Below are 57671 nucleotides of genomic sequence, written 5' to 3'. Positions count from 1 at the left end.
GGTTATGCTCGATGGCCAGCCCGGCCATGATCAGCATGATCGAGCCCGCCGAAGCAATGCCGATCCACGGTGCCTCAAGCCACCAGTCGATACGCCCCAGCGACAGCACCGCGCAGAGCAAAGCGACGCCGCTGGCCAGCAACGTGAACGTCAGGAAGTCGAGTCTCTCAAAGGTTTTGAAGCGGTCGCCCGGCGGCAGCTTGAGCAGGAACACACAGCCCAGCGAGGTCAGCGCCAGCCCCAGCTCGAACAGATACAGCCCTCGCCATTCGGCGATCTGTAGCAAATCTTCGGAAAACAACCGGGCCAAGGGCAAGGCCAGTTGCGAGGTGCCCAACCCCAGCACCAGTGCCTTCATTCGCCACTTCGCCGGGAAGGCCTGGATCATGTAATACAAACCCAACGAGTTAAGCGCTGCGCCGACCATGCCATGGGCGGCCCGCACGGCAATCGCCGAGTTCAGGTCATTGACGAACAAATGGCCAAAGGTCACCAGCGCATACAGCACCAGAAAAACCTCGGTAAACGCCCGCAGACCGAACTGCTGACGAAATTTCACCAGCAGCAGGTTCATCGACACGTTGGTCATGACATAGGCCGCCGGTAACCAGGCCATCTCGGCGGTGGTCGCCCCCAGCGCACCTTGCAGATAAGGCAGATTGGCGATTACCAGCGAGTTCCCCAAACCGCCGGTCAACGCCACCAGCAGTCCGACCAGCGCATAGGCCAGACGTTTGCGTGCGGGGTGCAGCGGGGTCGACGGCGAACCCGGCAAGCTGGGCCGTTCGTGGGGTTGCCAGGATCGCGGGGCGTAGTGATCCATTTTTTAACCTTGATGTCTGTGCCTGTTGTAACCACGACTGCGCACAGTAATGCCATTGCAGTGTTACTAGTAAACCTGAGCAGGGTGCATCTTGCCAGTTACACCGTTTGCACCGCTGCAAAAGACATTACCCGCTATCAGGAACTTCTATGCGCTTCACTGGTGGTATTTCAGTGAGGCTTGCCCCCTCACGCCTTGAACAGCATGTAGCTGGCCACGACGATGCAAATGCTGGCAAATCCCACCTGCAACCCTCTGGCCGAAACGCGGGATGTCAGCCGTCGACCAAACAGCATTCCGACGATGCTCGCGACAATAAAAGCCCCACCCGTAGCGCTAATGGACACCCCTGCCTGAAACGCGCCGATAACCCCTATCGCCGAAATCAGGCTGATCACCATCAACGAGGTGGCAACGATTCCACGCATCTGTACATCGGTCAGTTGCTTGAAGGCCGGCACGATCAGAAAACCGCCGCCGACTCCGAGCAGCCCGGAAACAATGCCCGTGACAGCGCCCAATGCCGCCAGGGTCGCCGTGCATTTAGCGGTCCAGGAAAAGCGCCCGGTGCGTTGATCGAGCATGCAGTTTTTCTGCCCCCAGGAAGCGCTGCCATGATCACTCGGCCCGCAATCCCGCGACTCGCGCCGCAGCATCCGCCACGCCACGATGACCATGAGCAGGCTGAACAGAATCATCAAGACTTTTTCCGGCAAGCGATGGGCGAAGTAGATACCCACCGGCGAGAACAGCGCCCCGAGCAATGCGATCAACAACGCCGCGCGGTAACGCACCAGGCCGTGTCGCAAGCCATCGATGGCACCGACCGCCGCCGCGCTGCCCACGGCGAACAGCGCCACCGGTGCCGCCTGGGTCATGCTCCAGCCTAAACCCAATACCAAAGCCGGCACCGCGAGAATGCCGCCACCGGCACCGGTCAAGCCCAGGACCAAGCCCATTACCACACCAAAGAATGTTGTAAGCAGCATAAAACGCTCTGATCGACTTTTAAGACAACCGGAAAAAACCGGCACTGGAATCCCCTACAATACAACCCACGACAACTTATCCGCACTTGAATCACATCAATGCTGGTCAGGGTGCAGACAATCTATTTACCTTCTGGACTCATCCCGAAAGGATCTGCCCCATGTCAGCGTTGATTCAAGCCTTCCTGGACGAAGCCTCGTCGACGTACACCTACGTGATCTTTGAACTCGATGGCGGGCACTGCGCGATCGTCGACTCGGTGCTCGACTATGATCCCGCATCGGGGCGAACCGCTACCACCCAGGCCGACCGAGTGATTGCCTTCATCCGCGAACATCGTTTGCAGGTGCAGTGGCTGCTGGAAACCCACGCCCACGCCGACCACCTGTCCGCGGCGCCCTACCTGCGCCGGGAACTGGGCGGCAAGATCGCCATCGGCCAGCTGATCTGCAAGGTTCAGGACGTGTTCAAAACCCTGTTCAACCTTGAGCCGGAATTCAAAATCGACGGTTCGCAGTTCGACCATCTGTTTGCACCGGACGAGGAGTTCACCATCGGCAACCTCAAGGCCAGGGCGTTGCATGTGCCGGGTCATACCCCGGCGGACATGGCCTACCTGATCGACGATGAGCTGATTCTGGTGGGCGACACCTTGTTCATGCCCGACGTGGGAACCGCACGCTGCGACTTCCCCGGTGGTGACCCGCGGCAAATGTTCGCCTCCATACACAAGCTGCTGGCATTCCCCGCAGGCACCCGCCTCTATGTCTGCCACGACTACCCGCCTGCGGACCGCGCATTTGCGTGCCAGTCCAGCGTCGCCGAACAACGCAAAAGCAATATCCATGTGCATGACGGTATCGACGAAGCCGCTTTCGTCGCCATGCGCACCCGGCGTGATGCCGGGCTATGCATGCCGAGGCTGTTGCTGCCGGCGATTCAGGTCAACATGCGCGCAGGGAATCTGCCGCCCGCCGAAGACAATGGTGTGACTTACCTGAAGATTCCGATCAATCGGTTGTGACGTGCCAGCGGCTCACCGACAGTCGACCACCTGGCACTCTGAAGCGCCCGTTGACCTCTCCCGTTTGCTGACTTGATCCTGTCGGGGCACCACACATGCGTAATTCAGGATCACCTATGATCTGGAATTCCAGGGCCATGTCCGCATAGCCCGAGTTCTTGCCATAGGCATCGATGGTTTTCTGTAAGGCCTGATTGAAAATATCGATGACCCGTGCGGACGTACCACTTGCGCGCAACTGCTGAGCCACCGCAACGAAACTGACCGAAAGCCGGGTACCGAAATCCGAGTCCACCGGGAAAGGTGAAGCAACCACGGCGCCCACACCTCGACGCACCAGCATATTGACGAAAGTCTGACTGGCGGCCGAGACGCCAAGGGTGGAACACGCCGTCAGGATTGCCACGCTACCCGGCGTGAAATGCCTTCTCATGTCAGAGTCCAGCACCCGGCCAGGAAGCCCTGAGGTGGAGAACGAGACGTCACCCTTGCCGTGATGCGCGAGAAGCACCAAGGCGCTGCTGGTCACCGAAGGTGTGTCAGCCTGGGTCATGAACTTGAGCAAGTCGGTGTTGTTCTGATACCAGTTGACATCACGCCCTTGCATCCGCCAGTCATCTTTCATCAACAATTCCGCGGACTCGGCCCCCACGCCATCCAGTGCTTTGGGAATTGCAAAGTCCCAACCGCTGAAACAGGCGCCGGGTTCGAGCGTCTGGGCGTCCTGTAACGGCTGGACAACGGTAATTCGATGGGAGAACAGTTGGTCAGGCGCATCGGCGCCCAACAAGGCCAGCGGCAGGTTTTGCATTTCCCCCCACGAATCGAAGTAACGCACCAATACCACCGGGACTTCGACCCGTTGTGTCAGACGCTGCATCGCCGCCCTTGCCGCGTCAGCATTTCGCTGATCTTCCGGGGCACGGCCGTTGAACAGCATATTGTTCATCTGCCTGACGACATCGGTGTAAGGCTGGGCGGAGCCCAAGTGCTCGCGGGTGTTCGCGATTGAGGCTGGCAGCATGGAGTCCTGCTCCAGAAAGTGCGTCAGATTGCCTGCAAGCTCCCACGCATAGACTGGCGGCATCTTTCCTTGACGCTGGGCGGCGTCAAACTCTGAGTGATCAACGTACACCGCAACCGTCGCAGCATCGCCCTCGCCCCTGGGAATCAAGTCAAACAAATGTAAGGCGGCGTCTGCGGACGACGTCTGCCGCGCATTTTTTCCGACCTCCAGCAGCCTCTCCAATCCGGACACCAGTTCTCCGCCTCTCAGGCTGGTGTCGCACGCCGGCGGGTACTGCTGTCCGACGTCGCTCACCGGCACACTGACCACGATGTAGTCCAGAGGCCGCAGCCCCGCTGCATCCCAGATCGAGAGGACGACCTGCGCACAACCCGCCTGGCGGGCGATAAGCGGCCACGCCATGGGCGCATCGACACTCAACGCCTTGGCCAGGTCGCTCAAGGTGATGAGGTGATGGCGCGCTTTTTCCCGCAGAGACTCGTCAGCGGTCCTGGCTGGCAGGCGATCGCGGTGGACATTGAATCTGCGAGCCCGAAAATCCGAACCCGGTGCCGGCTCGAGGATCCCGCCCATCAGCACTGGCCGAACCAGCAAGTGGATCTCGTCGCTGTCCGGATCCGCAGCGATTTCTTGCTGCAGCAGGCTGCTGATCCCGCTACTCAATGCCCCGGGATAGATGCCCCGACCAAGATCCACTACAAAATCATAGGGTTTGCCTGCGGCCAAGACATTCTTGACCTGCCTGGGCGAGGATTGAAACCAGGCATTCCAGTTGATGGAAAAGGTCGGGATCGCCTTGCTCAAGCGCAGTGTGTAATTCGGATTGTTTCTCGCCTCGCTCACCAGCGATGGACCAATTTTCTCGATAGCCGATGCCTGGCGGTTGGCCAATGCCACCTGCCATTGAGCACGCATCCCCTCATCGACGCCCATCCAGGTGATGTACGGGGAGGACTGCACCGCATCGATCGCCTCACTCTCCCGAGCGATAATGTTCGAGGTGACATATTCCTCGGCGTAGTTCATGACCTGGGTGATGCGCTCGCGCGCTGGAGCAGGCAATGCTGAAAAACGCGAAGCCTTGTAGATGGCAATCAACCCGCTGAAGCGATGATCGCTTTGCGTCACGAATGCGGCCTTGATTTTCGTAACGCGATCCCAGGGGACTTCTGCCGCATCAACCGCCCCGGTGGCCAATGCCGACGCCATGTCCGTATCAGACATCTTGATCGACTCGGCGCCCACGCCTGAAAAATCCATCGACTGCCAATCATCGCTGGAAACCGCGAGCCTGGTGCCCTTGAAGTCCGTAGGCGAACGCCGGGGAAGCTGGCTGGCAATAACCCGCGTTCCCCCGTACCAGACCCCACCCAACGCCTGCAATCCCTGCTCTTTAAGTTGCTCGGCCAGTTGCGGCTGCAACTGCGAGCTCATGAAAAATGAAAAGGGCCTGGTCTCGGAGAAGGTAAATGGCAGGCCGTATATTGCGAAGGCAGGGACAAATTCACTCAGGGCAGAAACGGGGACGACGGCTAAGTCGGTCTCCCCTTGCATGACACTTTTGATCACGCTATCGGCAGACGCCACATTGAGGTGTCTAACGGTTGCAACGTCTTCCAGGCCCTCCTGGATAGCGCCCGCTGCCTGGTCAAATGTCTGGTTATGGGCAATAGCGATGGCGATCAGAACGGGCCGATCCTGAGCAGGTACGACCTGCGAGGCAACGCACAACAGCAGAGCCAAAAGCAACCTGTGCCAACCTGACCAGGAAGCTGCGCCCTTGCACTCGCAAACCTCCCATTCGCCCATCTCATCACCTCAGGCTCGGCAACGCTTATCGGCTTGCGCAGATGAGGGCGACTGGCTCTCTTATGCACTTTTATGAATAAAGCACCGCGCAAGCGTTATGGCAAAGTCCTGTGATGAACGGGGCTATCCTTAATGGAGCTATCCCGCCAGCGTCAAGCCATTGGCCGGCAATGGCAACGCAGTCTTGTACCTGACCTGTTTGAGCGCAAAGCTTGAACGGATGTTCGCCACGCCCGGGACCTTGGTCAGAAAGTCCATCATGAAACGCTCCAGCGACTGGATGGTCGGCACCAGTACGCGGATCAGGTAATCCGGATCGCCGGCCATGAGGTAGCACTCCATCACTTCCGGTCGGTCGGAAATCGCTTCTTCGAAGTGCTGCAGGGCTTCTTCGACTTGTTTCTCGAGGCTGACGTGGATGAACACGTTGACGTGCAGCCCGAGCAAATCGGCGTCGAGCAGCGTGACTTGCTCGCGAATCAGCCCCAGTTCTTCCATCGCCTTGACCCGGTTGAAGCAAGGCGTCGGCGACAGGTTGACCGAGCGTGCGAGGTCGGCGTTGGTGATGCGGGCGTTCTCCTGGAGGCTGTTGAGAATCCCGATATCGGTACGATCCAGTTTGCGCATGAGAATAAACCACCTGTTTTTTATGTTTATGCAGATTTTTTATCCTCAAATGACTTAAAGCGCAACGAAACACAGAGAAATATTCTTCTTGGCGAGGCCTATGATTGTTGTAGGACAAGATTTCTTTTACCCAAAGAAAGATCGTCAGCTAGCGCGCCCACTACAAGAAATTCACAAGATCGAGCGTAGAAGCCATGAACCAACCGTACGAACCGCTGCGCCTGCACGTTCCCGAACCTTCGGGCCGCCCGGGGTGCAAAACCGACTTCTCCTACCTGCATCTGACCGACGCAGGCCTGGTGCGCAAACCCCCAATCGACGTTGAACCCGCCGACACGGCCGACCTGGCCCGCGGCCTGATTCGCGTGCTCGACGACCAGGGCAATGCCCTCGGCCCGTGGGCCGAAGGCGTTCCGGTCGAGATCCTGCGTAAAGGCATGCGCGCCATGCTCAAAACGCGGATCTTCGATAACCGCATGGTGGTCGCCCAGCGTCAGAAGAAAATGTCGTTCTACATGCAGAGCCTTGGCGAAGAAGCCATCGGCAGCGCTCAGGCCCTGGCCTTGAACATCGACGACATGTGCTTCCCGACCTACCGCCAGCAAAGCATCCTGATGGCTCGCGAAGTACCGCTGGTGGACCTGATCTGCCAGTTGCTGTCCAACGAGCGCGACCCGCTCAAGGGCCGTCAGTTGCCGATCATGTACTCGGTTAAAGACGCAGGCTTCTTCACCATTTCCGGTAACCTCGCCACCCAATTCGTACAAGGCGTGGGCTGGGGAATGGCTTCGGCGATCAAGGGTGACACCAAGATCGCCTCGGCCTGGATTGGCGACGGCGCCACCGCTGAATCAGACTTCCACACCGCCCTCACCTTCGCCCACGTTTACCGCGCGCCGGTGATCCTCAACGTGGTCAACAACCAGTGGGCAATCTCCACGTTCCAGGCGATTGCCGGTGGTGAAGCCACTACCTTCGCCGGTCGTGGCGTCGGTTGCGGCATCGCCTCCCTGCGGGTCGATGGCAACGATTTCGTCGCGGTCTACGCCGCCTCTGCCTGGGCCGCCGAACGCGCCCGCCGCAACCTTGGCCCGACCATGATCGAATGGGTCACCTACCGCGCCGGCCCGCACTCGACGTCCGATGATCCGTCCAAATACCGTCCTGCCGACGACTGGAGCTACTTTCCGTTGGGCGACCCGATTGCGCGCCTCAAGCAGCACCTGGTGAAAATCGGTCAGTGGTCTGAAGAGGAACACGCCGCTGTCAGCGCCGAACTCGAAGCCGAAGTCATTGCTGCGCAGAAAGAAGCCGAGCAGTACGGCACCCTCGCCGGTGGCCAGATTCCGAGCGCCGCGACGATGTTCGAAGACGTCTACAAAGAGATGCCGGAGCACTTGAAGCGCCAGCGTCAAGAGTTGGGGATCTGACATGAACGATCACAACAACAATATCCAGTTGGACACCGCCATGACCACAACCACCATGACCATGATCCAGGCCCTGCGCTCGGCCATGGATGTGATGCTTGAGCGCGACAACAACGTCGTGGTCTTCGGCCAGGACGTAGGTTACTTCGGCGGTGTGTTCCGCTGCACCGAAGGCTTGCAGAGCAAGTACGGCACCTCGCGGGTGTTCGACGCACCGATCTCCGAAAGCGGCATCGTCGGCGTCGCCGTGGGCATGGGCGCCTACGGTTTGCGGCCGGTGGCCGAGATTCAGTTCGCCGATTACGTCTACCCGGCGTCGGACCAGATCATTTCCGAAGCGGCGCGTCTGCGCTATCGCTCGGCCGGTGAGTTCACCGCGCCGATGACCCTGCGCATGCCATGCGGCGGCGGCATCTACGGCGGCCAGACCCACAGCCAGAGCATTGAGGCAATGTTCACCCAGGTCTGTGGCCTGCGCACCGTCATGCCATCCAACCCCTACGACGCCAAAGGCCTGCTGATCGCCTCCATCGAAAACGATGACCCGGTGATCTTCCTTGAGCCGAAACGCCTCTACAACGGCCCGTTCGACGGCCACCATGACCGCCCGGTAACCCCTTGGTCGAAACACCCGGCCGCACAAGTGCCGGACGGTTACTACACCGTACCGCTGGACGTGGCGGCCATTGCCCGTCCGGGCAAGGATGTCACCATCCTCACCTACGGCACCACGGTCTATGTGTCGCAAGTCGCGGCCGAAGAAACCGGTGTCGATGCTGAAGTAATCGACCTGCGCAGCCTGTGGCCGCTGGATCTGGAAACCATCGTCAAGTCGGTGAAGAAAACCGGACGTTGCGTGATCGTTCACGAAGCGACCCGCACCTGCGGTTTCGGCGCCGAACTGGTCGCCCTGGTGCAAGAGCACTGCTTCCACTACCTGGAAGCGCCTATCGAGCGCGTCACTGGCTGGGATACCCCGTATCCGCATGCTCAGGAATGGGCGTATTTCCCTGGTCCGTCCCGTGTGGGCGCGGCTTTGCATCGGGTTATGGAGGTCTGAATGGGCACGCACGTTATCAAGATGCCGGACATTGGCGAAGGCATTGCAGAAGTTGAATTGTCGGTGTGGCACGTCAAGGTCGGCGACATGGTCGTCGAAGATCAGGTGTTGGCCGATGTGATGACCGATAAGGCGATGGTCGACATTCCTTCGCCGGTTCACGGCAAGGTGATTGCGCTGGGCGGTGTACCGGGCGAAGTCATGGCGGTTGGCAGCATACTGATCAGCATTGAAGTCGAAGGCGCGGGCAACGTTAAAGAGTCGGCTCAGCCTGCGGCAGTGAAAGAAACACCTGCGCCGATCGAAGCACCCAAGGTTGAAGCGGTGGTTGAAAGCAAACCGGTTGCGGCCCCGCGCCCAGCCGTGTGCCAAGGCCCGATGGTTGCTCGCGAGGCCGATGAGCGTCCGCTGGCCTCCCCGGCCGTGCGCAAACGTGCACTCGACGCCGGCATTCAGTTGCGTCTGGTTCAGGGCACTGGCCCTGCCGGGCGGATTCTGCATGAAGACCTCGACGCGTATCTCGCCCACGGTCCGTCCGTTCAGTCGACCGCTGGCGCTGCTTACACCGCACGCCATGACGAACAGCAGATCCCGGTGATCGGCATGCGGCGCAAGATTGCCCAGCGCATGCAGGAAGCCACCCAACGCGCTGCACACTTCAGTTATGTCGAAGAAATCGACGTGACCGCCGTGGAAGAACTGCGCGCACATCTGAATGAAAAACACGGCGCCAGCCGCGGCAAGCTGACCCTGCTGCCATTCCTGGTACGGGCCATAGTCGTTGCCCTGCGCGACTTCCCGCAGATCAACGCCCGTTACGACGACGAAGCCCAGGTCATCACCCGCCTCGGCGCGGTGCATGTTGGCGTCGCCACCCAAAGCGCCATCGGCTTGATGGTGCCGGTTGTGCGTCACGCCGAAGCTCGCAGCTTGTGGGACAGCGCCGCAGAAATCTCCCGCCTGGCGACTGCCGCGCGCAATGGCAAGGCCAGCCGCGATGAATTGTCCGGCTCAAGCATTACCCTGACCAGCCTCGGCGCTCTTGGCGGCATCGTCAGCACCCCGGTGTTGAACCTGCCGGAAGTGGCGATCATCGGCGTCAACAAAATCGTCGAACGGCCGATGGTGATCAAAGGCCAGATCGTGATTCGCAAGATGATGAACCTCTCCAGTTCCTTCGACCATCGCGTGGTCGATGGCATGGACGCCGCGCAATTCATCCAGGCCATGCGTGGCTTGCTCGAACAACCCGCCACGCTGTTTGTGGAATAAGCATTTGTGGAGCAAGGCATGCAACAGACTCTAAACACCACGCTGCTGATCATCGGCGGCGGCCCTGGCGGTTATGTGGCGGCAATTCGCGCTGGCCAGCTGGGCATCAACACTATTCTGGTCGAAGGCCAGGCACTGGGCGGCACCTGCCTGAACATCGGCTGCATTCCGTCGAAAGCGCTGATTCATGTAGCCGAGCAGTTCCACCAGACCCAGCATCACAGCCAGCACTCGGCCCTCGGGATCAACGTCTCGGCGCCAACCCTGGACATCGGTAAAAGCGTCGAGTGGAAGGATGGCATCGTCGATCGCCTGACCACTGGCGTCGCTGCGTTGCTGAAGAAGAACAAGGTCCAGGTCATACAGGGCTGGGCCAAGGTCATTGACGGCAAGACCGTCGAAGTTGGCGATACCCGCATCCAGTGCGAGCACCTGTTGCTGGCCACCGGCTCGAAAAGCGTCAACCTGCCGATGCTGCCAATCGGCGGGCCAATCATCTCCTCCACCGAAGCCCTGGCGCCGAAAAGCGTGCCAAAACGGCTGATCGTGGTCGGTGGCGGCTACATCGGGCTGGAACTGGGCATTGCCTATCGCAAGCTCGGCGCTGAGGTCAGTGTGGTCGAGGCACAGGATCGCATTCTGCCGGCCTACGATCAGGAACTGACTCAACCGGTTGCTGACGCGCTGAAACAGCTGGGCGTGAAGCTGCATCTCAAGCACAGCGTCGAAGGCTTCGATGCGCAAGCCAACACCCTGCAAGTGCGCGACCCAAACGGCGAGATCCTTAATCTGGAAACCGATCAGGTGCTGGTAGCCGTGGGCCGTCGCGCCAACACCCAAGGCTGGAACCTCGAAGCCCTGAACCTGGACATGAACGGTTCGGCAATCAAGATCGACAACCGTTGCCAGACCAGCATGCGCAATGTCTGGGCCATCGGCGACCTGAGCGGCGAACCCATGCTCGCCCACCGCGCCATGGCACAGGGGGAAATGGTCGCCGAGTTGATCTCGGGCAAACACCGCGAGTTCAACCCCACCGCCATTGCTGCCGTGTGCTTTACCGACCCGGAACTGGTAGTGGTCGGCAAGACCCCGGATGAAGCAAAGACCGCAGGTTGGGACTGTATCGTTGCCAACTTCCCATTTGCCGCCAATGGCCGGGCGATGACCCTGGAGTCGAAAAGCGGCTTCGTACGGGTTGTGGCACGCCGCGACAATCATCTGATCGTCGGCTGGCAAGCGGTCGGGGTCGGTGTTTCGGAGTTGTCCACGGCGTTCGGCCAATCCCTGGAAATGGGCGCACGGCTGGAAGACATCGCCGGCACCATCCACGCCCACCCGACACTGGGTGAAGCGGTGCAGGAAGCGGCGCTGCGCGCTTTGGGCCACGCGCTACACCTGTAACCGCCCCACCATGATCGTTCCCACGCGGAGCATGGGAACGATCAGTAACCGCATTCCGGGCTGCGATTTAGGCCCGGAATGAAGTATTGTTGTCCCCATCCAAAAAAACGTCAGAAGCCTTGAACCGTTCCGACGGTTGTTAAGTGATAGAGGGTGTCATGGGTAACGAAAGCATTAATTGGGACAAGCTGGGTTTTGACTACATCAAGACAGACAAGCGTTTTCTGTCGTACTGGCGTAACGGTGCGTGGGACAAAGGCACCCTGACTGAAGACAACGTGCTGCACATCAGCGAAGGCTCCACTGCCCTTCACTATGGCCAGCAATGCTTCGAAGGCATGAAGGCCTATCGTTGCAAGGACGGCTCGATCAACCTGTTCCGTCCGGACCAGAATGCCCTGCGCATGCAGCGCAGCTGTGCTCGCCTGCTGATGCCGCAGGTCGAAACCGAAGATTTCATCGAAGCCTGTAAGGCCGTAGTTCGTGCCAACGAGCGCTTCATTCCGCCGTACGGCACTGGCGGCGCGCTATACCTGCGTCCGTTCGTGATCGGCGTGGGTGACAACATCGGCGTGCGCACCGCTCCCGAGTTCATCTTCTCGATTTTCTGCATCCCGGTCGGCGCCTACTTCAAGGGCGGCCTGACCCCGCACAACTTCCTGATCTCCAGCTACGACCGCGCCGCACCACAAGGCACCGGCGCAGCCAAGGTCGGCGGCAACTACGCCGCCAGCCTGATGCCCGGTTCCCTGGCCAAGAAGGCGCATTTCGCCGATTGCATCTACCTGGACCCAATGACCCACACGAAAATCGAAGAAGTCGGCTCGGCCAACTTCTTTGGTATCACCCACGACAACAAATTCGTCACGCCCAAATCCCCTTCAGTGTTGCCGGGCATCACCCGCCTGTCGCTGATCGAACTGGCAAAAAGTCGTCTGGGCATGGAAGTCGTTGAAGGCGACGTGTTCATCGACAAAATCAGCGACTTCAAGGAAGCCGGCGCCTGCGGTACTGCCGCCGTGATCACGCCGATTGGCGGCATCGACTACAACGACAGACTGCACGTGTTCTACAGCCAGACGGAAGTCGGCCCGGTCACCCAGAAGCTCTACAAAGAGCTGACCGGTGTGCAGACTGGCGACATCGAAGCGCCAGAGGGTTGGATCGTCAAGGTCTGATCCAGCGCTTGCGGCACTAAAAAGCCCATCCATCGCTTGCGCGGTGGGTGGGCTTTTTGCGGGCGCTCAAGACCTCAATTATCCTGCGATCAACCGACCTACCGCATGGCGTCCTCTTCGATTTTGGCAAACAACCACTCCAGAAACACCTGAGTCTGCGCCGTCACGTCCGACGAGACACCGTAGTAATAACGCGGCAACGGCATACGCAAGTCAGGCAGCGGACAGATCAGTCGACCGCTCGACAGGTCACTGCCCAGCAAGGAGGCCGGACACAAGGCAATGCCTTGTCCCTCTACAGCGGCCTGAAGCACCGGATGCATGTGATCGAATTGCAGCGCCGACTGAGTCGCTGACTGCGCTTCGCCAAAACGCAGGGCCCAGTTGTGCCAATCCTCGCGGCGTGTCTTGGCGGTCAGCAAGGTATGTCGGCTCAGGGCGTTCAAGTCGTCGAGCGGTAGACGCTTGATCAGCGAAGGCGCCGCGACCAGCAGCAATTCATCTTCGAACAGTACCTGTGCCTGAATGTCGGGTGCCCAGCCGTCGCGGCCACGTCGAATAACAATGTCGAACCCGTCTCGTGCGTGATCGGGCGCCAGTGTGGAAGTGACCACCTCAGGTTTGATGTCCGGGTGCAGCGCCATGAAATCCGCCAGCCTGGGAGTCAGCCAGCGCTGGGCAAAGGTCGGACGGACATTGATCTTCACTGTGCGCAGCGAGGCCTGTTGCTTGAGTGCCGCTGCGGCGTTGGCAATCTGTGACAGTCCAGCGCTGACCTGTTCAAAGAAGCTCTGACCTGCCGGGGTCAGGACCGATTGCCGGATACGCCGCTCGAACAGCAGCACGCCAAGGTGCTCCTCAAGCCGTTTGATGTGACGACTGACAGCACTGTGGCTGACATGCAGCTCCTCGGCCGCGAGGCTGAAGCTCTGATGACGAGCGGCGGCCGCGAAAGCGCGAACAGCATTCAAGGGAGGGAGTTGATTGATCATGTGTCTAATTTAGTCACATATGCCGTGCAATTAAAGCGTTTGTCACGCTCACCTCGTCACGCCAATCTGCGGGCACGCAGCCAGCGCCACCTGATGGAGTGAGAGATGAATAGCTACGGGTTATTTTTACTGTTCGCCGCCTTGACCATTCTGAGTCCTGGGCCTGGCGTGGTCATGACGCTTTCCAACGCGCTGCGCCATGGCTGGCGCGGCGCGCTGCCGGGTATTTTGGGTATTGCCCTGGGGGCCTTTGTCGTTGCCGGTATCAGCGCAACCAGCGTTGGCCTGATACTCGCGACCTCCGCAAGCGCGTTCACCGCGCTGAAATATGCAGGCGCGGCGTACCTCTTGTACCTGGGTTACAAAAGCTGGCGCACCGATCGTTTCATCCCCGAGCGTGAAGTGAGCTCGTCCAGCCCTGGGTATCGCTTCATAGAAGCGGCGTCGATCCAGCTGTTGAACCCCAAAGCCGTGTTCTTCTTTCTTGCGGTGTTTCCACAGTTCATCGACACCTCGGCGCACTATTACAGCCAGTTTTTTACCCTGGTCAGTTCCTACAGCGTGCTGGTGATCGTGATCCATGGCAGCTATGCCCTGCTCGCCAATGCGGCCAAAGGCTGGCTGTCGAGTCAAAAAGGATCCTGGCTGGCCGCGAAGGTGTCAGGCGTCACCTTCGCAGGCTTTGGCGTGCTGATGGCCTCGGCCAGTCGATAGTGAACACCTGGCGCTAAGGCGAAGGGCTGGCGACCGAGCGACTGCCTGGCTCAGTGGCACCACGCAGGTTCACCTTCGCCGGAGCCGGCAGCTCAATCGCGAATCTGGCCGTGATCTCTTTACGTCCAGTCGCCGTCAACGCCAGCGCCCGACTGTCCAGATCCTGTGTCAGCCATTTGTGCTTGATCGCCGTTTGCAGCAACGCCGCGCCCAATGAGCCGCCGAGATGCTGACGACGCATACTCCAGTCGAGACAGGAACAGGCAAAGCGTCGACGCAGACTGCTCAAGGACTTCACTTCGATGCCCAGCCCTTCGAAAAACCACTCACCGGTTTCACTCAGCGCGTACTGCTGATCGCCTTGCTCCGACATCACCAACCAACCTGCTTCCAGCATCCGGTCGTGCATCAACACCGCCAAGGTGCCGGCCATATGGTCGTAGCAGGTGCGGGCGAATTGCAGGCGATCCGGGGTGCGGGGAGTAAAGGTGGGCGCGGCGTTCTGGCCGATCACCATCAGCGCTTCCAGAGCCTGGGCGACCCGTTGATCTGCCAGGTTGTAATAACGATGGCGGCCCTGAACATGCAGCCGCACCAACGCAAGTTCCTTGAGTTTCGCCAGATGAGCGCTGGCGGTGGAAGCGCTGACGTCGGCGATCACTGCCAGTTCGGTACTGGTGCGCGCGTGGCCGTCCATCAGCGAGCAAAGGATTTTCGTCCGGGCCGGCTCGGCAATCGCTGCCGCCACCTGCGAGACGCCGATGTCGTGTCGTTCTACGTTCTCTCCACTCACTACGTTCGATACGTTCATATTTCGCTCCCGGACGAATCGTGCCCCTTTCGGACTGGAGATAGTAGCAACACTTTCCACCAACGAATAAGGCAGCACCTTGTGGACCCGATCATCGCCGCTACACATGCCGATCCCTACCCTTATTACGCCAGCCTGCGGGCCGAAGGTGGTCTTTCATTTCATCAGGGACTGGGTTTGTGGGTGGCCAGCAGCGCCCAGGCCGTCACCGCCGTACTCGCTCATCCCGACTGCAAGGTCCGTCCGACCCACGAGCCGGTGCCCAACGCCATTGCATACGGCGCGGCCGGCAAGGTGTTTGGTCAGTTGATGCGAATGAACGACGGCGAGCGCCAGCGCTGCCCCCGGTCAGCCATACAACCGGGACTGGAAATGCTCGACACCGAAGCGGTTAGCGAACTGGTCCGCACCCGGTTGACCAGCCCATCCGCCGACGGACTGCACAAGGCAATGTTCATGGGGCCGGTTTGCGTGGTTGCTGCGCTGCTCGGCTTTGCTCCAGCAGAACGTCGAACCCTCAGCGAACTGACGGCTGATTTCGTCGCGTGCCTGTCGCCCCTGAGCAGCCCGGCCCTGCTGGACACGGCCCATGCAGCGGCGGAACAGTTGAACGGTTACTTCAAAGAACGCCTCAGCGCGCAGGATCACCAAAGCCCTCTACTTGAGGGGATTCGCCAACGCCTGGCAGACCCCGACACCCTGCTCGCAAACCTGATTGGCCTGCTTTCCCAGACCTATGAGGCCACCGCCGGGTTGATCGGCAACGCCGTGCTGGCATTGATCCGCAACCCGCACCTCAAGGCTGAAATGCTGCGCGACCCGGCGCAGGTCAGCAACCTGCTGGCGGAAGTCCAGCGCCATGATCCTTCGGTCCAGAACACCCGGCGCTTCGTCAGCGCGCCCTGTGAAGTCGACGGTGTGAGCCTCAAGCCCGGCGATGTCATTCTGGTGCTGCTGGCCTCAGCCAACCGCGACCCACAACTCAACGACAACCCGGACGCCTTGATCCTCTACCGCCCGGCCCGCCGCAGCTTCACCTTCGGCACCGGCCGCCATCAATGCCCTGGCCAGACACTGGCCTTGAGCATCGCCAGCGCCACACTCAGCGAAATCCTGACGCACAACGGTGCGCTGGATCAGCTTGCCTGGGATTACCGCCCTTCCTTGAACGGGCGTATTCCGTTATTTCGCGAGCGGTTGGAGGTTCAGCGATGAGTGCGATAGTGTTCGAAGCCCTTCCCCATGCCGAACATCGCGAGCGTTACCGGGACACATTTTCAGACCCGTCCTACAGCCACGACACTCATACTTGAGATAGCGTCTCGTCGCATTTAACAGGCGAAACAAGGACGCGCATGGCTCATAACAAGGACATACCAAAAGTCTGGAATCCTCCGTCAGGTGACGGTCATTACCGCACCTCCCGATACATGACGCCAACCGAGCTTGCAGAGCGCGAGGCTCGACAGCAGGCATATGAAGACATGCTCGCGAGACAACAAAACATCGAAAGGAGTTTTGGGGAGCAAAACAAGAAACAGGTACAGCCACTCGTTGGCTGTGTGTTCGCAAAACCCTGCAACTTGCCGGATGGCATCATAAATCACGACAGTCCGACCGGATTCGTGCCTGTTACCAGCCTGAAAGATTATGGTCATTATGCTCTGCTTGGTGGTCGGGATGTGGACGAACATGGCCAAGTACTACTCAAGAAAATCAGTGGAACTGTACCCGCCAACATTGGCTCTTTGACGTTAGGCGCAGCAGCTATCGCCTCATCAGGAGCAACCGGCTCAGCGACATCGGTAGTTAGCGTGGGCAGCTTGGCGGGTGCTGGCGTTGTTACAGGGGCGCTTCTCGGTCTGGTCGCGATGCTTGCTCCATCAAGCCTGGGTGACAGCGCTCTATACACGGAAGACCAACTCAGAACACTCAAACAAGCCCGGACACGTGTTCGATTGCATGTCGAAGAAAACGCCGACGGCACTCTAAAAGGGTACGGCTACAATACGCAGAGTCGCCGCGAATGGGAGCTCATCCCTGTTGTCACGTTTAAGGCCCAAGGCTCCCGGCAAGTGGCCGACTTGGGTGATGGCATTACCTTGATTTGGACTCCAGCTCTCACTCCGGCCAATACCTCGACAATCCCCGCACTGGAGGGGGCACCGCAAGCTCCACAAATCTGGATTTACCCGCCTACGCAGGCAGCTGACAACATCATCGTGAATCCTGTCTATCCGCCTGAATACAAAGACTTCATTCTTGTTTTCCCGGCGGACTCCGGTATTCAGTCGCTTTATATCGTCATGAACATGGAGTTCGACGCGGCTGATTACCACGGCAAAACGGACTCCCCGGTCAAGAGCAAAGGGCCCGTCAATGGACAGGAAGCGCTAGACAATTCTGTGCAGGTAAAACCGACATCACCACGCCGTATTGGCGTTGATCCGGACACCCAGGAGTTTGTGGTCTTCGACCGTACAGGAGGAGACGTCTATCACGGTCACGTAAGGCCGTGGGATAAACTCCACCAGGATATGAAAAATGCTCTGATCAAAGCCGGAACGGTCGACAACAAAGGCAACATTCAGGGAGTTAAAAAGTGAGCCTGCTCTATCAAGATCCATCGATGAACCATGACAAAGCGAGCACTCTTCTTGCTGAAGGAAAGGAGACCGATGTCATCGCCGCACTGATTTCCATCGGTCTTAACGAGCCAGATGGAGTGTGGGCTCAGAACACTTGCCTACACTATCTGAACAGTGGGAGTGAAAACGTTGCATCAGCAGCCATCACAGCCCTTGGCCATGTGGCACGCCGACACGGTCAGTTGGAGGTAGAGAAAGTACTCGCAGCCTTTGAACGTGCGAAGGCGAGATTCCCCTCTCTTGAACCTGTCATCTCGGACACCCTCGAAGATATCGAGCTATTTACCTGACCAGCGCGTTTCATCAATTGAAAAATAATCGACGCTGATTCGAGCCTGGAGGCGTCCTTATGAAACGGCATGACAAAATGACATGCCTTAAGAAATGACCACTGGGAACGAATCAAGGGCATGCGGCCAAGGCGCCAAGGCCATAATAACGCCACCATCGGGCTCATTTTGTTGCGCTATGCTTTATAGCCAGTTCCCCACTCCCTGATTTTTTTGACATCTCGGTTTGGATTCCCGACGTCACTTGCCGAAATGGAGAAAGGTATGAAGCTCTACTACTCCTCTGGTGCCTGCTCACTTTCGCCACACATCGTCCTCTGCGAACTGGGCCTGGCCCACGAAACGGAGAAGGTTGATCTCAAGTCCCACACCACCGCCAGTGGCGTGGATTTCTATACGATCAACCCCAAGGGCTACGTCCCGGTGTTGCAGCTGGACAACGGTGAACTGCTCACTGAAGGGACGGCCATCGTCCAGTACCTGGCCGACCAGAAGCCGACCGCCGGCCTTCTGCCACCCACCGGGTCCATGGCTCGCATCCGCGTGCAGGAATGGCTGAATTTCATCGCAACCGAGCTGCACAAAAGCTTTGCACCGCTGTTCAACCCCACCAGCCCGGATGAACTCAAAGACAGCGCTCGTGCCTCCATTGCCCGTCGCCTGGGTCTGATCGACAAGGCCCTGACTGGCCAGGACTATCTCGCTGGCGACCAGTTCAGCGTGGCCGACGCTTACCTGTTCACCATCGTCAATTGGGCTGGCTACATGGCCATCGACCTGACACCCTGGCCAGCCATCTCGGCCTTCCAGAAGCGAGTTGGCGCTCGCCCCGCCGTGCAACAGGCACTGAAAGTAGAAGGCTTGATCTGATCATTGTTCGCAAGCTACGGCCGAGGAACCTGGAACAGGGCTTTCAGGTCAATCGCCTCGGCCATTGCCTGATTGCCCAGATCCCCTGGGTGCAGGTGGTCTCCAGAGTCGAATGCCGGCAACAGCCGCGCAGGATGCTGCGGATCACGGACGATGTTATCGAAGTCGATCACTGCATCGAACGCTCCACTGCTACGGATCCACCGGTTGAGCTCTTGACGCAGTTGTTCTTTCTTCGCGCTGTGGTAATGCTCGATGATGCTTCCCTCCAGAGCGCCTTCGAAAGGCAACAACGTCGCCCCGACGATGCGAATCTTGTGTTGTCGGGCTTGCCCGATCAGCTGCTGGTAGCCGGTGACCAGCGTTTCGATTGATGGCAGCGGCGCATTCGGCGCGAAGGTGCTGCCCGGCCAGCTGATGTCATTGATCCCCAGCATCAGCACCACACTGCTGACGCCGGGCTGGCGCAACACGTCGCGCTCGAAGCGCTTGGCCGCACTCACGCCCATGCCGTCGTCGAGTAGCCGCGCGCCGGAGATCCCGGCGTTGAGCACGGCGACAGGCTGGGCGCTCAAGCGTTGCGCGAGAAAGTCAGTCCAGCGCCGATTGCCGTTCAGCGTCGAGCCACGACCGTCGGTGATCGAATCCCCCAGCACCACCACGCCACGGGTTTCAGGCGCTGCGTCGACCAGTACTTCGCTGAGGAATAGCCGCGCTTCGACCTCACTGTTGCCCTTTAGCTGTATGGCCTGGGTCTGGTTACCCGGGCTGATAACGGCTGTTTGCTTGCCGTCCCAATGGAAGGTGGTCAGCGGCGTGCGTTGCGGCAGGTACAGCGAGACCAGCAGTTCCGCGAGGGCCGGGACATGGAGGTCAATCGGGTCGCTGGTGCGTTTTTCGCCGGGGGCGATGCGCAATTGCGTCTGGCCATTGAAGGTCAGCGGCTGTCCAGCATTGCTCTCCTCGACCCGCTTCAGCCGTGCAGCGCCGATCACCAGAGGCTGCTGACCGTACTCGTTGGAAATCACCACGCGCACCCGGCCCCCCGCGCTGCTGATCCGCAACTGCTGATGCACGGTGCTGTCGGTGAGGGTTTCGGGAATGCGTGTGGGCAGTGGCAGTTCATGGCCCCAGATCGGTTGAGGGCTGGCGGTCCAGGTGCTGACCCAATGCTCCTGGGCGTTGACCGGCGCCATGGCGAACAAGGCGCTCAAAGACAGAATCAATGGCAATGCACTGTGAAGGCTTTTCATGCTGAATCTCCCTGAGGAAGCGTTTCGAGGAGGCCAGCGTGTTCCATTCAAAAAAGACGTGGTAGAAGGTTAATTCGAATACAGCCCATTCCAGAATTGAATGTAATGAATGATCTGAAAGCCATGCAGTGCTTTGTCCGTGCACTAGAGCTCGGCAGTTTGTCCGCTGCAGCTCGTGAGCTTGCGACTACTCAACCCAGCGTCAGCAAGCTGATCGCCGCACTGGAAAAACAATTGGGTGCCCGCCTGCTGACCCGTGGCAGCAGTGGATTGACGCCGACCGAGCCGGGCAAGCGTTTCTACGAACGCACGAAACGAATTCTTGAGGAATACGACGAAGCACTCGCCGACGTTAGAGGTCTGACCGAACGCCCCCAAGGATTACTACGTATCAACGCGCCGGTCAGCCTCGGCGTGTTGCGCCTGAATGCCTTGCTGCTGGAGTTTATGGCGCAGTACCCGGAGATCGAGGTCGAGCTGATCCTCAATGACCGCTTTGTCGACTTGACCGAGGAAAACGTCGACCTGGCACTGCGTCTGGGAGGCGTACTACCGCCGAATGTCATTGCCCGCCGTGTCGCAACATCGCCACGGATTCTGGTGGCTGCGCCTGCGTACCTGAGCAAGCATCCGCCATTGAAGCACCCGACAGATCTGGCCCCACACAACTTCCTGCGCTTCGCCTGGCTGACCACCGGCGATCAACTGGAACTGAGCGGCCCCGAGGGGGAACGCACAACCGTCATTGCTCAAGGACGCTATCGAGCCAACAGCTCATTGGCGATCCGTGACGGCCTGCTGCTCGGCGCAGGGCTGTGCATCACGCCAGCCTGGCTGGTCAGCGACTTGCTGGAAAACGGCCAACTGGTACGGGTGCTGCCACAGTGGAACGGCCCGGCCAACGAAGCGTTCCTGCTTTACCCGGAACGCCGCTACCGACCGTTGCGCGCACGGTTGCTCACGGAGTTTCTCAGCGCGCGAATCGGCCAGTTACCGGGGTTCGAGGCGTAACAGCGTCAGTCGTCGCGCGTCAGCACTTCCAGCAATTCGATCTCGAAAATCAGATTGGAATTGGGCGTGATGGCGCCCATCGAGCGCTCGCCATAGGCCAGATGCGCCGGCACCAGCAACTTGCGCTTACCGCCAACCTTCATCCCCATCAAGCCCTGATCCCACCCCTTGATCACTCGACCAGTGCCAATCACGCACTGAAAAGGTTTGCCGCGATCCCAGGAAGAATCGAACTGTGTGCCGTCCTCCAGAAAGCCGCGGTATTGGGTGGTAATCAAGGCGCCTTTGACGGCCGCTTTGCCATCACCCAATTCAAGGTCGATGACCTGCAATTCTTCGTTCATTACTGCTCTCTCGTTAGCGATGACCCTAAACACGGACCGCGTTTTCTCAGATTTTACGTTGCAGGGCAATCCTGTTGGAGTGATAACCTTGACGCATCAATAGATGCTAAATATGCACTTATCATATCGATCGACCTGCTCCAGTATTGCGCCCTAATAAGATCCATGCGCCACGTTGCGCATGTCATAAAAAGCGCGGGAGACAAAACATGCAAGCTACTACCCATCCGCCAGCGACATCCGCTCGCAGCAAGGCCAGTGCAATTTTCCGGGTCACCTCGGGCAACTTCCTGGAACAGTTCGACTTCTTCCTCTTCGGTTTTTACGCCACCTATATCGCGGCGGCGTTCTTCCCTGCCAGCAGCGAATTCGCCTCTCTGATGATGACCTTCGCGGTGTTTGGCGCAGGTTTTTTGATGCGCCCGTTGGGCGCAGTGATTCTCGGTGCCTACATCGATGATGTCGGCCGCCGCAAAGGTTTGATCGTCACCCTGTCGATCATGGCCAGCGGCACGATTCTGATTGTGCTGGTGCCCGGCTACCAGACCATCGGCCTGTTTGCCCCGGCGCTGGTGTTGATCGGCCGTCTGCTTCAAGGGTTTTCCGCAGGTGCTGAGTTGGGTGGCGTGTCGGTGTACCTGGCGGAAATCGCCACACCGGGCCGCAAGGGCTTTTTCACCAGTTGGCAATCGGCCAGCCAGCAAGTGGCGATCGTCATTGCCGCCGCGCTGGGCTATGGGCTGAACCAATGGATGCCGGCGACGATGATTGCCGATTGGGGCTGGCGTATTCCGTTTTTCGTCGGTTGCATGATTGTGCCGTTCATCTTTTTACTGCGGCGCAATCTCGAAGAAACCGCAGAGTTCACTGCTCGCCGTCACCGCCCTAGCATGCGCCAGGTGTTCGGCACGCTGCTGCAGAACTGGCAGATCGTAATCGCCGGGATGCTGATGGTGGCGCTGACCACCACCGCGTTTTACCTGATCACCGTTTACGCGCCGACCTTCGGCAAAACCGTGCTGCACCTGAGCACTTCCGATGCGCTGCTGGTGACCTTGCTGGTCGGCGTGTCGAACTTCTGCTGGCTGCCACTGGGTGGCGCGCTGTCTGACCGCATCGGCCGACGTCCGGTGTTGCTCGCCATGACCTTGCTGACCCTGGCCACAGCCTATCCGGCGTTGTCGTACCTGGTGCAGGCACCGAGCTTCATCAACATGTTGCTGGTGCTGTTGTGGCTGTCGTTCATCTACGGTTTGTACAACGGCGCAATGGTTGCAGCACTGACCGAAATCATGCCGGTGGAAGTCCGCGTGGCCGGATTTTCCCTGGCCTACAGCCTGGCAACTGCCGTATTCGGCGGCTTTACCCCGGCAATTTCGACCTTCTTGATCCAGTATTCCGGCGACAAGGCCGCCCCCGGTTACTGGATGAGCTTCGCCGCCCTGTGTGCGTTGTGCGCAACGCTTTACCTGTACCGGCGCTCGACCGGTCGTTTGCAAGCCGCCGTGCAATAAGCCAACCCCTGACAGAGATGTGTCGATGAAAAAATTACTGAACCTCGCGGCGCTGACATTGCTCGGCGCTATGGGCCTGAGCACCGTTGTGCAAGCCGAAGAGCTGCGTGTGATGACCTCCGGTGGCTTTACCGCCGCCTACAAAGTACTTGGCCCGAAGTTCGCCGCCGCCACCAGCAACACCCTCGACACCGCACTCGGTCCGTCCATGGGCAAGTCGCCTGAGGCAATCCCCAATCGCCTGGCCCGTGGTGAGCACGCAGATGTGGTGATCATGGTTGGCTACGCCCTGGATGAGTTGATCAAACAAGGCAAGGTCTTGCCCGAGTCGCGGGTTGAACTGGCCGATTCGAGGATTGGCCTGGTGGTGCGCGAGGGTGCGGCGAAGCCGGACATCAGCTCGGTCGAGGCGCTGAAGGCGACATTGTTGAACGCCAAGTCCGTAGCCTACTCCGACAGCGCCAGCGGTGTGTACATACAGGACCAGATGTTCAAGCGCCTGGGCATCGAACCGCAGCTCAAAGCCAAATCAACCATGGTGCCCAAAGTCCCGGTGGGCTCCGTGGTTGCCACTGGCGACTACCAACTGGGATTCCAACAGGTCAGTGAATTACTTCCGGTGCCCGGCGTGACATTCGTCGGCAAGATCCCGGAATCCGTGCAGTCGGTGACACGCTTCGCCGCTGGCATTCCGGTCGACGCGCAACACCCGGCGCAAGCCAAGGCGTTGCTCGACTACCTCGCCTCCCCGGCCGCCCAGCCAGATGTCACGGCAACCGGACTGGACTCGGTCAGCCGCTAAACCTGGCGCCGGCCTCAGCCGACCTGCGCTGAGGCCGGTGCTGGCGGTTGGCTGACCTTCATTTCGACGATCAATCGCTCCAGCTCCAACGCCGCAGGCGTCAAGGTCCGTCCCCTGCGTTTGAGCAGGCCAACGCTGCGCATCACTTGCGGGTCGGTCAGCGTTACATGAGTCAGAATCGGATGGTCACTGCCGGGCATCGCCATCAACGGCACCGCGGCAATACCCAACCCGGCTTCGACCAGGCCGATCATCGTGGTGACATGACGGGTTTCGCAGATGCTCTGACGCGCCGGTACGATCCCGCTCAGCGCCTGATCCAGCAGAAAACGATTGCCCGAGGTCTTGTCGAGGGAAATGTAATCCTGCTGGTACAGCTCGCTCCAGCTCACGCTTGCGCGACTGGCCAAGGGATGATCGCGTCGACAGGCGACCACATAGCGCTCCTGCACCAGTGGTTCGAACTCGACCTCGGCCTCCAGTGTGCCCATGAAACTCAAGCCGAAATCCGCCTCGCCATTGACTACCGCACTCAGCACGTCATGGGCGCTCGAGTCGAGAACCTTGACCTTGATTCGTGGAAACCGCTGATGGTATTGGGCGACCACCCGTGGCATGAAGTAGTAGGCCGCCGAAGGCACGCAGGCCACGGTGACGTAACCCAAACGGGTCGACGCGACATCGCTGAGCCCCAGCAGTGCCACATCCAGGTCATCCAGCAAACGGTCGACACTGGGCGCAAACGCTCGCCCTGCCTGCGTCAGGCTAACGCGGCGGGTGGTGCGCTCAAACAGCTTGACGCCCAGCGCGTCTTCGAGCTTTTCAATCCGTCGACTCAGCGCCGGTTGGGAGATGCGCACCGTGTCGGCAGCCTTGCGAAAGCTGCCCTGCTCGACCACGGCGCGAAAAGCCTGCAAGTCATTCAGGTCGAAATTGATGGCCATGGCGCCCACTCAGCGAAAAACGAATTGATCAGCTTATCCTATGAATGTAACAAATTGATGCAAATTGTAACGAACTGATCGGTCATCTTCACTGAGAGTTAAATTCTTTTCAGATAAGTTGTAATGGGCAAGCCGGATTACACAGCCACCGAATAAGTTGCCCCCCCTTCCTATTGGGCGACTCATCAATTCGCCGCCGCCACTGTAGGCGCAAGGAACCGGTTTTGGGGGCGGTACGTGCAGAGATTTATGCCGAACGATTGAAGCGATAAAACTTGGTTCAGGGGCAGAAATACCAGCGGACTGGCCGAGATTGGGAGGCTAGCCAGCTGCAAAGGACCTACTTCATTCAATATTGACCGGCAGAAATCGGCTGGCAACCGCCCTTTTAGAGTGGCTTCGGGCCGGCGCAAGCCCCTGTTGTGACAGACTGGAGTTGCCTCGAATGCGATGTTTGAGCGTGCATAGACAAGCTTGCAGACTCACGTTTTAGTCGGGCTCAATGAGATTCGAAGGGCCCTACGAAATCAAGAACAACTATGTCGCGGTGCACTTTTCAGCGGCCTTATTTGCCTTGCTCTCTGCTTTCACTGCGTCGCTTACCAGTTTTCCGTTTCCTGGGCTCATTGATTTGTCCGGGCCGTGCAACTCGTAATAGCCTGCAGGGCCATCCGGTATGAGTTCTTTGCTGTAGCTGCGGAAGACATCACAGGCGGTGGTCATGTCGCAGGCGGCATTTCACCATCATCCCTCAATCAGGACAGGAAGCCGCCATCCACGTTAAGCGTCACACCCGTGGTGTACCTGGACGCATCGCTGGCCAGGTACAACACAGCACCGGCCAATTCGCTCGGAGCAGCCACACGTTTGAGTGGGATCCGGGACAGGGCCTGGGTCAGGATCGTGTCGTTTTTCACCAGTGCCGAAGCGAACCTTGTGTCGGTCAGGCCTGGCAACAGAGCGTTGCAGCGGATGCCAAATTGCGCGCATTCCTTGGCGAAAACCTTGGTCATGTTTATCACTGCAGCCTTGATCACTGAGTAGATGCCCTGGAATGGGCCCGGCGATATACCGCTGATCGAAGCCACGTTGATGATGCTGCCGCCACCGTTTTCGCGCATCAGCTTGCCGGCTTCCACCGAGATGAAGAAGTACCCGCGAATGTTCACATCCACGGTTTTCTGGAAGGCGCTGAGGTCGGTGTCCAGCACGTTACAGAACTGCGGGTTGGTGGGCGCCTTGCTGGGCCAGCAGTTTGGCGATGGCTTCACCGATGCCGCGGCTGGCGCCGGAAACGAAAGCGATCTTGCCTTCGAGGTCGAACAACTGAGTCTTGGACATGGTTTACTCTTGTTTTGGGCTGGCCGTTGCGGGCGATCAGAGGCTGGATTTCTGGATGACTTGCAGGCTCATTTGTTCCAGCAGTTTGTTCATGTGAATGAACTGTGCGAAGCGTTTGTCCTGGGTCTGGCCATGGTAGAAGCGGTAGTAGATCTGCTGCACGATGCCGGCCAGGCGGAACAGGCCGTAGGTGTAGTAGAAGTCGAAATTGTCGATACGGATGCCTGAACGCTCGGCGTAGTAATCGACGAACGTCTGACGAGTCAGCATGCCCGGTGCGTGGCTGGGCTGGCGGCGCATCAGTTGTACCGGCGCAGGGTCGCCCGCTTCGATCCAGTAGGCCAGGGTGTTGCCCAGATCCATCAATGGGTCGCCGAGGGTAGTCAGCTCCCAATCCAGCACGCCGATGATTTGCATTGGGTTGTGCGGGTCCAGAATCACGTTATCGAAGCGATAGTCGTTGTGCACGATGCTGGACGTCGGGTGGTCGGCCGGCATCTTGTCGTTGAGCCAGGCTTTGACTAATTCCCACGGCGGAGCGTCCGGGGTCAGCGCTTTCTCATAGCGGTCGCTCCAACCTTTGATCTGCCGCGCCACATAACCTTCAGGTCTGCCCAGGTCTGCCAGCCCGCAAGCGGCGTAGTCGATTTTGTGCAGTTCAACGAACTTGTCGATGAAGCTTTTGCACAGGGCTTCGGTCTTCGTTGCGTTGAAGTTCAATTCGCTGGGCAGTTCAGAACGAAGGATGATGCCGTTAACCCGTTCCATGACATAGAACTCAGCCCCAATCACCAACTCATCAGTGCAGTGCACATAGGCCTTGGGACAGCACGGGAAACTTTCACTGAGTTGAGTCAGGATGCGGAATTCGCGCCCCATGTCATGGGCCGATTTGGCCTTGTGACCAAACGGCGGACGGCGCAGGACGAATTCCTGTTGCGGGTATTTGATCAGGTAGGTCAGGTTCGATGCGCCACCCGGAAACTGGCTGATCTGCGGCAAACCGCTCAAGCCCGGAATGTGGGCCTTGAGGTATGGATCAATCAGGTTGGCATCGAGTTCTTCGCCAGAGCGGATCTTGGTGGATTGGTCAGTAAGCGCCATGTCTATCTCCTCTGCTTATTGTGAGGGGCAGATACTATTGACGAACTTAATGCGGAAAATGCCTGCTCACAAGGCAGAGACGGCCTTATAAGTGAGCGTAATGCGGGTATATCTTTTAAAAAAATGTCCTTTCTTCACACCCACGTCCAAACCGGCAGAGGCTTGCCGGTTTGGTGAAACGCCAGTCTTTTAGCCGATTAGAGTGGCGCCTGTCGTCAGGACAATTTTTCCAAAATGCGTGCCGGAATCGATCAGCTCGTGAGCGCCGCGAGCGTCAGTGAGCGCAAAGGTCCTGTAGATAACCGGCTTGATCTTGCCGCTCTCGATGTGCGGCCAGACCTGCTGTTCGAGTTCACTCATGATGGTCGCCTTTTCCGCGGATGTGCGCGAACGCAAGGTTGAGCCCATATGCGTTAGACGTTTCATCATCATCGGTATGACGTTGAGGTCCTTCGCCGGGCCCTTGATCACACCCACCTGAAGAATCCGGCCGTCCATTGCGGCGACGTCATAGTTTTTCTGCACATAGTCGCCGGCAATGATGTCGAGGATCACATCGACGCCTTTGCCATCGGTGGACTGCTTCGTTTCGGTGACGAAATCGGCCTCGAGGTAATTAACTGCGATGTCCGCACCTAGCGCCAGGCTGGCCTCCTGATGCGCCTGCGATCCGACTGTCGTGATGATTTTCGAAGCGCCAAATGCCTTCGCCAGCATGATCGCGGTGGTACCGATACCTGACGCGCCGCCATGGACCAACACCGACTCACCAGCAACCAGCTTGCCGCGCTGAAAAACGTTCAGCCATACCGTCATAAACGTTTCTGGCATGGCTCCCGCTTCCAACAACGACAGGCCTTTGGGGATATGCATCGTGTTGCAGGCATCCGCGACTGCAAATTCTGCGTAACCACCGCCGGGAATCAGCGCACACACCAGTTCACCGATCTGGAAGTTGGACACGTTGGAGCCAACGGCGACGACCTGACCTGACACTTCCAGGCCTGGAATGTCAGTCACTCCAGCGGGTGGATCGTACAGCCCTTTGCGCTGGAACACGTCTGGGCCGTTCACGGCAGCCGCGTGGATGCGGATCAGCACCTGATCGGCGGTTGGCGTCGGTACCGAGCGCGTAGTCGGCACCAGGACCTCAGGACCGCCGGGCTGTTGAATTTCAATGGCCGTCATGTGGGACGGTACGCGATAAGTTGGAACAGACATAGCTATCACTCCTTCAAAAGATGATGCTTGATTGATCCGTGCGGATCATTGAGCGTGGGCTCCGAGTCAGCGCAGTATAGGTATCGACTCTGATGCTGGCGTGCAGCATTATTCATGTCGTGAGATGCAAATCTGCATCACCAGGAGGGCACGATGAATTGGGATGATGCGAGAGTGTTTCTAGCGGTGGAGCGTGAAAAAACGCTACGTGGAGCAGGCAGAGCGCTCAATCTCGATCAGGCGACGGTCGGCAGGCGGATTGCGGCACTGGAGCACGCTCTACGTGCAACGCTCTTTCTCCGCACATCTGAGGGTTACGCGTTGACCACCGCTGGCGAGGTCGCGCTGAGATCAGCGGAGAAAATGGAGCACTTCGCACACGAACTCGTCAGGCAAACTCAAGGTACGGATACACGGCTTGCGGGGGACGTACGGGTCACCAGTACCGACTTGATCGCGTTCGAGTTCCTGCTTCCGGCCATCGAACGACTGCATGCCTTGCATCCCGAAGTGCGCGTCCTGCTGGACACTTCGACACGCATGCTAAACCTGGCAAAGCGCGAAGCGGATATCGCGGTCCGGTCAGTCCGACCGGATAATCCCGATCTTGTCGCGCGACGCATTGCTCGGTGGCCCATGGCGCTCTTTGCATCGAGTGCTTATCTTGAGCGAAACGGCAAGCCCGTCGCTGGCTCCGCATTCGCGGGCCACGATCTTGTCCTTTGGGCCGCTAATCGATCACCAACGCTTGCTGGCGAACCGATACACGCGGGGCGCATCGTATCAACCTTCAATTCCAGCCTCATGTTGCGCACTGCGGTAAAGGCCGGCATCGGCATCGGCGAGCTTCCGATACATCTGGCTGAACACGACGGCCTCGTGCAGATATGGCCGGAACCCGCACGTGGGGCGGTCTATGAAGTCTGGCTCGTCACGCATCAGGACCTTCGGCATACCGCGCGCATCGCCGCAATGATTGATGGCATCGTCACCGCGTTTGAAGATCACGCAACTCACACAAAATAGTTAGGCTCACCGGCGCCAGGCCTGTTGCTCATCATCGGGGCGCTTTGCCCGGCCACACGAGGCGGAGCCCATGCGAGGTTGCATGGCCTGCCGCTACCGTTACGCTTCGTCCATCACCGGATTGACCAGTTTGCCGATACCTTCGATTGAGACCTCAACCACGTCACCGGGCTTGAGGTAGACCTTGGGGGTCATGCCGAAGCCGACGCCAGCCGGAGTGCCGCTCACTATTACGTCGCCGGCCTCCAGGGTGAGCGCTTGGCTGAGGGTGGAGATGATGGTCGCTACATCAAAGATCATGTCCTTGGTATTGACCCACTGAACGAGTTTTCCATTAACGCGGGGTTCCAGCCGCAAGCCCTTGCCGCCGGAGGGCGGACACGTAGCGACGCGACAACCACCTTGAAAAACGCCGCAGGGCGCGTACATGACGGTGAGCGCACCGCCGTCATGTACTCGCTGATCGTCAGCCCAAGTTCAATGGATATATCCCCACGCCGATCTGCGCCATGTGCTACCGAACATTGCCGACTATCCACGAACTTCGAAGCTTTGCTCTCCCCGAAATGTTGAAACACTCCGCCAAATGGCAATCCGAAATGGCGCTATTAGTACAGTGGGGAAAGTTTCGACATAAAGTCCATCTCCAGCTCACCTTCATAAGTTTCAGCACCAACCTTCAATGCCTCCGCCACACGCGCTTGCGCCACGTCGTGAGCGACACTCAAATCTGACTCATGGGCTTCAACCAGCAGTCCCTCTGCCAAGGAGCCAAATGCTCCAATATCCACGGCCGCCTTGGTATGAGCAATGGCATGCGCAGGGAATGAGGCGATTCGGTGAGCGAGTTCCTCGACAAAAGGTGTCAACTCCTGCGCCGGTAACGCTCGATTGATAAAGCCATAACGTTCAGCCTGCTCCGCCGAAAAATCGTTGCAACCCAAAAGCACCTCCAAGGCGCGTCCCCTCCCGACGAGCCGTGGCAATCTTTGCGTACTGCCACCGCCCGGAACAAGCCCAACGGCGACCTCTGGCTGGGAGAAAACCGCTTTGCCTTGGGCAGCAAAGCACATGTCCATAGCCAGTGCGATCTCACTCCCTCCTCCCCGAGCCCGTCCTTCGATTTTTGCAATGGTTACCTTAGGCATGTTCTTGAACCGTTCGCCGATCATCTGTGTAAGGCGAAAGCTGCGGGTATGGGAAACAGTTTTGGGAGCGGCTCCAACCCTCCCCAATCCAGAGTGAGCTATAAAGAAATCAGGAAGTTCGCTCTGTAGGACCACGACTCGGACACTCTCATCGACCTCGAGTTCTTTGCCAAGTTTGTCGAACTCCAACGACAGCACTTCATCAAGAAGATTTATCGGTGGGTGATTGATGCTGACGAATGCAATTCCAGAATCAAACCTGAACCGGAAGCATTTGTAATCAGAATATCGCATGATACTGGCTCCATTTTGGTGATCGCTTCGGTAAACCATTTCGGCATGGTTTATGTTCTCGTTCTCGTGACATTACGCAGATATGCCAACTCGCCAGATTCGAAATCAATGCCAAAGAACCGTTCGTTGCAAAACTCTCTTGGCACCACAGTGCGATGCGGAAATCGTCTGCGCACTCGCCAGCGTAAAAAAATGGTGACCGTTTCCAGTACAGACGGCACCCCACCAAACATGAGGGCGTTAAAAGCACTGGGTTCAATTACTCATCCACAATAGGGTTTACCAAGCTACCCAGACCTTCCGAAGTTACGACACAAGTGTCACCTGGCTTCATCCAAAGCGGCGGCGTACGTGCCATACCGATACCGGAGGGGGTACCTGAAACAATCAGGTCGCCTGGGGCTAGTGTCATCACTTCGCTGACAGTTTCGATGAGCGTCGCCACATCAAAAACCATATCGTTGGTATTACCTTCCTGAACGACCTGGCCGTTCAGCAGTGTTTGCAGTTTCAGCCCCTTCACACCGGCAGGCAGTTCATCTGCCGTCACGATGTAAGGACCAAATGAGCCCGTACCGTCGAAGTTCTTGCCCATTGTCCACTGGGGCGTACGCATCTGATAATCGCGTAAGGTCGCGTCGTTGAACAAAGAGTATCCAAAGACATGTGTAAACGCCGAGGTCTTCGGAATTGCCCGTCCACCCTTACCGATAACGATGACGATCTCCCCCTCGTAGTCGAGTTTTTGTGACACTTTGGGCCGGACGATTGGTTGGCGGTGTCCGATGAGGCTCGATGAGAAACGCGAGAAAATGGTTGGGTAATCTGGTTGTGCCAATCCCGCCTCGCTCGTGTGGTCACGATAGTTCAATCCGATACACACGATTTTTTCGGGTGAACTGAGCGGGGGAAGTTGGTCGCAGGTTGCGAAGTCCACGGGCTCCCCTTGCAAAAGTCGTGCGCCAAGCGAAGCGACTGCCTCCTCGCCTGCAAGTAGAGCGTTACCAAGGTCGCCAAATTCCGGAATGTCAGCGAGAAAGAATCCATAGAACTCTTCTCCTTTTGCCGCTGCAGCTAGCCCGACACGACCATCTTTGGCAAAGCGCATAAATTTCATGATCGGCCCTTCAATTTAAAGTGAGATCGGTTAACGAGGGAGCGGCGCACTCAGATATCTCGGGTGCATTGCTCCAGACTAAAGACGAAAGACTCATAGGGTTTACCCGTAACATGCCGCAACCCCATTTCGCATGTACGGTTTGCCGACACGTAGGCGTCTGCTGTCGTCGCATCCACATAGGCATGCTCTTCTCGCGTAGCTGACGCTACCAACTCTGGATGCAAGAGGCCTCGGTCGCCCGCGGTGCCACAGCAAGTCGCGCCAATCGGGACGACGACTTCCTGCGCCATGTGCTGAGCCACCTGCTTGAGTTGGCCCGACAGATTGAGGTGCAACATCGCGCAGGTAGGATGCAAGATAATGCACTTCAATGGCGTGCTTACCTTGAGGTTGGGTAGGAGGCTGGCACACCAGGTTACTGAATCGATAATGCTCAGGCGCGAATAGCGCTCGCGCAGTTCAGGGGTAAGATGCTCAGCTATCCCGCTCACCAGGCCGTGAGTACAAGATGCCGCGTCGACCACAACTGGCAAGCGAGCTTCATCGGTCCACCGCAAAAGTGCCTGCGCAATCGCATTGGCCATGAAGTCATGCGCAGCAACGAAACCCTTTGAACTGAACGGCGTCGCACAGCAGAGTCCACCGATGTCCGGCGGAATCCACAGCTTTTTCCCGCCGCGATGCGAGACCCGAACGAGAGCCTCCTGAATCGAAATCGCGTCGCGAGCGGTGTCGGGGTCACGGCCAAACATTCGATTGACGCACGCGGTGAAGTAGACCGCATCAGCGCCTTCGCGGACGGTCTCTGGCATACGGCTTGCGGCCGGCTTCGGCATCGGTCCCGGCACGGTAGGGAGGATATCGGCGCTAACAAATATTCGCGCCGTGTCTGCAATCGCTTTCACTGGCCGCCAACCAAAAGTATTGCCCAGAATTTTCACACCAGTGAGTGCGACGGTGCTAACGCGCTCGACAGCGCTCCATTTTTTGGCAACGGACAGGGCCACGTTCTCGGAGGTCTCGCTCTGTGAACGCCGGCGAAACTCGCGCATCAATTCGCCCGTGTTGATTCCAATGGGACAAGGCACCGAACAAGACCCATCACCGGCGCAGGTTTGAATGGCGTCGTATTGATATTGTTCCTGGAGCCGTCGCAAGATCGGAGAATCCTCCCTCTGTCGGGCCATTTCCCGGCGCACAACGATACGCTGTCGCGGTGTCATGGAAACGTTTCGGCTCGGACACACTGGCTCGCAAAAACCGCATTCGATGCACTGATTGGCATTGGAAACGCCTTCTATCGTCGGGAGCGACTTGAAGGATTTCAGATGAATATCCTGGTCCCGGGAGAGGATAACGTTGGGTGCGAGAATGCCATGCGGATCAGCTAGGCTCTTGACTCGCCACATGATGTTTGTCGCCCGCTCCCCCCATTCGTGGGTGATAAACGGTGCCATATTTAACCCGGTTCCATGCTCTGCTTTCAGGGAACCGTCGTATTTGCGCACCACGAGGTCGACAAGTTCCTCCATAAACTTTGCATAGGTAGCCCTGCCCTCTTCCTCATCAAATCGCGCGATCAGAGTGAAGTGAAGATTGCCATGGGCCGCGTGCCCTGCAACTCCAGGCATAAACCCGTGTTTGCGCAATAGGTCTTGCAGGTCATGGGCTGCGCTAGCCAGTAGTAGCGGGGGGAAACACACGTCTTCGGTGATAAGCAAGGAACCCAGTGGTCGCTGCTTGCCAATCAGGCCCAGCAGCCCCTCCCTTACATGCCAAGCGAGCTCGATTGCCTCCGCGTGACTGGTAAAGGTTAAATCTCCCAGCAGCGTGACTTGGTCAGTCAGGTGCATGACGAGAGCTTGCTTTTCGGTCAGGCTGTCCTCGTCGCTGGCCCCGATCTCGATCAGCAGGGCAGCTGCCTCCAAGTCGAGCGATTTCCAGTATTCAGGCGTGCCGGGGAACGCTGCAGCCGCAGCCCGTAAGGCCGGTGCGATCATCAATTCGACTGCGCTGGCCCCGAGCGCAACCAGTTCCGGCACGAGCGCAATTGCGTCATTAATGGAAGGAACGGCAATCCATGCGACGCTGGTGACCGCCGGAAGCTCAACAGTACTAAATGTCACATCCGAGATGAATCCAAGCGTCCCTTCCGAGCCCACCAGGAGGCGACGGAATATCTCCAGGGGAGAGCGACCATCCAGGAATGCGTCAAGGCGGTAGCCATGGGTATTTCTGATGGAGTATTTCCGACGAATTCGTCCGACAAGTTCGTCGTCCGCAAGGATCTCCGCTTGTAGCGCCATCAACCCATTCGCCAGCTCGGGCTCGCTTGCCAGGAAGCGTTGCTCCGCATCTGGGTCCGACGTGTCGATTTTCGTTCCGGATACCAGCACGAACGTTAGCGCTCTAACGGTTTGATAAGCATTTTGAGCAATGGTGCAGCGCATACCGCCTGAATTGTTTGAAACCACGCCACCAAGCGTACACGCTGCGGAACTTGCCGGGTCCGGCCCAATCTTGCGACCGTACGGTGCAAGATGCGCGTTTGCATGCGATAGGATGGTTCCGACACCAGCCTTTACGCTGAGCCCCCCCTCTCCGATGCCCTTGATGCCGCCGAAAAACTTCCGCACGTCGATGAGGATTTCATCTGACAATGCTTGCCCGTTCAGACTGGTTCCCGCAGCGCGAAAAGTGGCGTGTCGACCTGTTTCTGAACAGAATCGAAGGACTTTCGCTACATCGTCCTCATCGTGCGCGACGACCACGACTTGCGGCACTAGCCGATATGGGCTGGCATCTGAGGCATAGCGGACCAGGTCAACCAGTCGATGCAGTACGCGGTCGGGTCCAAGTAGCTGCTCCAGAGCTTGCCTCAACGGCGCGGGCGTTCCATCACACAGCTCGTCCCGAACAGCATCCGGCGAGCCCGAACCCGGCGGCCTGCCAATTTTCGCAGGGTCTACGGAAAGAAGCTTTTTCATTTTTGAGCTCATGAATGATGATGTGGGAACTAAATGATGGGGAGGTCAGATGGCCTCTCCGTCAAACCCGCAGCTATTCAACTCGAATTTGTAGCAAGTTTTAGCCTAGCCATAATTGTTACTTCATGTTACGAGGGCCTACCTCCTTCGACGAAGGGTATAGGCCACCTTCTGAGCACACAAAACACATACCAATGAGTGTTGATTGGCAAACGTTCTACCGTTGAGACACCGAGGCCGGGACGCCTACCTTGATTGCCAGTTCCTTGGCATGGGTCACATTGACCCACCAGCCGAAGGTTGCAGCGGTGAAGAACATGAGGACGCTGTAAATGGCTGCCGGAATGGCCATGGTCGGGTTGTTCAGCAACGTAGGGCTGAGCGCCAGGGCGATAGCCAGAGCGCCATTGTGAATACCAATTTCCATGCCTATGGCCACTGCCTGGCGCTGCGGCAACTGGAACAGGCGTGGCACCCAGTAGCCGATGCCGAGGCTGAGCAAATTGAACAGCAATGCGGCCATACCTACTACAGGGGCGTAGTCCAATACCGTCTGCCAATCTTTGACTAAGGCGAGTACTACGGTGACTACAAGGAACAGCGCGGAAATGATCTTCATCGGGCGCTCCATGAGTACGGCAAAGCGTGCCGCCAGTTTGCGTACCAGCATGCCCACCGCTACCGGCACCAAGACGATGGCGAATACCTGCACGACTTTTGTAAATTGCAATGGAATGGCCTGACCATCTGCCATGAAATACATCAGTGACCAATTGACGAGCAATGGCATGGTGAGAATCGCGACCACCGAGTTCACTGCCGTCAGGGTGACATTCAGTGCCACATCACCGTGTGCCAAGTGGCTGTAGAGGTTGGCAGAGGTACCGCCTGGGGAGGCAGCCAGAAGCATCAGGCCCACGGCCAGTACCGGTGCCAGAGCAAAACACTTAGCAATGAGGAAGCAGAAAAACGGCAGCAGGATTAACTGGCAGACCAAACCGATCAGGACAGGCTTGGGAAACTTCACTACTCGGACAAAATCCGCCGGGGTGAGCGACAACCCCAGTCCGAGCATGATGAAGCCTAGGGCAATGGGGAGGAATGTAGTCAGCAAGGGCGATGCCATCATTATTGTTGTACTCGCAGCAAGGCAAGCCCGGCGGTTAACCGGGATGCAAAGGGCCTGGTGGTCTGGCCGGACAAACCGAAGCTTGTACCTTGGCCGGTACGTTACTGGTTGTAACCTTTGCGTTGAATGGGCTGCCAAGGAGTCTAGTGATGGGGGGAGACGGACGAAATTCTCCTTGCCAGCCAGACCGATTGCCTTGCCGGCCAAATAAAGACCTTATGAAACATCAATATCATTGGAGGGCCGGTACTTCGGCGTTCCTGGATACCGCAAAGGTCCGGCCTATGTACCCTTGTGGCGCTAGCGCGCGGTGCTGAAAGACCGCCGGGGGGGCGAGACAGGTCAACCCCTTCAGGCGCTGTTGCCCCCGCGTCACAAGCTGTTGTCTCGAGTGTTGGTGCTGGTGTAAAACTGCTGCGCCTGAATCGAGTAGGAGCCTGCAGATGAGTCAGCGTACTACTTCCTCCAGTTGGGCTAGCGCCATTGTCCGATCCCTGGAAATCGGCGGTGTCGACTGCCGCAGTCTGTTCGAACGTCTTGGGATGGATTATTCCGCTCTGAGCGACTCCGAAGCACGCTTCCCGCAGGATTGCATGACGGGCCTATGGCATCTGGCGGTAGAAACTTCTGGAAATCCGGTCATTGCCCTGAACATGGCCCAGGTGGTGCGACCATCCTCCTTCCATGTGGTCGGCTATGCATTGATGTCCAGCCGCAACTTGCATGAGGGCATTTCTAGTCTGGTCCGCTATCAGCGCATCATTGGCGAGAGTGCAGATCTCAGCTTTCACCCTACGTCGGACGGCTATGAGTTGACTCTGGCAATTCATGGCGATCGCTTGCCTTCTGCCAGGGAAAGCGCGGAGGGGTCGCTGGCCTATATTCTGGCCTTTTGCCGCTGGCTAGCGTGTCGCCCATTGACTCCTCGCCTTGTCAGCTTTAGCGGACCTGCGCCGGCTAATCTGAAGCCATATTGCGAGGTGTTTCAAGCACCACTGAAGTTCAATGCCGAGCACTATGCATTGTTGTTCGACCGCACCGATCTGGATGCCCCGCTGCATTCTGCTAACGAAGCCTTGGCGCAATTGCACGAACGCTTCGCTGGCGAGTATCTGGCGCGCTTTTCGGACGGTCAGATCACCCACCAGGTGCGTCAGTTGCTCTGTCGTTTGCTACCCAAAGGTGAGCCCAAACGTGAAGTGGTGGCCCAGACAATATTAATGTCTGAGCGTACCTTGCAGCGCCGCCTGCTAGCGGAGGGAACCGGTTTTCATCAACTGCTCGATGGTACTCGCCGAGAGCTGGCCAGCCAGTACCTGGTCCAGCCCAATCTAACCCTGCAGGAAATTTCCTATCTGCTGGGCTTCGCCGCTCCAAGCAATTTCTTCCGCGCCTTCCGCCGCTGGTTCAATACCACACCTAATGAGTACCGGGCAGGTCTGTAGGGAGTTGAGCGATACGCTCGTTAAGCGCCTGAGCAGCGGACAGCGACGCCCCCTGATGGAATGCCGGAGCGAAGGAACACCGAGCCTGAGCGAGGTGCCGGACGCTTGGGGCGAAGCCTTTTGCTTACTTTTCGGCGTCTGGAAAAGTGAGGCGCCGTAAGGGCAAAACCCTAAGTGGCCGTTACCGCAGCAACGGATATGTACACCTGCAACAGATTGGTCGGCTGTCAGGCCGCCATATCGCGGGCAAGCCATGCTCCCACAGTTTTGATTCGCATACGTCTGCGAGAGATAGGTCGACTGTCAGGTCGCCATCGCGAGCAAGCTCGGCTCCCACAATGGATTGGTGTACATCTGTGAGAGACAGGCCGGCTGTCAGGCCGCCATCGCGAGCAATCGAGCGTCGACCGGCTGCTCCTACAATGGATTGGTGTACATCTGTGAGAGACAGGTCGACTGTCAGGTCGCCATCGCGAGCAAGCTCGGCTCCTACAAAAACGGCAGAAAGGTAGAGCGGCATACACCGCCCCACCACTCAACAGGCCGAGCGTTAGCTCGCCTGCCGCTTTTGATCTTGATCCACCCGCCCCTTCGGGAGGCCGAGTGGAGGTGTTCATCAGGGGGTGGGCGCGCAGCGCCGTTCGACGCAGTCGAACACATCGAGAGGAGGTCGAAGCGAAGCCGACCGGAGGCGATGCCCCCTGATGAATGCCGGAGCGAGGGAACACCGAGCCTGAGCGAGGTGCCGGACGCTTGGGGCGAAGCCTTTTGCTTACTTTTCGGCGTCTGGAAAAGTGAGGCGCCGTAAGGGCGAAACCCTAAGTGGCCGTTACCGCAGCAATGGATATGTACACCTGCGAGAGCCAGGCCGGCTGTCAGGCCGCCATCGCGAGCAAGCCTTGCTCCCACAGTTTTGATTCGCATACGTCTGCGAGAGATAGGTCGACTGTCAGGTCGCCATCGCGAGCAATCGAGCGTCGACCGGCTGCACCCACAATGGATTGGTGTACATCTGTGAGAGACAGGCCGGCTGTCAGGCCGCCTTCGCGAGCAAGCTCGGCTCCTACAAAAACGGCAGAAAGGTAGAGCGGCATACACCGCCCCACCACTCAACAGGCCGAGCGTTGCAACAGATACACCTGCAACAGATTGGTTGGCTGTCAGGCCTATATCGCGGGCAAGCCTTGCTCCTACGGTTGAGAGGTAGGGCCCAGCAACAACCCCTGCTCCCGATCGCACAACTGCACCACGTAATCCCACAACACCCGTAGCCGCACCGACTTGTGCAATTCGCGCCGGGTGCTGATCCAGTAGCTGCGCTGGATACTTTCGGCCGGCAGCAGCGGCACCAGCTCCGGGTCGTTGCTGGCCATGTAGCACGGCAACACGGCAATCCCCAGGCCGGCGCGTGCAGCCTGTTGCTGGGCGATCACGCTGGTGCTGTGGAAGACCACCTGCGGGCTGCGGCAGAAGCTGTTGAGGAACATCAGTTCCTGGCTGAACAACAGATCATCGACGTAGCCGATCCAGGCGTGCTGCGCCAGATCTTCGCGGCTACGCAGCGGCGGCGAACGGTCCAGGTAGGCGCGACTGGCATACAGTGCCAGGCGGTAGTCGGTCAGTTTGCGGGTGACCAGCATGTCGGCGGCCGGACGCTCCAGGTGGATGCTGATCTCCGCTTCGCGGTTGAGGATGCTGACGAAGCGTGGCACGGCCACCAGTTCCACTTCCAATCCCGGATAGCGTTCGAACAAACCATTCATGCGGCTGGCAAGGAACATGATGCCCAGGCCTTCGGTTACTCCCACGCGGATCTTGCCCAGCGGCGCACTGGACTGGGTGATTTCTTCCTGGGCCAGCAAGGCGACGTTTTCCATGGCTTCAGCGTGCTTGAGCAACGCTTCACCGGCCGGCGTCAGTTGGTAGCCCTGGGCGTGCTGGACGAACAGCGCGGTGCCGAGGCTTTTCTCGATGGCCTCGATGTGCCGGGCCACAGTGGCGTGGGTGGTTTTCAGCCGCCGCGCCGCCGTCAGCAAACGGCCGCTACGCTGTAACTCGAGAAAAAACCGCAGGTCATTCCAATCGAACATGAGTCTTCCTTGAACGTGCCAGAGAATGCAGCTGTCTGAAAACGCACAGCTACTGAGCAAAAACTAACATTCTTTCAACGAAAGCTAACAACTAGGATGACTGGCAAAGAACAACAACAGCAGAGGTCATGGATGCAGCCTGACGTTGATGAATACGACTACGTGGTAGTGGGCGCCGGGCCGGCCGGCTGCTTACTGGCCAATCGACTGTCCGCCAACCCGGAACACCGTGTGCTGCTGCTCGAAGCCGGCGGCCGCGACAACTACCCATGGATTCATATCCCCGTGGGTTATCTGTTCTGCATCGGCAACCCGCGCACCGACTGGTGCTACAAGACACAAGCGCAACCTGGCCTGCAAGGTCGCAGCCTGAGTTACCCACGCGGCAAGGTACTGGGCGGCTCTTCATCGATCAACGGCATGATCTACATGCGCGGCCAGGCCAGTGACTACGACGGTTGGGCCGCCGACGGCAATCCGGGCTGGGCCTGGAAAAATGTACTGCCACTGTTCAAACAGAGCGAAAACCATTTTGCCGGCGACTCGGAATTCCACAGTGCTGCCGGGCAATGGCGGGTCGAGCGTCAGCGGCTGTCGTGGCCGATCCTCGATGCCTTCCGCGAGGCCGCCGAACAACGTGGCATTGCCAGCATCGATGACTTCAACTGTGGCGACAACGAAGGCTGCGGTTACTTCCAGGTCAACCAGAAGGCCGGGGTACGCTGGAACGCCGCCAAGGCCTTTCTCAAACCGATCCGCAACCGACCTAACCTGACCGTGCTGACGGATGTCGAAGTAGACCGCGTGCTCCTGAAAAACGCCCGCGCTTCGGCTGTCAGCGCCCGCTGGCAGGGGCAGCAGAAAACCTGGAAAGCACGGCGGGAAATCGTCCTCTGCGCCGGCTCCGTCGGCTCGCCGAGCATCCTGCAACGTTCCGGGATTGGCCCGGGCAGCATGTTGCAGCGCTTGGGTATTGGCGTCGCCCATGAACTGGCTGGCGTGGGCGGCAACCTGCAGGATCACTTACAGCTGCGGTTGATCTACAAGCTGCAAAACGCCCGTACCCTGAACCAGATCGCCGGCAGCGTGTGGGGCAAGATGGGCATGGGCCTGCGTTATCTGTATGACCGCAGCGGCCCGCTGTCCATGGCCCCGAGCCAACTCGGTGCTTTCGCCCGTTCGGGGCCGGAACAGACGTCGGCCAACCTTCAATACCATGTGCAGCCGCTGTCGCTGGAGCGTTTCGGTGAGCCGTTACATACCTTCCCGGCGTTCACCGCATCGGTCTGCGACCTGCGTCCGCAGAGCCGTGGCCGAGTAGAAATCCGCTCCGCCGATCCGCAGCAGGCGCCGCTCATTGAACCCAACTACCTGAGCCATCCTGAAGACCTGCGAGTGGCCGCCGACGCCATTCGCCTGACCCGGCGCATCGTCGCGGCGCCGGCCTTGCAACCATTCAACCCCACCGAATACCTGCCCGGCGACGCCTTGCAGACTGACGAGCAACTGTACGAAGCGGCGGCGCGGATCGGCACGACGATTTTCCATCCGGTCGGCACCTGCCGCATGGGCAACGACTCAGACGCCGTGGTCGACGCACAGTTGCGGGTCCACGGCATTCCCGGGCTGCGCATCGCCGACGCCTCGATCATGCCGCGTATCACCTCGGGCAATACCTGTTCACCGACCCTGATGATCGCCGAGAAAGCCGCCCAGCTGATACTCGCCCCCAACTCAAGGAGCCTCGCCCCGGAAACAGAACTGGTCACCGAACCGCACTTGTAACCTGTAGGAGCCGAGCTTGCTCGCGATGGACGTTAACGATAACGCGTGTTTTCTGAGTAAACGCGTCGCCCTTGAGACCATCGTCGGAGCGCCGCCCGGACCAATCGAGCGTCGACCGGCGGCTCCTGCAAGGACCGCGCTGCACCGACATCGCGCCAAACATGGCGGCGACAGTGGAACAACAAAAACAATCACTGTGAGGGAAAACGATATGTCAGAACATGCTCAAACCCTGGACGCGACGCTTAGCGCGAGCACCAGCAAAGACACCCAGAAAGTCATCTTCGCCTCGTCCCTGGGGACGGTGTTCGAGTGGTATGACTTTTTCCTCTATGGCGCCCTTGCGGCGGTGATCAGCAAGCAGTTTTTCGCCGGGGTCAACGACACCACCGCGTTTATCTTTGCCTTGATGGCGTTCGCCGCCGGATTTATCGTGCGGCCGTTCGGCGCGCTGGTGTTCGGCCGTCTGGGCGACATGATCGGACGCAAATACACCTTCCTCGCAACCATCATCCTTATGGGCCTGGCGACCTTTTGCGTCGGCCTGCTGCCGACCTATTCGAGCATCGGCATCGCCGCACCAATCATCCTGGTGATGCTGCGCATGCTTCAGGGCCTGGCCTTGGGCGGTGAATACGGTGGCGCCGCTACCTATGTCGCGGAGCACGCTCCGCTCGGTAAACGCGGTTTCCATACCAGCTGGATTCAATCCACCGCCACCCTTGGCTTGCTGCTGTCGCTGCTGGTGGTACTCGGTTGCCGTTACTTCACCGGCGATCAATTTGAAGTCTGGGGCTGGCGTCTGCCGTTCCTGCTGTCAATCGTGCTGCTGGGGATTTCCACCTGGATTCGCCTGAGCCTGCACGAGTCTCCGGCCTTCGTGAAAATGAAGGAGGAAGGCAAGGTCTGCAAGGCGCCGATCCGCGAGTCCTTCGGCAAATGGGAAAATCTCAAAGTGGTGCTGATCGCGCTGTTCAGCATCAACGCAGGGCAAGCGGTGACCTTCTATGCCGCGCAGTTTTATGTGCTGTTCTTCCTCACTCAGTTCCTGAAAATGGACCCGGCCCTGGCCAACGGTCTGCTGATCGTCAGCGTGGTGATTGGCGCACCGTTCTTCATCTTCTTTGGCTGGCTGTCGGACAAGGTCGGACGTAAACCGATCCTGATGCTCGGCCTGTTGCTGGCGACGCTGCTGTACTTTCCAATCTTCAAAACCCTGGCCCACTATGCCAATCCGGCAATCGACCAGGCCAGCCAACAGGCACCGATCACCGTGCTGGCCGACCCGGCCACCTGCACCTTCCAGTTCGACCCGGTGGGCAAGGCGCGTTTCGACAGCCCGTGCGACAAGGTCAAGACCTTCCTGGTCAAACAGGGCTTGCCGTATAGCAGCGCAGCAGCGCCTGCCGGCAGCGAAGTGCAAGTGAGCATCGGTGAGGTACGCATCGACGGTTACAACGAAGCAGCGCTGCGTGGCGCAGTGACGTTGGCTGGCTATCCGCAACAGGCGGACACCCAGCAGATCAACAAACCGATGATCGTCGCATTGATCGTCGCGCTGATCCTGATCTCTGCCATGTGCTACGGCCCGCTGGCGGCGCTGATGGTCGAGCTGTTCCCGACCCGCATCCGCTACACCTCCATGTCCCTGCCCTACCACATCGGCAACGGCTGGTTCGGTGGTTTCCTGCCGACCGTGTCCTTTGCGTTGGTGGTGTACACCGGCGATATCTTCTACGGGCTGTGGTACCCCGTAGTGATCACTGGCGTGAGTCTGATCGTGGGCATGATTTGTCTGCGCGAGACCAAAAACGTGAACATCGATAAGAACTGAGGGTTGAAGGTCCGCCCGCTCGCCATGTTGCTGGTGGTGGGCGGATCCTGTTGGCCCCCGTGGCGCGAGGTGCCGGCTCTTGGCCCGGACGAAGTCCGGATTGATCCAGCTCCCGGATCCCTCTATTGGGCGGCTTGGCGGGCGGATCTGCTCACAGGCGAGATTTATGTAGTGTTAAAAAATATTCACTACAAATCTATTGACGGCTCCATTGCCCGCTTGCATTATCCATCTCGTCTCCCCGATCGGGAGAGTTGGCTTGAGTATTCTGAATACGCTCGACAGACCGCCGAGCTGTTCCCCTGATGTGTACTGCCCACAAGGCAGATTGATGAAGCGAACTGGCTGGACCGTCCGGTACAAGGACGAGAAGCGCTGGCGAAACGTCCTCATGATGCTTGTGGCTGAGCGCTTTTTTATCAGCATCGGCATCCTGGTTTGCACTGTTTCTCCTCGTTGAGCCCCAGCTGCGTAGTCGCTTTTCATCAATGCTACATACATCAAACTCAGGGCCCGTTCTGCACCTGACGGACGCCCGTGTCGTCCCGATTGTGCTTCAGGAAACGATTGGCTGATTCGGCTACATGTTTCAGCTAACCAACTAAACAGTGGTCAAGGGGCTTGCACATGAATTTGAACAATCAACCAACTATTGATGAACTGGCTCGACTGTTCGCATCGCACAAGGACAGCCACGACAGCCACGTATTGTGGATATGCAAGTCGGGCGAAGTCCGTATCGATTGCCTCGCGCCCCACTCGCACGAAAGTGAATTCGAGCAGGCTCATCACAGCATGTGTGCCAGGCTCAGAATGTATCGCCGGGGCCAAGGGTATGTCGGAAAGAAAGCCGCAGCTGACAAAGACTTCATGGGCCGCGTCCTTCAAACCCTGAGCCATGAATGGAAGCAGATGCAAAATCAGTCCGGGATTTGTCGGGTAGACAAATACTGCTGAGTTCGGCTGCGGTGTCGCTGGTAACTTGAACCTCAGGCTTGCCAGCGACACCAATGCTTCAAGACTTTTCCCATCCAGCAACAATCTGTGCACTGATGCTGACGCCACCACAGACAACGATCACCACATCATGGGCATCGGCAATTGCCGGATGATCCAGATACGCGACGGCAAGAGAAACGCCGCAAGCGGGCTCCACCAACTGACGCATATCATCGGCATACCGAACGACGCCCATGATTGCCTCGGCATCCGACAACACCACACTCTCGTGCTGAAAATTCCGGATATGCTCAACCGGCCACAGCGCAACTTGCGAAGCACCCAGTGAACTGGCAACGGTCTTGATCTCGGGAAGCCTGACGGGATGTCCGGCCTTGAGGGCTGCCGCGAACGAAGCGGCGCCAAGGGTTTCACAGGCGATGATCCGGCAGTCCATCCTGGCATGACGCTCCAGCCCCGTGAGCACACCAGCCAGCAAGCCACCGCCCCCGACCGAGGTCACAATCGTGTCGACCTGAGGGCAATCCTCCAGAATTTCATCCACCATCGTGCTGTGCCCCTCCCACAACGTCGGATGGTCGAAAGCAGGTACGTACTCGGTATCCGCATCTTGCGCGAGTTCAAGCGCCCGCTGATTGGCTTCGTCCCACACCTTGCCGTGCACAATCACCTCTGCACCCGTTTTGGCAATGCGTGCGCGGGTGATTTCAGGGGTGGTTTGCGGCACGACGATGCGCGCCTTCAGACCCAGCGCGGTCGCCGCCACCGCCGTCGCCAATCCAGCATTGCCTCCGGAAGGACAGACGACTGTCTTCTTGCCCTGCCCGGCTGCGAACGTGCAGAGCAGGCCCATGCCGCGCAACTTGAACGACCCGCTCGGCTGCAGGTTCTCCAGCTTGAGCCAGATACGCCGCTCTGGCGTCGATAGCCCGGGATGCAAGACCAACGGTGTTCTTATATGAAGCATCACAGCCCCCCTTATAAAAACCGGATAAACAGAAATTCAGGCGCCGGCCGCCAGGACAAGGATCTGAACGCCTGAATGGTTGAGCAATCATCCTGTTGCAGGTGGTTCATTTGTTGATCCCCAGTATTCGCAGCCAATCGGTGGGGAAGCGAACATTCAACGGCAGTTGATCGATTCTCCAGCGCGCCGGTAGTGGTTGATCAAATCTGGCCACGACCTGCAATCCCATTTCGCTTGCGGCAAACGGTCCACGCAGAACTGTTGGCGTGCGACCGGCGCTGTCGACAGCCTGCACAACGTGAGCAGCCAGCCATTCGCCATCCGGCATGCGCACTCGCAGTGATTGACCTACGGCAGCGTAGTTGATGTTCATAGGCTCCAGATAAATCCACAACAACGGATCCTCCTGCTGCTCCAAACGCATCAGCAGAGTGCCCGGGCCGACGTTTTCGCCCGGCGTGACAAGCACCTCGGCTATTCGACCGCCCTGCGACGCCGTCACTGACAACGCTGCCAAACGCGTCTTCAGCCATTGCTGCTCAGCGTTTTGCTGGATGATCTCTCGATCGACTCCTTGAGGTGACTGACGAGCTATCCGCTCACGACGCTCGAAAGCCAGCAAATCCGATCGAAACCCATCAAGTTCGCTTTGCGCGGCCAGCACTTCCCCTCGGGTGGCAGCACCTTGTTGCACGAGCCCCTCCAACTGCCGGACTCGTTGTTCTGCACGACCTGCCCTGGCGCTGAGCAATTCACGCTCTCTTACACCCAAATCGGAATCGCTGAGGCGCGGTATCTCAGCGGGCATCGCTGCAAGTTGCAATAAACGGGCGCGCCATTCCGGGTTATCGAGGGTGACCAATAGTTGGCCAGCACGCACCTGCTCACCAGTCGTGACGAAGAGTTGCTCGACCCGACCGGCATCTCGTGCACGCACTTCCTGAATAGGCAGGCGTAACTGTGCCGGCGCATCAATCAGCAGCACGCCGTACAGCAACTTTGCGACCAGCCAGAGTAACGGGCTGGCGACCAGGAACAGGATCAGGTACCAGCGCAGGCGAAATGCCATGCGTTTGCCCGGGGCGTAGAGCACATTCAGACCCTGCTCCTGTGTGGGATTGTGCTCTTTGTGACTGTCGAAACGAATCTTCATGAGCGGCTCACCGTTTTGGGAAGTCTCGCCAGGCTTGCCAATCAATGCCGGCAATACCCTGAGGTTGCAATTGCTCGCGCCACACAGCGACCTGGCGTTGCAATTGTTCAGCGGATACTCCCGCCCAGCTTTCGGTGGAAGGCAACTGTGGCTCTGCGCTCTGGGCCAGGCGAAATTGCAGATCGGGCCAACGCTTTGCGATCTGCCCGGCCAGTTGCGCACTGCGCTGCGGGTTACGGGTGTAAATCATCAGGCTGACCTGACGCACGCCGATTGCCGGAAGCGCACAAGGCACACAAGGATGTCCGGCCGTGGCCGCAACGAACCAGCGATGGTGACTGGATATTTCCACCGGCCAGCGGCTGACTGCTGACACCGCCCGCAACGTGTCGAGCCAGTCTTGCAAACGTTGATCGGGTACCGGCCAACCGAGTTGTTCAACTTCAAGATCCAGATGAAGACTGGAAAACGACAATCCCTGAAGTTTGATGAGCAAATCGGTCAGTTGCCCACGCTGCTGCGGTTCGATCCAGCCGGGGTCGCCGAGCAACAGGCTCACTTGCAGACCACTGCGCGCGGCGTCTTGAAGCAATTGCTCAAGCGCCTGGCGGGTCGCGGGCAGGTTGCTCACCTGGACGGCGTTGAGTCCGAGGTAGATTTTCTCCATACCGGCCTTTCGCAATGCTTGCAGTTCCGCCGGACGACGCCTGGGGTCCAACAAGGCTTCGCTGTTCCAGACATAACTGGCCTGGAGCCATTTTGCCGGCTCGAGCGGTACATTGTTGCGCGGTGCCGCTGGAGTTGAGGCGGAAATTATCGCAGAGGCTTGCGGCTTGATCAAAGGTGACCATTCCTGACGCTCGCCACCCAGCAGTGCAGCAAATTGCGGAGCGTCTTCAGTGAACAGATTCAAGTCGGCCTGGCGCAACCAGGCGGCATGCCACGCCGCGATCAAGTCAAAACCCGATTGAAAGTAAGCCCGCTCGCTGGCCAGCTGGGCTAGCAGGTTGCTGTCCCCGCCAAGGTTGCCTCGAGCCTTTTCCTCATCGCGTGCCAACGCCGCATGACGCCATTGTTGGCTACGCTGTTTGATCGTCGCTTGCGCAGTGTTTTGGGCGCGCAATGCCCTGCTCAGCTCCAGCCCCAAAGAACGTTGTTCGGCTGCTACACGGTCGGCTGCCGCTTCGTAGTGTGCTTCGGCGACTTGCTGTCGAGCACGAGTATTGCCGACCAGGTCGAAAGGCACAGAGAACACCAGGCTGGCCACCAGACCGCTACCCGCTTTATCTGTACCGCTGCGGTATTCCCGGGTGCCGGTCAGGATGACGTCGGAGTCAATGGCTGAATACCAGGGATTATCGCGCGCTCTGTCGGCCTGATCGCGCAGGTTTTGCTTTTCTGTCACCCGTGGATGCTGATTCAACAGAGCCTGCCATTGAACCAGTGGTTGCGGTTGTTGCGCCAGAGGCTCGGCAACCGCCTGAGCCCCTATGGGTAACTCACTCATATTGATGCTGGCCAGATCTTCGCGGACGTCGGCTTCTATTTGGGTGAGCGCCTCGCAACGCGTTGAAAGCCCCTTCCACTCATCCAGCTGCAACTGAGCTTCGGAAGTGCGCAACCAGGCTTTTTGCAAACGCAGGCGAATCACTTGATCGGCCTTGCGGGCAACAGGCAGGAGCGCACCGCAAAAAGAGACTTCCTGTTGCGCGCGCCACCAATCAGCGTACGCGCTGCGTAGTGCCAGGCGCTGGCTTGCCCTCTGTAAAGCCAGGCGCAACTGCTGTCGTTGGCGCTCGTACTGATTGGTTTGCAGAAGATCCAGTTGGCGCTTGAGGCTGCCCAACAGGGGATGACGTATACCAAGATCAAAATTGTGACCGTAATAATCATTGCGAATGTCTTGGGTGACCAACTCTCGGAAGCGCCCGGCACCGGCGCCAGCGAACACTTGCCATCCAGCCCGGTCTTCATGAAGCTTCGCTTCTGCCTCGAGGGCTCGAAGGTCGGCCTGACCTGCACGAAACAGAGGATCGGAGGATTGCTTGTCGAACAACTCTTGAAGTGTCAGCGGTTGAGCCAGCAATGTAGTGGATGACAGCGATAGAGTTAGAGCCAGAAGCACCGATCGCATGTCAAAACCTCGTGGCCTTTTTCAGGACCCACCATGGCGCCATGCTGCTTTCCTCATGGCCACGACGGAAAACCTCGTTGAGCATGGCGACAGCACTCCAGCAACGCATGATCAACATGAACAGCGGGAAAATCGGCACCAGAAAAACCAGGCGCAGGTCCTGTCGTGGTCGATCGGAAACCATCAGCAACATAGCCCCGAACATCATCACAGTGATCATCAGATAAAGCAGATAGATCATCAAAAACAGTATCAACAAGGTCGACCCTGGCAGGATGAATAACGCCAGCAAGGTGTAGCCAAAAATGATGAAGGGCAGCACCAACTGAAAAAAGAATCCGCTGACGAGGATCATCAAGAAATTCGACCAGCCCAGCAGGCTCGGGTTGATGCTGTGGCTATGCTTGCGTACGTAGAGGAAAAACAGGTCACCGTCCCAGCGCAACCGCTGCATGAGAAACTGCTTGAAGGTCACCGGAGCATCGGTATGGCCGATGGCTTGCGGTTCGAATGGAATCCGTAAATTGTGGCGCCCGAAGTAACTTTTTATGCGCAGAGTCAAATCAAGGTCTTCTGCCGTGTGGGTATTCCAGCCACCAATTTTCACCAGAAAACTACGGCGGAACGCGCCAAAGGCGCCGGAAACGTTATTCACCAGATTCCACTCGGCCAGTCCGATCTTCGACATATGGATCGATAGCAGGTACTCCAGCGCCTGTATCGCAGTGGTCACGGAACTCCAGACATTACGGACCCGCAAGCTACCGGCCACTGCCGGTACCGTCGGATCCACAAAATGACGCACGATGGCGCTGACCATGTTGTTGTCAAAAGACGTGTCACCATCCAGGGCCATCACGATCTCACCGCTGGCATGCGCCAGACCGGCATTCAACGACGATACTCGGCCACCACGTTGCCATTTGGCAATCGGACGCAGATGTCGGCGTGGATACAAACCCGGATCGACCAGAAAGCCTCGAACGGCATTCAGCGTCGTCTGATTCAGCGTAGCGCCGTCCACCACCGGAATCATCTCGATGTGTCCGGGGTAGATCTGTTCGCACAGGCTTAGCAACGTCTTTTGCACATCCATTCCTTCGCTGTAGCAGGTGATGATGCAAGACACTTTGGGTCGATAAAGACTGATTTGCGGGATGCTGGTTCGCCTGCGCACGAACCAGCGCAAGACGCCCAGCAACACCATGACATTGAGCGGCAGCTCAAAAAGCAGGAATAACGGAAAGAGCATGTAAAACAATCGACTCAAGCCATCCTGGCTCGCCAGCGAGTTGAGCACGTTATAGAGTTGTTCGAGCAATGGGCTCATGACAGCCTCAAGTCAGTTCGCTGGCTAAACGGGCCAGCAACAATTCGCCGTCCTCCTGGTCAAGCAAATCCTGCGGCGCGGTGAAGCTGACGACACGAAGAGAGATGTCACTGACCTCAGGTGCAGAGAACAGTTCGGCGACCTGCCCCAGACGCCGTACAACGCTGAGCAGCCCCTCGGGACCTGTATGCGGGAGCATGAGCCAAAGAAACTCCTCTGTGCTTCGTGAACAACGGTCCGTTTCCCTGACCGTTTCCTGCAAGCGATCGACCAGACTGTCGACGAAGGCATGCCCACGGTGCTCGCCAAGGCGAAGCATGGTCTCGGTCAAGTTGACGAAGCGCAGACCAATCAGTGAAAAAGGCGGCAGCTGATAGCGGCGTACGATCTGGATCTGCCAAGTGAGCAGGTCGAAAAAATCCTTGCCTCCCAGCAAGTTGAGTCGGCCGAAGTGATCGACCCCGCCCGGCTCGGTGTTAAAACCCTGGCGGCAGCGCAAACGTCCTGATTCAGCCAGTCGGAAGTCTCTGATTTCGCGCACCCGCAGCTTGTCAGTCGCATGCGCCAGGCCACAGTCCAGGCATCGAGCCTGAATATCGGCGTCGACAAAAAATGCCTGACACGACCGGCAGCGGTAGTTCTCCAGTGGTCGGTCATAGTCGCTGCCGATATGCCGCAACCGGTTCAGGCAGTTGGGGCAAAGCAACATTCCATCTTTAAGAAAACTCTCCTGGGCGCCAACATGACCACAGGTAAAGCAGTGCAGCGAAGGCTGGCGTGAAATGTCCAGGGCCTGACATTCCGGGCACACATCAACGTAGTTCAAACGGCCCGAACCGCAATCTGAACACAGTCGGATTCGATCGACCAGTACGCCCTCTTCCAACCAGCCCTGCTGGGCCATCAATTTAAGCCAGACAAAGGTATTGACCTGCTCATCCTCGGCCAAAACCTCCAGCAATGGATAGCGGTAATGCTGGGGGACCTCTGGATCGCGCAGGGCATGCACTTCTACGCTGGATCGTAGCCACAACCATGAAAGCACCCTGCTCTCAAATCTGTCAGGCGGGGCTCCACGATTAAAAAGGCTGAACCGTGCTTTCCACAATCGCCAGAGCGGCGTTATCTCCTTGAGCTCAACAGGAGGTGCGCCATCGCCCAGCGCTTCACACCAACCGTCCAGATCGCGACAACAGTAAATCAGCTTGAACCGGTAAGAAGGTTCCGTGCGCAGCTTGCGAAGCATTTGCCCGGCAGGGGTACCTGGCAAGTCAAGCAACAACACATCAAACGCGGGAACAGCCAGCAGGCTGCTCAGATCGGTAAAGCGATCCAGTTCCGGGTGGCCAACGTTCGCAACAATGTTGCCCAGCACAGCAATCCGCGGATTTGAAGTCGGCATGACGTATTTCTCTGAGAGTCAGACAGATAGCTGGGGCCAGTAGAACTTCAGAACAGAGCAGATCGTCAAAAGTCCGGCTGATTTTTTAAAGCTATTAATCGACACTGTCCTGGACAACAAATTGACCAACACCGCGTATACGACCTTTGCCAGCATTGCGTATACGTCCGTAATGCTTGCCGCTGACACCTCTATCCCTAACAGTTTTTTTGAGTATGGTCGCTACTTGGCCCGTTGCCCACTTCATTGGCGCCCGATCCACCGCCATTACCGGCGCCCCTGCCCCTTTTGACCACAAATGCGCCTTTCACCGCTGACGAAGCAATCAACGGCAACCTTTATCTGTATATCCATACAGATAAAGGTTGCCCAAATGCGCGGTACTGCGCATTCTGTGCACCTTCCAGACCCGTAAGAAATGATGGTGGTTATGCGGTTGTTCCTGTGTGAAAAGCCATCCCAGGCCAAAGATATCGCCGCGGTGCTCGGTGCCAACCGCCGTGGCGACGGCTGCTGGCTGGGGCCGAATGTCACAGTGACCTGGTGCATCGGCCACCTGCTGGAAACCGCACCGCCGGATGCCTACGACCCCCGCTACAAGCGCTGGGTGCTGGCCGATCTGCCAATCGTCCCCGAGAAGTGGAAGATGCTGGTAAAGCCGAAGACTGCCAGCCAGTTCAAAGCGGTCAAACGCTTGCTCGGTGAGGCCCATGAGTTGGTCATCGCCACCGATGCCGACCGTGAGGGCGAGATGATTGCCCGCGAGTTGGTCGAGCACTGTCGCTATCGCGGACCGATTCAACGGCTTTGGCTGTCGGCCCTGGACGACGCGTCGATCCGCAAGGCATTGGCAGTGCTCAAGCCCGGAGCCGAGACCTTCAGCCTCTACCATTCGGCGCTGGGACGCTCGCGTGCCGACTGGTTGATCGGTATGAACATGAGCCGGCTGTTCACCCTGCTTGGTCGCCAGTCCGGCTATCAGGGTGTCCTTCCTGTGGGCCGCGTACAAACGCCGACGCTACGGCTGGTGGTCGATCGCGACCGCAGCATTGCCGACTTCGTACCGGTCCCGTATTGGGCCATCGAGGTGCAGCTGTTGCAGGACGGCACCTCTTTCACCGCCCATTGGCGCGCAGCGCAAGACGTTTGCGACGAGCACGATCGTTGCTTGAACCAGGCACTGGCCCAGGAAGCTGCAACGGCCATGCGCAATGCCACCAGCGCCCGGGTGATCAAGCTGCGTACCGAGCGCGTGCGCGAAGCAGCACCACTGCCCTTCGACCTGGGCACGCTGCAGGAAGTGTGTTCAAAGAAGTTGGGGCTGGGTGCTCAAGAGACCCTGGATATCGCTCAGGCGCTGTACGAAACCCATAAAGTCATCACCTACCCACGCAGCGATTGCGGTTACCTGCCGCTTAGTCAGCACAGCGAAGCACCGACCATTCTGGCGGCCCTGGGGCGGACCGATCCAGGGCTTGGCGAGCTGTTCAAGTACATCGAACCGCAGCGCCGCTCGCGCGCCTGGAACGACGCGAAGGTCAGTGCCCACCACGGTATTATTCCGACTGGCGCAGCCAAGGACCTCGACCGCCTGGTGGGCAAACAACGCGCCGTCTACACCTTGATTCGAGCGCGTTATCTGGCGCAGTTTCTGCCCAATCACGAATACGATAGAACCCAGGCCGATTTCGACTGCGCCGGGCAGGCCTTGCGTGCCGTGGGCAAGCTGATTGTCGAACCTGGCTGGAAGCGTGCACTTCCCGAAGCCCTCGCGCCCGCCAAAGGGCGCGAAGCGCCGGCCCCGCAAACACTGCCGGCGCTGGCCGAAGGCCGCGATTGCGCAGTTGCCAACGTGACGTTGAAAGACCTCTGGACCCAACCGCCCAAACCCTTTACCGAGGGCGATCTGATCAAGGCGATGAAAAACGTCGCCAGACTGGTGGAGGATCCCCTGCTCAAGCAGAAACTCAAGGACACCACCGGAATCGGCACCGAGGCAACGCGCGCCGGAATCATCCAGGGATTACTGGATCGCGGCTATCTGATCAAACACGGCAAGGCATTGGCTGCCACCCCGGCGGCCTTTAGCCTGATCGATGCGGTTCCCCGAGCCATCGCCGATCCCGGCACCACGGCCATTTGGGAACAAGCGCTGGATATGGTGCAGAGCGGCGAAATGAGCCTTGAAGAGTTCGTTGCCAAGCAGGCCGCCTGGATGAGTAAACAGGTGGGCCGTTGCGTCGGCCTGCGTCTGACCATCAGCGGACCGGCGAGCCCGGCCGGTGGTGGCGGCGCTCCCTGGAAAAACAAACGCAAGCCCACCAAACGCAAAACCTCGACCCCGGTCAAGCGCGCCGCAAAACCAGGCCGCGGTCCTTAAGGGCTTGTTTGAAATCAATCCTGGCAAATGGCGGGTGCGAAAGCCGGAACCTCAGCGAGTGAGCGGTAGATTTGCAGGCCAAGCCGCTCTCCAATGGAGACCATTGCGTCGGCGCCATCAGATGGGCCACCGATTCGCAGCACTGCGTCGCAGCGCTCAAGAAGGCGTTGCGCGTGTGCATGAAACAGCGCGTCGTAGACCGCGTCACCGACTTTTGTCGAACCTGACAGGCGTACCATAGGTAGCGCGACCCATTCACCGAGTACGGGGAAATGGCCCGCCTCAAGCAAAGCAGAGGCGCAGCTTTCCATGGCTGCCACGTTCCGGGCGAGCAGCGCCGGGTCGTCTGCGGTACCCGAACGGTAAGGACCAGCCACCAGGATCATGAGGCTGCGCGGCGTCATCAGCCGCAGCTCCAGATACTGCAACAGCATAATGGTCTTGCCATCGACAATCTCGCCGCTGCTGACCATCGCGATGGCCTGTTCGAAGCCGAGCTCCATCACCTCGATGTCTTCACCCTCTTCGATCAGGCCACCTCCCTCGCTGATGCGATCACCTGGCTCATATTCCCCGATAAAGAAATGGATGCACTCGGTGACCGAGCCTGGACTCATGAACGCCTCATAAATCTTCTCGACCGACTCGACGCGGTAGCCGGTTTCCTCCTCGGCTTCTTTACGAACACGCTGCTCGGGACTGGCATTGTCCAGCAGGCCGGCTGCGGACTCGATGAGAAAGCCGCTATGGCCATTGACGAACGCGGGCATGCGGAACTGGCGTGTGAGCAACACTGTGCGACGCGCACGATTGTAGAGAAGGATGGTGGCCCCGTTGCCGCGGTCGTAGACCTCGCGCGTCTGCGCCTGCCATGTACCATCGCGTCGACGCAGGTCAAAGCTGAATTTCTTTAGCAGATACCAATTATCAGACAGGGTTTCCTGCGCGGTGATGCGTACGGGTCCGGGTTCCATTGCATATCCTTTTTCAGGCTTGTGTTATTGAGCTTCTCGTGCAAAATCGCGCATAGTCAAGAAAATTCGTGCAAAAGAGTCCTCCATGCTGACCAGCAAACGCAAGCAATATCTGATGGACTTACTGCGCCGCGATGGCCAGCTCGTCGCCAAGGCTCTTTGCAAGGAGTTGGCGGTTTCCGAGGACACCATCCGGCGCGACCTGCGCCAGATGGCCAGGGACGGCCTCCTGCTCCGGGTGCATGGCGGAGCTCTGCCGGCGTCGCCGGCGATGGGCGATGTTGCGGCGCGCGAGCAGATTGCACCGATGGAAAAAATGGCGATCGGGCGCGCCGCCGCTCAGTTGGTGCAGACAGGCCAGGTGGTCTTCATCGATGGCGGCACCACGTCCACACAGCTGGTGCGCCATCTTGCGCCCTCCTTGAAGGCGACGGTCATCACACACAGCCCGTCGATCGCCATAGAACTGGCCGCCCATCCCGGCATTGAAGTCATCATGCTGGGTGGGCGTCTGTTCAGGCATTCGCTGGTTGGTGTGGGCACGGCCACCCTTGAGGCGATAAGCAGGGTGCGCGCGGATCTGTATTTCATGGGTGTGTGTAGCGTGCACCCGAGCGCAGGTCTGTCGACCGGTGACTTCGAGGAAGCCGGCGTAAAACGAGCACTGTGCCACGCTGCAGCCGAGACGATAGTCCTGGCCTCTTCGGAAAAACTGGCAACCGCTTCTCCCTACAAAATTGTCGAGTTGGCAGAAATCAGCGCAATCGTAGCGCTGGGCTCCACCCCTCGCGCCGTGCTCTTGCCATACAAAAAACTGGGCGTCACGCTCTACACTGCATGAACGACGCCGGCGGTTAATAGCGCCTCACGAACAAAATGGTTGGCATGCCCGACTTGCCGAGGAGGCCCATGTGTACCGCTGTCGCGCCAATCCATAAAACGCCGGAATAAGATGAGGGCACTGTTCATTGATCTTCAGCTGCCGCATCCTGCGTCCTGGTTGAAACGTTCGCCCCCGGGGGGGATCTCACCGCAGTGTTGCTTTCCCGCCCGGGCGCCTGAAAAAATACCCGCTGCGCGTGACTGCGTTCGGTGCTCACCATTTTGATGCAACCGAGCCGCTCTGGCTCGTTGGTATCGCTCACAGGGAACCTAGAATGGGCCAAAGACAAGTAATTAACGCATCGATAAGCCCCAAGGGCAGCCTGGAAACGCTGTCCCAACGTGAAGTGCAGCAACTCAGCGAAGCCGGTTCAGGCAGCCTCTACACGCTGTTCCGCCAGTGCGCCTTGGCCATCCTCAACACTGGCGCCCAAATTGACAACGCCAAGACCATTCTTGAGGCCTACCAGGACTTCGAGGTTCGCATCCACCAGCAGGATCGTGGCGTTCGCCTGGAACTGCTCAATGCGCCAGCAGACGCCTTCGTCGACGGCGAGATGATCGCCAGCACCCGTGAGATGCTGTTCAGCGCCCTGCGCGACATCGTCTATACCCAGAACGAGCTGGACAGTCCACACATCGACCTGAGCAGCTCCCAGGGGATCACCGATTACGTCTTCCACCTGCTGCGCAACGCGCGCACCCTGCGCCCCGGGGTGGAACCGAAAATAGTGGTGTGTTGGGGCGGCCATTCGATCAACACCGAGGAGTACAAGTACACCAAGAAGGTCGGGCACGAACTCGGCTTGCGCCGCCTGGATGTCTGCACCGGTTGCGGGCCTGGCGTGATGAAAGGGCCGATGAAGGGCGCCACTATCGCCCACGCCAAGCAGCGGATGATCGGCGGCCGTTACCTGGGCCTGACGGAACCTGGAATCATCGCTGCCGAAGCGCCTAACCCGATCGTCAACGAACTGGTGATCCTCCCGGACATAGAGAAGCGCCTTGAGGCCTTTGTACGCGTCGGCCATGGCATCATCATTTTCCCCGGTGGCGCTGGCACGGCCGAGGAGTTCCTCTACCTGCTCGGCATCCTGATGCACCCGGACAACCAGGATCTGCCGTTCCCCGTCATCCTGACCGGGCCAAAGAGTGCGGCGCCCTACCTGCAGCAGTTGCACGCTTTCGTCGGCTCTACGCTGGGGGAAGCCGCACAGCGCCACTACCAGGTCATCATCGACGATCCGGCTGAAGTGGCAAGGCAAATGACCGAAGGGCTCAAGGCGGTCAAGCTGTTCCGCCGAGAGCGCAATGACGCCTTCCATTTCAATTGGCTGCTAAAGATCGAGGAAGGCTTTCAGCGCCCGTTCGATCCCACCCACGCCAACATGGCCAGCCTGCAGCTCAACTGCGACCTGCCTCCTCACGAGCTGGCGGTTAATCTGCGGCGTGCCTTTTCCGGTATCGTTGCCGGTAACGTGAAAGACAAGGGCATCCGCCTGATCGAAAAGCATGGCCCCTACGAAATCCATGGGGATGCGGCCGTCACGCAGCCTCTGCACCACTTGCTCAAAGCATTCGTCGAGCAGCACCGCATGAAGTTGCCAGGCGGCGCGGCCTATGTCCCCTGCTATCGGGTAGTCACCTGATAACAAGGTCGTGACCTGTTCCATCGCGCTGCCCCAGGCGTTGAGAACAGGTCGCTTTGCTATGGCCGCATTGTGCCAATGCCGCAATCAGGGGCTTATCCGTTTCTGCGGTAACGGCCAATTGGCGGTGTTGCACGGTCCCTGTAGGAGCGAGGCTTGCCCGCGATGGCGGCGGTGCGTTCACTGTTGATTTTGACCGGGTACATATCCGTTCCAGCGGTAATGGCTGCTGGCGGTTTCGCTCTTACAGCGGTCTTGCACCGGCCCTGTAGGAGCGAGGCTTGCCCGCGATGGCGGCGGTGCGTTCACTGTTGATTTTTACCGGGTACATATCCGTTCCTGCGGTAACGGCTGCTGGCGGTTTCGCTCTTACAGCGGTCTTGCACCGGCCCTGTAGGAGCGAGGCTGAACTGGTCAAGTAATCCCGGACACCGATTACGGTGTTTATGCCGCTTTTTGCTCCATGGCTATTGGCGACA

General features: G+C 58.5%; 46 protein-coding genes and 1 pseudogene (1 of these 47 running past the window's edge). 22 read left to right on the top strand and 25 right to left on the bottom strand.

Annotation, left to right across the window (positions count from 1 at the left end; genetic code table 11):
- Together AC07UI_RS26435 and AC07UI_RS26430 are read right to left on the bottom strand one after the other, a co-directional pair.
- A protein-coding gene (locus AC07UI_RS26435) for an MFS transporter (RefSeq protein WP_494995259.1) crosses the window boundary here: on the bottom strand, window positions 1–823 show its 5' end (the start). It extends 845 nt beyond the left edge of the window; 823 of the gene's 1668 nt are visible here — the first part of the coding sequence; the start codon lies at window positions 821–823; the stop codon falls past the left edge of the window.
- A 188-nt stretch (window positions 824–1011) separates the two neighbouring features.
- Window positions 1012–1812: a sulfite exporter TauE/SafE family protein gene (locus AC07UI_RS26430; protein WP_494995258.1), complete on the bottom strand. Its 801-nt coding sequence runs from the start codon at window positions 1810–1812 to the stop codon at window positions 1012–1014.
- A 161-nt stretch (window positions 1813–1973) separates the two neighbouring features.
- Here AC07UI_RS26430 and AC07UI_RS26425 point away from each other — a divergent pair, with 161 nt between their 5' ends.
- Complete coding sequence (locus tag AC07UI_RS26425) at window positions 1974–2837, top strand: MBL fold metallo-hydrolase (RefSeq protein ID WP_494995257.1); 864 nt, start codon at window positions 1974–1976, stop codon at window positions 2835–2837.
- Here AC07UI_RS26425 and AC07UI_RS26420 read toward each other — a convergent pair.
- Window positions 2824–5673, bottom strand: a complete 2850-nt coding sequence (locus AC07UI_RS26420) for a TRAP transporter substrate-binding protein (RefSeq protein ID WP_494995256.1) — start codon at window positions 5671–5673, stop codon at window positions 2824–2826. The genes AC07UI_RS26425 and AC07UI_RS26420 overlap by 14 nt on opposite strands.
- A 138-nt stretch (window positions 5674–5811) precedes the next feature.
- Window positions 5812–6300: a Bkd operon transcriptional regulator BkdR gene (gene bkdR, locus AC07UI_RS26415; RefSeq protein WP_018929722.1), complete on the bottom strand. Its 489-nt coding sequence runs from the start codon at window positions 6298–6300 to the stop codon at window positions 5812–5814.
- A 194-nt stretch (window positions 6301–6494) separates the two neighbouring features.
- Between bkdR and AC07UI_RS26410 the strand changes: the two genes are divergently transcribed.
- The 5 genes from AC07UI_RS26410 to AC07UI_RS26390 all read left to right on the top strand — a co-directional run bounded on the left by AC07UI_RS26410 (window position 6495) and on the right by AC07UI_RS26390 (window position 12644).
- Window positions 6495–7730 (top strand): 3-methyl-2-oxobutanoate dehydrogenase (2-methylpropanoyl-transferring) subunit alpha, encoded by a 1236-nt coding sequence (locus AC07UI_RS26410; RefSeq protein ID WP_494995255.1) that lies wholly within the window; start codon window positions 6495–6497, stop codon window positions 7728–7730.
- Window position 7731: 1 nt separating this feature from the next.
- Complete coding sequence (locus tag AC07UI_RS26405) at window positions 7732–8790, top strand: alpha-ketoacid dehydrogenase subunit beta (protein WP_494995254.1); 1059 nt, start codon at window positions 7732–7734, stop codon at window positions 8788–8790.
- A complete protein-coding gene (locus tag AC07UI_RS26400; protein ID WP_494995253.1) occupies window positions 8791–10062 on the top strand; it encodes a dihydrolipoamide acetyltransferase family protein in 1272 nt (423 codons plus the stop codon). It abuts the gene before it with no gap.
- An 18-nt stretch (window positions 10063–10080) separates the two neighbouring features.
- A complete protein-coding gene (gene lpdA / locus AC07UI_RS26395) occupies window positions 10081–11466 on the top strand; it encodes a dihydrolipoyl dehydrogenase (protein WP_494995252.1) in 1386 nt (461 codons plus the stop codon).
- A gap of 158 nt (window positions 11467–11624) precedes the next feature.
- Window positions 11625–12644, top strand: a complete 1020-nt coding sequence (locus AC07UI_RS26390; protein WP_494995251.1) for a branched-chain amino acid aminotransferase — start codon at window positions 11625–11627, stop codon at window positions 12642–12644.
- A 98-nt stretch (window positions 12645–12742) separates the two neighbouring features.
- Here the strand turns inward: AC07UI_RS26390 and AC07UI_RS26385 are convergent, their stop codons facing one another.
- Window positions 12743–13636 carry a LysR substrate-binding domain-containing protein gene (locus AC07UI_RS26385; protein WP_494995250.1) on the bottom strand — a complete coding sequence of 298 codons (894 nt, stop codon included), beginning with the start codon at window positions 13634–13636 and terminating at the stop codon, window positions 12743–12745.
- Between the two features lie 105 nt (window positions 13637–13741).
- On the opposite strand from AC07UI_RS26385, the gene AC07UI_RS26380 reads away from it, so the two are divergent.
- The gene (locus AC07UI_RS26380) at window positions 13742–14350 is read left to right on the top strand and encodes a LysE family translocator (RefSeq protein ID WP_494995249.1); all 609 of its coding nucleotides are present in this window, start codon (window positions 13742–13744) and stop codon (window positions 14348–14350) included.
- 13 nt (window positions 14351–14363) lie between these two features.
- On the opposite strand, the gene AC07UI_RS26375 is transcribed toward AC07UI_RS26380, so the two are convergent.
- The gene (locus tag AC07UI_RS26375) at window positions 14364–15161 is read right to left on the bottom strand and encodes an ArsR/SmtB family transcription factor (protein ID WP_494995248.1); all 798 of its coding nucleotides are present in this window, start codon (window positions 15159–15161) and stop codon (window positions 14364–14366) included.
- A gap of 81 nt (window positions 15162–15242) precedes the next feature.
- On the opposite strand from AC07UI_RS26375, the gene AC07UI_RS26370 reads away from it, so the two are divergent.
- From AC07UI_RS26370 to gstA, 4 genes are all read left to right on the top strand, one after another.
- The gene (locus AC07UI_RS26370; RefSeq protein ID WP_494995247.1) at window positions 15243–16376 is read left to right on the top strand and encodes a cytochrome P450; all 1134 of its coding nucleotides are present in this window, start codon (window positions 15243–15245) and stop codon (window positions 16374–16376) included.
- A 140-nt stretch (window positions 16377–16516) separates the two neighbouring features.
- A complete protein-coding gene (locus tag AC07UI_RS26365) occupies window positions 16517–17767 on the top strand; it encodes an S-type pyocin domain-containing protein (RefSeq protein WP_494995246.1) in 1251 nt (416 codons plus the stop codon).
- Complete coding sequence (locus AC07UI_RS26360) at window positions 17764–18099, top strand: hypothetical protein (protein ID WP_494995245.1); 336 nt, start codon at window positions 17764–17766, stop codon at window positions 18097–18099. Before AC07UI_RS26365 ends, AC07UI_RS26360 begins: the two co-directional genes overlap by 4 nt.
- Before the next feature lie 264 nt (window positions 18100–18363).
- Window positions 18364–18969 carry a glutathione transferase GstA gene (gstA, locus tag AC07UI_RS26355; protein WP_494995244.1) on the top strand — a complete coding sequence of 202 codons (606 nt, stop codon included), beginning with the start codon at window positions 18364–18366 and terminating at the stop codon, window positions 18967–18969.
- Between the two features lie 14 nt (window positions 18970–18983).
- On the opposite strand, the gene AC07UI_RS26350 is transcribed toward gstA, so the two are convergent.
- Window positions 18984–20222 carry an SGNH/GDSL hydrolase family protein gene (locus AC07UI_RS26350; RefSeq protein WP_494995243.1) on the bottom strand — a complete coding sequence of 413 codons (1239 nt, stop codon included), beginning with the start codon at window positions 20220–20222 and terminating at the stop codon, window positions 18984–18986.
- 105 nt (window positions 20223–20327) lie between these two features.
- Between AC07UI_RS26350 and AC07UI_RS26345 the strand changes: the two genes are divergently transcribed.
- Window positions 20328–21233, top strand: a complete 906-nt coding sequence (locus tag AC07UI_RS26345) for a LysR family transcriptional regulator (RefSeq protein WP_494995242.1) — start codon at window positions 20328–20330, stop codon at window positions 21231–21233.
- A gap of 5 nt (window positions 21234–21238) precedes the next feature.
- On the opposite strand, the gene AC07UI_RS26340 is transcribed toward AC07UI_RS26345, so the two are convergent.
- Window positions 21239–21577, bottom strand: a complete 339-nt coding sequence (locus AC07UI_RS26340) for an FKBP-type peptidyl-prolyl cis-trans isomerase (protein WP_494995241.1) — start codon at window positions 21575–21577, stop codon at window positions 21239–21241.
- 209 nt (window positions 21578–21786) lie between these two features.
- Between AC07UI_RS26340 and AC07UI_RS26335 the strand changes: the two genes are divergently transcribed.
- Together AC07UI_RS26335 and AC07UI_RS26330 are read left to right on the top strand one after the other, a co-directional pair.
- On the top strand, window positions 21787–23091 hold the full coding sequence (locus tag AC07UI_RS26335) for an MFS transporter (RefSeq protein ID WP_494995240.1): 1305 nt from the start codon (window positions 21787–21789) through the stop codon (window positions 23089–23091).
- Window positions 23092–23116: 25 nt separating this feature from the next.
- A complete protein-coding gene (locus tag AC07UI_RS26330) occupies window positions 23117–23893 on the top strand; it encodes a substrate-binding domain-containing protein (protein ID WP_494995239.1) in 777 nt (258 codons plus the stop codon).
- 14 nt (window positions 23894–23907) lie between these two features.
- Here the strand turns inward: AC07UI_RS26330 and AC07UI_RS26325 are convergent, their stop codons facing one another.
- The 4 genes and pseudogenes from AC07UI_RS26325 to AC07UI_RS26310 all read right to left on the bottom strand — a co-directional run bounded on the left by AC07UI_RS26325 (window position 23908) and on the right by AC07UI_RS26310 (window position 28470).
- Window positions 23908–24837: a LysR family transcriptional regulator gene (locus tag AC07UI_RS26325; protein WP_494995238.1), complete on the bottom strand. Its 930-nt coding sequence runs from the start codon at window positions 24835–24837 to the stop codon at window positions 23908–23910.
- 755 nt (window positions 24838–25592) lie between these two features.
- Window positions 25593–26178 (bottom strand): annotated as a pseudogene (locus AC07UI_RS26320) (SDR family oxidoreductase).
- A gap of 36 nt (window positions 26179–26214) precedes the next feature.
- The gene (locus AC07UI_RS26315) at window positions 26215–27282 is read right to left on the bottom strand and encodes a phosphotransferase family protein (RefSeq protein WP_494995237.1); all 1068 of its coding nucleotides are present in this window, start codon (window positions 27280–27282) and stop codon (window positions 26215–26217) included.
- A 189-nt stretch (window positions 27283–27471) separates the two neighbouring features.
- Complete coding sequence (locus AC07UI_RS26310; protein WP_494995318.1) at window positions 27472–28470, bottom strand: NAD(P)H-quinone oxidoreductase; 999 nt, start codon at window positions 28468–28470, stop codon at window positions 27472–27474.
- A 186-nt stretch (window positions 28471–28656) separates the two neighbouring features.
- On the opposite strand from AC07UI_RS26310, the gene AC07UI_RS26305 reads away from it, so the two are divergent.
- Entirely contained in the window at window positions 28657–29529 is an 873-nt protein-coding gene (locus AC07UI_RS26305; protein ID WP_494995236.1) for a LysR family transcriptional regulator, read from the top strand.
- Window positions 29530–29628: 99 nt separating this feature from the next.
- Here the strand turns inward: AC07UI_RS26305 and AC07UI_RS26300 are convergent, their stop codons facing one another.
- From AC07UI_RS26300 to AC07UI_RS26280, 5 genes are all read right to left on the bottom strand, one after another.
- Window positions 29629–29886 carry a fumarylacetoacetate hydrolase family protein gene (locus AC07UI_RS26300; protein ID WP_494995235.1) on the bottom strand — a complete coding sequence of 86 codons (258 nt, stop codon included), beginning with the start codon at window positions 29884–29886 and terminating at the stop codon, window positions 29629–29631.
- Window positions 29887–30137: 251 nt separating this feature from the next.
- Window positions 30138–30971, bottom strand: coding sequence for an enoyl-CoA hydratase/isomerase family protein (locus AC07UI_RS26295; protein WP_494995234.1), 834 nt, complete (start codon window positions 30969–30971; stop codon window positions 30138–30140).
- 259 nt (window positions 30972–31230) lie between these two features.
- Window positions 31231–32088, bottom strand: coding sequence for a fumarylacetoacetate hydrolase family protein (locus AC07UI_RS26290; protein WP_494995233.1), 858 nt, complete (start codon window positions 32086–32088; stop codon window positions 31231–31233).
- Between the two features lie 50 nt (window positions 32089–32138).
- The gene (locus AC07UI_RS26285; protein WP_494995232.1) at window positions 32139–35078 is read right to left on the bottom strand and encodes an FAD-binding and (Fe-S)-binding domain-containing protein; all 2940 of its coding nucleotides are present in this window, start codon (window positions 35076–35078) and stop codon (window positions 32139–32141) included.
- A gap of 217 nt (window positions 35079–35295) precedes the next feature.
- On the bottom strand, window positions 35296–36207 hold the full coding sequence (locus AC07UI_RS26280; protein ID WP_494995231.1) for a bile acid:sodium symporter family protein: 912 nt from the start codon (window positions 36205–36207) through the stop codon (window positions 35296–35298).
- A 443-nt stretch (window positions 36208–36650) separates the two neighbouring features.
- Between AC07UI_RS26280 and AC07UI_RS26275 the strand changes: the two genes are divergently transcribed.
- Window positions 36651–37652 carry an AraC family transcriptional regulator gene (locus AC07UI_RS26275; protein ID WP_494995230.1) on the top strand — a complete coding sequence of 334 codons (1002 nt, stop codon included), beginning with the start codon at window positions 36651–36653 and terminating at the stop codon, window positions 37650–37652.
- Between the two features lie 1190 nt (window positions 37653–38842).
- Here the strand turns inward: AC07UI_RS26275 and AC07UI_RS26270 are convergent.
- Entirely contained in the window at window positions 38843–39742 is a 900-nt protein-coding gene (locus AC07UI_RS26270; RefSeq protein ID WP_494995229.1) for a LysR family transcriptional regulator, read from the bottom strand.
- Window positions 39743–39874: 132 nt separating this feature from the next.
- Here AC07UI_RS26270 and AC07UI_RS26265 point away from each other — a divergent pair, with 132 nt between their 5' ends.
- The 3 genes from AC07UI_RS26265 (at window position 39875) to AC07UI_RS26255 (ending at window position 44318) form a co-directional block, all read left to right on the top strand.
- Window positions 39875–41527 (top strand): GMC family oxidoreductase, encoded by a 1653-nt coding sequence (locus AC07UI_RS26265; protein ID WP_494995228.1) that lies wholly within the window; start codon window positions 39875–39877, stop codon window positions 41525–41527.
- A 211-nt stretch (window positions 41528–41738) separates the two neighbouring features.
- The gene (locus tag AC07UI_RS26260) at window positions 41739–43361 is read left to right on the top strand and encodes an MFS transporter (RefSeq protein WP_494995227.1); all 1623 of its coding nucleotides are present in this window, start codon (window positions 41739–41741) and stop codon (window positions 43359–43361) included.
- Between the two features lie 627 nt (window positions 43362–43988).
- The gene (locus AC07UI_RS26255; protein WP_494995226.1) at window positions 43989–44318 is read left to right on the top strand and encodes a hypothetical protein; all 330 of its coding nucleotides are present in this window, start codon (window positions 43989–43991) and stop codon (window positions 44316–44318) included.
- 58 nt (window positions 44319–44376) lie between these two features.
- Here the strand turns inward: AC07UI_RS26255 and AC07UI_RS26250 are convergent, their stop codons facing one another.
- The 5 genes from AC07UI_RS26250 to AC07UI_RS26230 form a co-directional block, all read right to left on the bottom strand.
- The gene (locus tag AC07UI_RS26250) at window positions 44377–45288 is read right to left on the bottom strand and encodes a pyridoxal-phosphate dependent enzyme (protein WP_494995225.1); all 912 of its coding nucleotides are present in this window, start codon (window positions 45286–45288) and stop codon (window positions 44377–44379) included.
- A 106-nt stretch (window positions 45289–45394) separates the two neighbouring features.
- Window positions 45395–46441, bottom strand: coding sequence for an HlyD family secretion protein (locus AC07UI_RS26245; protein WP_494995224.1), 1047 nt, complete (start codon window positions 46439–46441; stop codon window positions 45395–45397).
- Between the two features lie 7 nt (window positions 46442–46448).
- Window positions 46449–48575, bottom strand: coding sequence for a TolC family protein (locus AC07UI_RS26240; RefSeq protein WP_494995223.1), 2127 nt, complete (start codon window positions 48573–48575; stop codon window positions 46449–46451).
- Between the two features lies 1 nt (window position 48576).
- Entirely contained in the window at window positions 48577–49905 is a 1329-nt protein-coding gene (locus AC07UI_RS26235) for a glycosyltransferase family 2 protein (RefSeq protein WP_494995222.1), read from the bottom strand.
- Window positions 49906–49912: 7 nt separating this feature from the next.
- On the bottom strand, window positions 49913–51151 hold the full coding sequence (locus AC07UI_RS26230; protein ID WP_494995221.1) for a TackOD1 domain-containing metal-binding protein: 1239 nt from the start codon (window positions 51149–51151) through the stop codon (window positions 49913–49915).
- A gap of 586 nt (window positions 51152–51737) precedes the next feature.
- Between AC07UI_RS26230 and AC07UI_RS26225 the strand changes: the two genes are divergently transcribed.
- A complete protein-coding gene (locus AC07UI_RS26225) occupies window positions 51738–53687 on the top strand; it encodes a DNA topoisomerase III (RefSeq protein WP_494995317.1) in 1950 nt (649 codons plus the stop codon).
- A gap of 14 nt (window positions 53688–53701) precedes the next feature.
- Here AC07UI_RS26225 and AC07UI_RS26220 read toward each other — a convergent pair whose 3' ends face one another.
- Complete coding sequence (locus AC07UI_RS26220; protein WP_494995220.1) at window positions 53702–54661, bottom strand: NUDIX domain-containing protein; 960 nt, start codon at window positions 54659–54661, stop codon at window positions 53702–53704.
- An 85-nt stretch (window positions 54662–54746) separates the two neighbouring features.
- On the opposite strand from AC07UI_RS26220, the gene AC07UI_RS26215 reads away from it, so the two are divergent.
- Window positions 54747–55502: a DeoR/GlpR family DNA-binding transcription regulator gene (locus AC07UI_RS26215; RefSeq protein ID WP_494995219.1), complete on the top strand. Its 756-nt coding sequence runs from the start codon at window positions 54747–54749 to the stop codon at window positions 55500–55502.
- 316 nt (window positions 55503–55818) lie between these two features.
- Window positions 55819–57192 (top strand): nucleotide 5'-monophosphate nucleosidase PpnN, encoded by a 1374-nt coding sequence (gene ppnN / locus AC07UI_RS26210; protein ID WP_494995218.1) that lies wholly within the window; start codon window positions 55819–55821, stop codon window positions 57190–57192.
- A gap of 244 nt (window positions 57193–57436) precedes the next feature.
- Here the strand turns inward: ppnN and AC07UI_RS26205 are convergent.
- Window positions 57437–57671 (bottom strand): hypothetical protein (locus tag AC07UI_RS26205; protein ID WP_494995217.1); only part of this gene is annotated, 235 nt, incomplete at its 5' end.

It is taken from the genome of Pseudomonas sp. GW821-FHT04C07 (assembly GCF_059420325.1).
This window is presented reverse-complemented; position numbering and strand designations above follow the sequence as displayed.

Coding starts and splice junctions, on each gene's coding strand:
- AC07UI_RS26430 (WP_494995258.1), bottom strand. CDS start 1,812: ATGCTGCTTACAACATTCTTTGGTGTGGTAATGGGCTTGGTCCTGGGC.
- AC07UI_RS26425 (WP_494995257.1), top strand. CDS start 1,974: ATGTCAGCGTTGATTCAAGCCTTCCTGGACGAAGCCTCGTCGACGTAC.
- AC07UI_RS26420 (WP_494995256.1), bottom strand. CDS start 5,673: ATGGGCGAATGGGAGGTTTGCGAGTGCAAGGGCGCAGCTTCCTGGTCA.
- bkdR (WP_018929722.1), bottom strand. CDS start 6,300: ATGCGCAAACTGGATCGTACCGATATCGGGATTCTCAACAGCCTCCAG.
- AC07UI_RS26410 (WP_494995255.1), top strand. CDS start 6,495: ATGAACCAACCGTACGAACCGCTGCGCCTGCACGTTCCCGAACCTTCG.
- AC07UI_RS26405 (WP_494995254.1), top strand. CDS start 7,732: ATGAACGATCACAACAACAATATCCAGTTGGACACCGCCATGACCACA.
- AC07UI_RS26400 (WP_494995253.1), top strand. CDS start 8,791: ATGGGCACGCACGTTATCAAGATGCCGGACATTGGCGAAGGCATTGCA.
- lpdA (WP_494995252.1), top strand. CDS start 10,081: ATGCAACAGACTCTAAACACCACGCTGCTGATCATCGGCGGCGGCCCT.
- AC07UI_RS26390 (WP_494995251.1), top strand. CDS start 11,625: ATGGGTAACGAAAGCATTAATTGGGACAAGCTGGGTTTTGACTACATC.
- AC07UI_RS26385 (WP_494995250.1), bottom strand. CDS start 13,636: ATGATCAATCAACTCCCTCCCTTGAATGCTGTTCGCGCTTTCGCGGCC.
- AC07UI_RS26380 (WP_494995249.1), top strand. CDS start 13,742: ATGAATAGCTACGGGTTATTTTTACTGTTCGCCGCCTTGACCATTCTG.
- AC07UI_RS26375 (WP_494995248.1), bottom strand. CDS start 15,161: ATGAACGTATCGAACGTAGTGAGTGGAGAGAACGTAGAACGACACGAC.
- AC07UI_RS26365 (WP_494995246.1), top strand. CDS start 16,517: ATGGCTCATAACAAGGACATACCAAAAGTCTGGAATCCTCCGTCAGGT.
- gstA (WP_494995244.1), top strand. CDS start 18,364: ATGAAGCTCTACTACTCCTCTGGTGCCTGCTCACTTTCGCCACACATC.
- AC07UI_RS26350 (WP_494995243.1), bottom strand. CDS start 20,222: ATGAAAAGCCTTCACAGTGCATTGCCATTGATTCTGTCTTTGAGCGCC.
- AC07UI_RS26345 (WP_494995242.1), top strand. CDS start 20,328: ATGAATGATCTGAAAGCCATGCAGTGCTTTGTCCGTGCACTAGAGCTC.
- AC07UI_RS26340 (WP_494995241.1), bottom strand. CDS start 21,577: ATGAACGAAGAATTGCAGGTCATCGACCTTGAATTGGGTGATGGCAAA.
- AC07UI_RS26335 (WP_494995240.1), top strand. CDS start 21,787: ATGCAAGCTACTACCCATCCGCCAGCGACATCCGCTCGCAGCAAGGCC.
- AC07UI_RS26330 (WP_494995239.1), top strand. CDS start 23,117: ATGAAAAAATTACTGAACCTCGCGGCGCTGACATTGCTCGGCGCTATG.
- AC07UI_RS26325 (WP_494995238.1), bottom strand. CDS start 24,837: ATGGCCATCAATTTCGACCTGAATGACTTGCAGGCTTTTCGCGCCGTG.
- AC07UI_RS26315 (WP_494995237.1), bottom strand. CDS start 27,282: ATGGCGCTTACTGACCAATCCACCAAGATCCGCTCTGGCGAAGAACTC.
- AC07UI_RS26310 (WP_494995318.1), bottom strand. CDS start 28,470: ATGACGGCCATTGAAATTCAACAGCCCGGCGGTCCTGAGGTCCTGGTG.
- AC07UI_RS26305 (WP_494995236.1), top strand. CDS start 28,657: ATGAATTGGGATGATGCGAGAGTGTTTCTAGCGGTGGAGCGTGAAAAA.
- AC07UI_RS26295 (WP_494995234.1), bottom strand. CDS start 30,971: ATGCGATATTCTGATTACAAATGCTTCCGGTTCAGGTTTGATTCTGGA.
- AC07UI_RS26290 (WP_494995233.1), bottom strand. CDS start 32,088: ATGAAATTTATGCGCTTTGCCAAAGATGGTCGTGTCGGGCTAGCTGCA.
- AC07UI_RS26285 (WP_494995232.1), bottom strand. CDS start 35,078: ATGAAAAAGCTTCTTTCCGTAGACCCTGCGAAAATTGGCAGGCCGCCG.
- AC07UI_RS26280 (WP_494995231.1), bottom strand. CDS start 36,207: ATGATGGCATCGCCCTTGCTGACTACATTCCTCCCCATTGCCCTAGGC.
- AC07UI_RS26275 (WP_494995230.1), top strand. CDS start 36,651: ATGAGTCAGCGTACTACTTCCTCCAGTTGGGCTAGCGCCATTGTCCGA.
- AC07UI_RS26270 (WP_494995229.1), bottom strand. CDS start 39,742: ATGTTCGATTGGAATGACCTGCGGTTTTTTCTCGAGTTACAGCGTAGC.
- AC07UI_RS26265 (WP_494995228.1), top strand. CDS start 39,875: ATGCAGCCTGACGTTGATGAATACGACTACGTGGTAGTGGGCGCCGGG.
- AC07UI_RS26260 (WP_494995227.1), top strand. CDS start 41,739: ATGTCAGAACATGCTCAAACCCTGGACGCGACGCTTAGCGCGAGCACC.
- AC07UI_RS26255 (WP_494995226.1), top strand. CDS start 43,989: ATGAATTTGAACAATCAACCAACTATTGATGAACTGGCTCGACTGTTC.
- AC07UI_RS26250 (WP_494995225.1), bottom strand. CDS start 45,288: ATGCTTCATATAAGAACACCGTTGGTCTTGCATCCCGGGCTATCGACG.
- AC07UI_RS26245 (WP_494995224.1), bottom strand. CDS start 46,441: ATGAAGATTCGTTTCGACAGTCACAAAGAGCACAATCCCACACAGGAG.
- AC07UI_RS26240 (WP_494995223.1), bottom strand. CDS start 48,575: ATGCGATCGGTGCTTCTGGCTCTAACTCTATCGCTGTCATCCACTACA.
- AC07UI_RS26235 (WP_494995222.1), bottom strand. CDS start 49,905: ATGAGCCCATTGCTCGAACAACTCTATAACGTGCTCAACTCGCTGGCG.
- AC07UI_RS26230 (WP_494995221.1), bottom strand. CDS start 51,151: ATGCTTCGCAAGCTGCGCACGGAACCTTCTTACCGGTTCAAGCTGATT.
- AC07UI_RS26225 (WP_494995317.1), top strand. CDS start 51,738: ATGCGGTTGTTCCTGTGTGAAAAGCCATCCCAGGCCAAAGATATCGCC.
- AC07UI_RS26220 (WP_494995220.1), bottom strand. CDS start 54,661: ATGGAACCCGGACCCGTACGCATCACCGCGCAGGAAACCCTGTCTGAT.
- AC07UI_RS26215 (WP_494995219.1), top strand. CDS start 54,747: ATGCTGACCAGCAAACGCAAGCAATATCTGATGGACTTACTGCGCCGC.
- ppnN (WP_494995218.1), top strand. CDS start 55,819: ATGGGCCAAAGACAAGTAATTAACGCATCGATAAGCCCCAAGGGCAGC.